Origin of the sequence: Xanthobacter dioxanivorans, assembly GCF_016807805.1 — a bacterium.
In the GTDB taxonomy this organism is placed as follows: Bacteria; Pseudomonadota; Alphaproteobacteria; order Rhizobiales; family Xanthobacteraceae; genus Xanthobacter; species Xanthobacter dioxanivorans.
This window is the reverse complement of the sequence record NZ_CP063362.1, coordinates 1,513,075-1,570,745: the sequence shown is the minus strand read 5'-3', so window position 1 is coordinate 1,570,745 and position 57,671 is coordinate 1,513,075. Positions and strand designations below refer to the sequence as shown.

At 70.0% G+C, this 57,671-nt stretch carries 43 protein-coding genes and 2 pseudogenes (2 of these 45 only partly in view); 29 read left to right on the top strand and 16 right to left on the bottom strand.

Translation table 11 applies throughout. The annotated features are described in order from the left end of the window. Positions 1–157, bottom strand: partial view of an ABC transporter substrate-binding protein gene (locus EZH22_RS07440; protein ID WP_203195061.1) — the beginning only. 1,079 nt of this gene lie to the left of the window's left edge; only the first 157 of its 1,236 coding nucleotides appear in the window; it begins with the start codon at positions 155–157; its stop codon lies beyond the left edge, outside the window. 154 nt (positions 158–311) lie between these two features. Here EZH22_RS07440 and EZH22_RS07435 point away from each other — a divergent pair, with 154 nt between their 5' ends. The 3 genes from EZH22_RS07435 to EZH22_RS07425 are packed head-to-tail and all read left to right on the top strand — an operon-like array spanning position 312 to position 2,422. Continuing rightward, positions 312–857, top strand: a complete 546-nt coding sequence (locus EZH22_RS07435; RefSeq protein ID WP_203195060.1) for a DUF3280 domain-containing protein — start codon at positions 312–314, stop codon at positions 855–857. Between the two features lie 45 nt (positions 858–902). Next, a complete protein-coding gene (locus EZH22_RS07430; RefSeq protein WP_203195059.1) occupies positions 903–1,439 on the top strand; it encodes an SRPBCC family protein in 537 nt (178 codons plus the stop codon). After that, positions 1,436–2,422 carry a YVTN family beta-propeller repeat protein gene (locus EZH22_RS07425; protein ID WP_203196436.1) on the top strand — a complete coding sequence of 329 codons (987 nt, stop codon included), beginning with the start codon at positions 1,436–1,438 and terminating at the stop codon, positions 2,420–2,422. Before EZH22_RS07430 ends, EZH22_RS07425 begins: the two co-directional genes overlap by 4 nt. A gap of 247 nt (positions 2,423–2,669) precedes the next feature. On the opposite strand, the gene fae is transcribed toward EZH22_RS07425, so the two are convergent. Beyond that, a complete protein-coding gene (fae, locus tag EZH22_RS07420; protein WP_203195058.1) occupies positions 2,670–3,179 on the bottom strand; it encodes a formaldehyde-activating enzyme in 510 nt (169 codons plus the stop codon). 717 nt (positions 3,180–3,896) lie between these two features. On the opposite strand from fae, the gene EZH22_RS07415 reads away from it, so the two are divergent. The 3 genes from EZH22_RS07415 to mutS all read left to right on the top strand — a co-directional run bounded on the left by EZH22_RS07415 (position 3,897) and on the right by mutS (position 8,179). Continuing rightward, positions 3,897–4,103 carry a hypothetical protein gene (locus tag EZH22_RS07415; RefSeq protein ID WP_203195057.1) on the top strand — a complete coding sequence of 69 codons (207 nt, stop codon included), beginning with the start codon at positions 3,897–3,899 and terminating at the stop codon, positions 4,101–4,103. 155 nt (positions 4,104–4,258) lie between these two features. Beyond that, complete coding sequence (htpX, locus tag EZH22_RS07410) at positions 4,259–5,206, top strand: zinc metalloprotease HtpX (RefSeq protein ID WP_203195056.1); 948 nt, start codon at positions 4,259–4,261, stop codon at positions 5,204–5,206. 234 nt (positions 5,207–5,440) lie between these two features. Continuing rightward, entirely contained in the window at positions 5,441–8,179 is a 2,739-nt protein-coding gene (gene mutS / locus EZH22_RS07405) for a DNA mismatch repair protein MutS (protein WP_203195055.1), read from the top strand. Between the two features lie 223 nt (positions 8,180–8,402). Here the strand turns inward: mutS and lysA are convergent, their stop codons facing one another. From lysA to argH, 3 genes are all read right to left on the bottom strand, one after another. Then, the gene (gene lysA / locus EZH22_RS07400) at positions 8,403–9,671 is read right to left on the bottom strand and encodes a diaminopimelate decarboxylase (protein ID WP_203195054.1); all 1,269 of its coding nucleotides are present in this window, start codon (positions 9,669–9,671) and stop codon (positions 8,403–8,405) included. A 190-nt stretch (positions 9,672–9,861) separates the two neighbouring features. Then, complete coding sequence (lptM, locus tag EZH22_RS31665) at positions 9,862–10,194, bottom strand: LPS translocon maturation chaperone LptM (protein ID WP_231711359.1); 333 nt, start codon at positions 10,192–10,194, stop codon at positions 9,862–9,864. 98 nt (positions 10,195–10,292) lie between these two features. After that, the gene (gene argH / locus EZH22_RS07395; protein ID WP_203195053.1) at positions 10,293–11,684 is read right to left on the bottom strand and encodes an argininosuccinate lyase; all 1,392 of its coding nucleotides are present in this window, start codon (positions 11,682–11,684) and stop codon (positions 10,293–10,295) included. Positions 11,685–11,790: 106 nt separating this feature from the next. Here argH and tlpA point away from each other — a divergent pair, with 106 nt between their 5' ends. The 5 genes from tlpA to EZH22_RS07370 all read left to right on the top strand — a co-directional run bounded on the left by tlpA (position 11,791) and on the right by EZH22_RS07370 (position 19,284). After that, complete coding sequence (gene tlpA, locus EZH22_RS07390; protein WP_408647723.1) at positions 11,791–12,501, top strand: thiol:disulfide interchange protein TlpA; 711 nt, start codon at positions 11,791–11,793, stop codon at positions 12,499–12,501. A 291-nt stretch (positions 12,502–12,792) separates the two neighbouring features. Beyond that, positions 12,793–13,956, top strand: a complete 1,164-nt coding sequence (gene wecB / locus EZH22_RS07385; RefSeq protein WP_333473705.1) for a non-hydrolyzing UDP-N-acetylglucosamine 2-epimerase — start codon at positions 12,793–12,795, stop codon at positions 13,954–13,956. A gap of 1 nt (position 13,957) precedes the next feature. Next, on the top strand, positions 13,958–16,246 hold the full coding sequence (locus EZH22_RS07380; RefSeq protein WP_203195051.1) for a cellulose biosynthesis cyclic di-GMP-binding regulatory protein BcsB: 2,289 nt from the start codon (positions 13,958–13,960) through the stop codon (positions 16,244–16,246). A 19-nt stretch (positions 16,247–16,265) separates the two neighbouring features. After that, positions 16,266–18,380 carry a glycosyl transferase family protein gene (locus EZH22_RS07375; RefSeq protein ID WP_203195050.1) on the top strand — a complete coding sequence of 705 codons (2,115 nt, stop codon included), beginning with the start codon at positions 16,266–16,268 and terminating at the stop codon, positions 18,378–18,380. A gap of 28 nt (positions 18,381–18,408) precedes the next feature. Continuing rightward, positions 18,409–19,284 (top strand): alpha-amylase family protein, encoded by an 876-nt coding sequence (locus EZH22_RS07370; RefSeq protein WP_203195049.1) that lies wholly within the window; start codon positions 18,409–18,411, stop codon positions 19,282–19,284. 108 nt (positions 19,285–19,392) lie between these two features. Here the strand turns inward: EZH22_RS07370 and purH are convergent, their stop codons facing one another. From purH to EZH22_RS07325, 9 genes are all read right to left on the bottom strand, one after another. Further along, on the bottom strand, positions 19,393–20,982 hold the full coding sequence (gene purH / locus EZH22_RS07365; RefSeq protein ID WP_203195048.1) for a bifunctional phosphoribosylaminoimidazolecarboxamide formyltransferase/IMP cyclohydrolase: 1,590 nt from the start codon (positions 20,980–20,982) through the stop codon (positions 19,393–19,395). A 119-nt stretch (positions 20,983–21,101) separates the two neighbouring features. Continuing rightward, positions 21,102–22,346: a phenylacetate--CoA ligase family protein gene (locus EZH22_RS07360; protein WP_203195047.1), complete on the bottom strand. Its 1,245-nt coding sequence runs from the start codon at positions 22,344–22,346 to the stop codon at positions 21,102–21,104. Positions 22,347–22,556: 210 nt separating this feature from the next. Continuing rightward, a complete protein-coding gene (locus EZH22_RS07355; protein WP_203195046.1) occupies positions 22,557–23,396 on the bottom strand; it encodes an ABC transporter ATP-binding protein in 840 nt (279 codons plus the stop codon). Positions 23,397–23,568: 172 nt separating this feature from the next. Continuing rightward, on the bottom strand, positions 23,569–24,849 hold the full coding sequence (locus EZH22_RS07350) for an ABC transporter substrate-binding protein (protein ID WP_203195045.1): 1,281 nt from the start codon (positions 24,847–24,849) through the stop codon (positions 23,569–23,571). Between the two features lie 70 nt (positions 24,850–24,919). Further along, positions 24,920–25,990, bottom strand: coding sequence for a branched-chain amino acid ABC transporter permease (locus EZH22_RS07345; protein ID WP_203195044.1), 1,071 nt, complete (start codon positions 25,988–25,990; stop codon positions 24,920–24,922). A gap of 4 nt (positions 25,991–25,994) precedes the next feature. Continuing rightward, positions 25,995–26,888: a branched-chain amino acid ABC transporter permease gene (locus tag EZH22_RS07340; protein ID WP_203195043.1), complete on the bottom strand. Its 894-nt coding sequence runs from the start codon at positions 26,886–26,888 to the stop codon at positions 25,995–25,997. Continuing rightward, entirely contained in the window at positions 26,888–27,025 is a 138-nt protein-coding gene (locus tag EZH22_RS07335; protein WP_203195042.1) for a hypothetical protein, read from the bottom strand. The genes EZH22_RS07340 and EZH22_RS07335 overlap by 1 nt, the downstream gene beginning before the upstream one ends. A gap of 98 nt (positions 27,026–27,123) precedes the next feature. After that, on the bottom strand, positions 27,124–29,076 hold the full coding sequence (locus tag EZH22_RS07330; RefSeq protein WP_203195041.1) for a long-chain fatty acid--CoA ligase: 1,953 nt from the start codon (positions 29,074–29,076) through the stop codon (positions 27,124–27,126). A gap of 8 nt (positions 29,077–29,084) precedes the next feature. Continuing rightward, positions 29,085–29,960: an ABC transporter ATP-binding protein gene (locus tag EZH22_RS07325; protein ID WP_231711357.1), complete on the bottom strand. Its 876-nt coding sequence runs from the start codon at positions 29,958–29,960 to the stop codon at positions 29,085–29,087. 166 nt (positions 29,961–30,126) lie between these two features. Between EZH22_RS07325 and EZH22_RS07320 the strand changes: the two genes are divergently transcribed. The 13 genes and pseudogenes from EZH22_RS07320 (at position 30,127) to hemN (ending at position 48,109) form a co-directional block, all read left to right on the top strand. Continuing rightward, on the top strand, positions 30,127–31,761 hold the full coding sequence (locus EZH22_RS07320; protein ID WP_203195040.1) for an AMP-binding protein: 1,635 nt from the start codon (positions 30,127–30,129) through the stop codon (positions 31,759–31,761). Between the two features lie 275 nt (positions 31,762–32,036). Further along, positions 32,037–32,618, top strand: coding sequence for a TetR/AcrR family transcriptional regulator (locus tag EZH22_RS07315; RefSeq protein WP_333473704.1), 582 nt, complete (start codon positions 32,037–32,039; stop codon positions 32,616–32,618). Then, positions 32,582–32,740 (top strand): hypothetical protein, encoded by a 159-nt coding sequence (locus EZH22_RS32570; protein ID WP_333473703.1) that lies wholly within the window; start codon positions 32,582–32,584, stop codon positions 32,738–32,740. Before EZH22_RS07315 ends, EZH22_RS32570 begins: the two co-directional genes overlap by 37 nt. 312 nt (positions 32,741–33,052) lie before the next feature. After that, a complete protein-coding gene (locus EZH22_RS07310; protein ID WP_203195039.1) occupies positions 33,053–34,660 on the top strand; it encodes a carboxyl transferase domain-containing protein in 1,608 nt (535 codons plus the stop codon). Positions 34,661–34,955: 295 nt separating this feature from the next. Then, positions 34,956–35,663, top strand: a pseudogene (locus tag EZH22_RS07305) (enoyl-CoA hydratase-related protein); the annotation flags it as partial. A 64-nt stretch (positions 35,664–35,727) separates the two neighbouring features. Then, positions 35,728–37,727 (top strand): annotated as a pseudogene (locus EZH22_RS07300) (acetyl/propionyl/methylcrotonyl-CoA carboxylase subunit alpha). After that, positions 37,727–38,632 (top strand): hydroxymethylglutaryl-CoA lyase, encoded by a 906-nt coding sequence (locus tag EZH22_RS07295; RefSeq protein ID WP_203195038.1) that lies wholly within the window; start codon positions 37,727–37,729, stop codon positions 38,630–38,632. The pseudogene EZH22_RS07300 and the gene EZH22_RS07295 overlap by 1 nt, the downstream one beginning before the upstream one ends. Before the next feature lie 165 nt (positions 38,633–38,797). Next, on the top strand, positions 38,798–39,481 hold the full coding sequence (locus EZH22_RS07290) for an alginate O-acetyltransferase AlgF (protein WP_203195037.1): 684 nt from the start codon (positions 38,798–38,800) through the stop codon (positions 39,479–39,481). A 7-nt stretch (positions 39,482–39,488) separates the two neighbouring features. Next, on the top strand, positions 39,489–40,874 hold the full coding sequence (locus EZH22_RS07285; RefSeq protein WP_203195036.1) for an MBOAT family O-acyltransferase: 1,386 nt from the start codon (positions 39,489–39,491) through the stop codon (positions 40,872–40,874). A 7-nt stretch (positions 40,875–40,881) separates the two neighbouring features. Next, the gene (locus tag EZH22_RS07280; protein ID WP_203195035.1) at positions 40,882–41,964 is read left to right on the top strand and encodes an alginate O-acetyltransferase AlgX-related protein; all 1,083 of its coding nucleotides are present in this window, start codon (positions 40,882–40,884) and stop codon (positions 41,962–41,964) included. Continuing rightward, positions 41,961–42,971, top strand: coding sequence for an alginate O-acetyltransferase AlgX-related protein (locus tag EZH22_RS07275; RefSeq protein ID WP_203195034.1), 1,011 nt, complete (start codon positions 41,961–41,963; stop codon positions 42,969–42,971). The genes EZH22_RS07280 and EZH22_RS07275 overlap by 4 nt, the downstream gene beginning before the upstream one ends. A gap of 274 nt (positions 42,972–43,245) precedes the next feature. After that, the gene (locus tag EZH22_RS07270) at positions 43,246–46,635 is read left to right on the top strand and encodes a bacteriophage N4 adsorption protein A (RefSeq protein WP_203195033.1); all 3,390 of its coding nucleotides are present in this window, start codon (positions 43,246–43,248) and stop codon (positions 46,633–46,635) included. Between the two features lie 94 nt (positions 46,636–46,729). Continuing rightward, complete coding sequence (hemN, locus tag EZH22_RS07265) at positions 46,730–48,109, top strand: oxygen-independent coproporphyrinogen III oxidase (RefSeq protein ID WP_203195032.1); 1,380 nt, start codon at positions 46,730–46,732, stop codon at positions 48,107–48,109. Positions 48,110–48,218: 109 nt separating this feature from the next. On the opposite strand, the gene EZH22_RS07260 is transcribed toward hemN, so the two are convergent. Then, positions 48,219–48,935 (bottom strand): helix-turn-helix domain-containing protein, encoded by a 717-nt coding sequence (locus tag EZH22_RS07260; protein WP_203195031.1) that lies wholly within the window; start codon positions 48,933–48,935, stop codon positions 48,219–48,221. Between the two features lie 134 nt (positions 48,936–49,069). Here EZH22_RS07260 and EZH22_RS07255 point away from each other — a divergent pair, with 134 nt between their 5' ends. The 5 genes from EZH22_RS07255 to EZH22_RS07235 all read left to right on the top strand — a co-directional run bounded on the left by EZH22_RS07255 (position 49,070) and on the right by EZH22_RS07235 (position 56,424). Next, positions 49,070–50,593 carry a sensor histidine kinase gene (locus EZH22_RS07255; RefSeq protein WP_231711356.1) on the top strand — a complete coding sequence of 508 codons (1,524 nt, stop codon included), beginning with the start codon at positions 49,070–49,072 and terminating at the stop codon, positions 50,591–50,593. Beyond that, positions 50,586–51,233: a response regulator FixJ gene (fixJ, locus tag EZH22_RS07250; protein ID WP_203195030.1), complete on the top strand. Its 648-nt coding sequence runs from the start codon at positions 50,586–50,588 to the stop codon at positions 51,231–51,233. Before EZH22_RS07255 ends, fixJ begins: the two co-directional genes overlap by 8 nt. A 373-nt stretch (positions 51,234–51,606) precedes the next feature. Next, positions 51,607–51,996 carry a response regulator transcription factor gene (locus EZH22_RS07245; protein WP_203195029.1) on the top strand — a complete coding sequence of 130 codons (390 nt, stop codon included), beginning with the start codon at positions 51,607–51,609 and terminating at the stop codon, positions 51,994–51,996. 175 nt (positions 51,997–52,171) lie between these two features. Continuing rightward, entirely contained in the window at positions 52,172–54,892 is a 2,721-nt protein-coding gene (locus EZH22_RS07240) for a bifunctional acetate--CoA ligase family protein/GNAT family N-acetyltransferase (RefSeq protein ID WP_203195028.1), read from the top strand. Positions 54,893–55,089: 197 nt separating this feature from the next. Then, positions 55,090–56,424 (top strand): putative bifunctional diguanylate cyclase/phosphodiesterase, encoded by a 1,335-nt coding sequence (locus EZH22_RS07235; protein WP_203195027.1) that lies wholly within the window; start codon positions 55,090–55,092, stop codon positions 56,422–56,424. 438 nt (positions 56,425–56,862) lie between these two features. Here EZH22_RS07235 and EZH22_RS07230 read toward each other — a convergent pair whose 3' ends face one another. Next, on the bottom strand, positions 56,863–57,671 hold the 3' portion of the coding sequence (locus EZH22_RS07230; protein ID WP_203195026.1) for a hypothetical protein. It continues 571 nt past the right edge of the window; the window shows 809 of its 1,380 coding nt (coding positions 572–1,380); the start codon falls outside the window, past its right edge; it ends in the stop codon at positions 56,863–56,865.

The window sequence follows — 57,671 nt, the reverse complement described above, 5'->3', positions numbered from 1 at the left end:
GGGTGAGGAGGCCAAGCTTCACCTCCACCGGCTTCACCTCCACCGGCGTAGCTTCGGCCGGCTTGGTCGCCAGCGGCTGCTGGGCGCGCGCCGGCCCCGACAGAACCGCGGCGATGGCGGCCATCGAAAGCAGGAGGTGAAAGGCGCGCAGCAGCATGATGCGGGACGATCCCGGTGCCAAAGTCGGGAAGATCTAGACACCATCATCGGCAGGAGGCAACCAAATAGATCTAAGAAAACAATAAGATGATCTTGTCTTGCCACGCCCCGCCCGGCTGTGAGACCTTTCCTCCCGGAAAAGGTTCCCGGTCATGCGGCGCGTGCACGTCATACTGTTTTCGGCCTGGCTCGCCAGCTCCTGGCTCGCGGGCTCCTGGCTGCCCGCCTTCGGGGCGCCGGCGGCTCCGGTGCCGACGGCGGTGTTCGGCTTCGAGTTCTTCGACGACACCCTCGACATCCGGCCGGAGATGCGCGCCGAGCAGGCCGGGCGGCTCAGGCTGGTGAACGCGGAACTCAACCGCCTCATCGCCGAATCCGGCGAGATGACGCCGGTGGACTTGGCGCCCGAGGCGGCGCGCATCGATGATCTCGGGCCGTTCTACAAATGCAACGGCTGCGAGGCGGAGATCGCCGGCGCGGCCGGCGCGCGGCTCGAAGTGCTGGGCATGGTGCGCAAGATCTCCAACCTCATCCTCACCTTCACCCTGAGCGTGCGGGAGGTGGGGGGCGAGGCGCGGATGCTGCGTGTCGGCCAGGTGGACATCCGCGGCAACACGGACGAGTCCTGGCTGCGCGGCGTGCGCTACCTGATGAAGAACCGCATCCTGGCGCCGGGCCTGCCGGCGCTGGCGCACTGAAGACAGGCCCGCGCGAAGGGCCGGCACACCGGAGGACATGTGTTCATGAAGCTTTTGCTTGCCGCCGTGGCGACGCTTTCGATCGCCCTTCTGCCCGTGGCCGCCGACGCTCACGGGCCGACGCGCAAGAAGGTGACCGAGAGCGTGGAGATCAATGCCCCCGCCGACAAGGTGTGGGCTGCCATCGGCAATTTCCAGGACATGACGTGGCATCCGGCGGTTACCGCCAATACCGGGCAGGGCGGCAACGCCATCGACGCCACGCGCCACCTCACGCTCCAGGGCGGAGGCACCATCGACGAGGTGCTCTACAAGTTCGAGCCCGAGCAGAAGAGCTATTCCTACCGCATCACCGAAGTGGACGTGAAAGTCCTGCCGGTGACCAATTACTCGTCCACCATCACGGTCACGCCCATCGACGCCACCCACACCAAGGTGGAGTGGCGCGGCGCCTTCTATCGCGGCTATCCCAACAACGATCCCCCGCCGGAGCTGAACGACGATGCCGCCATCGCCGCGGTCACCGGCGTCTACCGGGGCGGGCTGGACGGGCTGAAGGCGAAGCTGGAGAAGGGCAACTGAACAGCCTCCTGCCGGGGGCGGCCGCCCTCGCGCTGGGGGCGGCGTTCGCATTCGCCGTCGCGCCGTCCGTCGCGGCGCGGGCGGAAGAAGCCTTCGTCACCAACCAGCCGGCGAACGAGGTGGCGGTGGTGGATCTCGGCGGCGGCGACGGGGCGTTGCCCCGTCTCGTCGGCCGCATCCCCGTGCCGGGCCAGCCGGCGGGCGTCGCGGTGACGGCGGATGGCCGGCGCGCCTTCGTCACCAGCCCCGAGGGCAAGGCCCTCAGCGTCATCGACACGCAGGCGCGTCGTGTCGTCGCCCGCATTGCGCTGGAGGGCGGGCCGCTGGGCGTGGCGGTGGCGCCGGCCGGCGCGCCGGTGTTCGTCGCCGACTGGTACGCCGCCCGCCTGTTCGTGGTGGATCCCGATCACCCCGACGCGATCCGCACCGCGCCGGCCGGGGCCTCGCCGTCCGGACTGGCGGTGACGCCCGATGGCGCCTTCGTGCTCTGCGCCGACCGCGACGACGACACGGTCTCGGTCATCGATGCGGTGGGCCTGGCGCGGGTCGCGGTGATCCCGGTGGGCCGGCGGCCGTTCGGCCTCACCCTCTCGGCGGACGGAACGCGCGCCTACACCGCCAATGTGGGCTCGGACGACGTCAGCGTCATCGACGTGGCCGCGCGCGCGGTGGTGGGCACGGTGAAAGTGGGGGCGCGGCCCTATGCGGTGGCGCTGTCCGGCGCGCTCGCCTTCGTCACCAACCAGTATGCCGGCACGGTCAGTGTCTTCGACGTGGAGAGCCTGGCGCCGCGCGGCACCATCCCGGTGGGCGAATATCCCGAAGGCATCGCCGCCTCGGGTGACGGGCGGCGGGTCTATGTGGCCAACTGGTTCGACAACACCCTGTCCGTCATCGACACCGGGGCGTTGAAGGTGGTGGGAACGGCGGCGGTGGGCGACGGCCCGCGCGCCTTCGGCGCCTTCATCCGCCGCGACCGCTGACCTTGCGGTCCTTGCAGATGAAACGACTGGCGATGGAGGCCACCGCCGCAAGCCCATTCTCATATGAAACGACCGGCGGTGGAGGCCAGCGCCGCAAGCCCATTCTCATATGAAACGACCGGCGGTGGAGGCCACCGCCGGTCGAAGGTTTGGATCGTCACCGACCAAGAAAAATGGCGGCCAACCGCTGAAGCAGTCCCTTCGGCATGGCCGGAGGGGCGCCGCTCTGCCCAGGGTGGTTTCCGCTCTAGGCCGCGGCGAAGGGGTGCTTCACCAGGTCACGCTGCTCGGTCGCTTCCTTGGCAGAGGGGAAGCCCGCGACGGCGCGCTCGATGGAAAGCTTGGTCGCCTCGTAATTGTACTGCTGGATCTTGGCGTCGTCCGCCGCTTCCCAATGGATGAACACGCCGACGCTGATATAGAGGTCGTCGGCCTCTTCCAGGGGGATGGTGCCTTCGGCCACCGCGTCCTGCACCGCCTTGGCGACGCCGCGCTGGGCGGGACCGAACATCTGCACCGCCTGCCGCGCATCCTTGATGGTCACCTTGTTGAACAACAGGGTGTTGGGCTTGCAGGGCATGTTGGGGGCGAGCACCGCGAGCAGCGAGGTGAAGCCGTCCTTGTTGTTGGTCAGGCTGTTGCAGAACGCCGTCTCGGCGGCGCTGCCGCGCGGGCCGATGATGAGATCGATGTGGGCGACCTCGTTGCCGTCGCCGACAAGCGCTTCACCGATCAGAACCTTGTTAATCTTAGCCACCTTATGCCCTCCCTCGTAGATCGACTAGGGATGACCGCCCCGAAGGCATTCCGGGAAGCGGTCATATGCCGCCTACCCTTGTTGTCAGCGCCCGGCAGGAGTGCCGAACCGGTTCACCAGATAGCGCGCGGGAGACTAGCCGAGCGGGGCCTCGCCAGCAAGCCGCACGAACTGTGAACACGCGCGGCGCCGGGGGCGGGCCAGGGGATGGGAAATAACCGTGGCCTCTTCGCCGGTTAATAGGTTTCCGCCAGATAATCGATGATGCTTTGGTGTCTTTCTCGTCGATCGCGGCACGTTGGGCCGAAATCATCTTGTGGACGTCAGCCTCCCAGAACGGCCGCCCCATCTTCGGAGGAGACCTCGACGCGCGCGATCCCCGAGCCGCCGTCGAAGGCGATCCCGCGCAACGGCACCGGCTTGCCCAGTCCGTCGGCACTCTCAGGCTCATCTATTGGTTCCGGAGCCGGGCGCCTTGAGCGACTTCGCTTCGGCACGCTCGCGGGCGGGCGGGTTCAATTTCCCTCCCGATTTTCCGAAGGGGCTCCCGGACCCCGGCTTGATGTTGGCATCGGTTTTGCGTTTGCTGTTGCATAAGCCGCGTCGGGTGAACCGGAACAAGGGCCCGACCGTAATGTGATCTGCCTTCGCGAGAAGGCGGAAGGGACCGGAGACGAAGGGGAAGGCACGCTCGTCGAGACCGAGGAAGCATTCGTCATGTTCATCGTGCTTTACGCCTGCCTGATCAGCGCCCCCGCCACCTGCCGGGAGGAGCGCATCAACGTTTCCATGGAAGCGGCCGCGCCGACCGCCTGCCTGATGTCGTCGCAGTTCACCGTCGCCCAGTGGAGCGAGGAGCACCCCCAGTGGCAGGTGGGGCGCTGGAAGTGCGTGCCGGCCAGCCGCCTCTCCCGCGACACCTGATACCAGCAGCCTTCGGCCGACGCCGGGAGGCTGTCGCCCGGGCGCCGCGCGGGCCTGGCATCGCGCCTCCCCTTGCGTCGCTCCCCGGCCGTTCCCATCCTCTAGGGCGAGGCGCGGCCGGCCGTTCGAGCCGCAACCGGCGCCGGGAGGAGAGAATGAACCACCTGAAGACCGCGATCCTGCTCGCGGGCCTCACCGCCCTGTTCATGGTGGTGGGATTTGCCATCGGCGGGCGCGGCGGCATGATGATCGCGTTCGTGGTGGCGTCAGGCATGAACCTGTTCAGCTACTGGAATGCGGACAAGATGGTGCTCCGCATGTACGGCGCCCGCGAGGTCGACGAGACCACCGCGCCGGACTTCGTGCGGATGGTGCACGAGCTGGCGCGCCGGGCCGAGCTGCCTTTGCCGCGCGTGTTCATCATGGACAACCCGCAGCCCAACGCCTTCGCCACGGGCCGCAACCCGCAGAACGCGGCGGTGGCCGCCACCACCGGCCTGCTGCAGAGCCTGAGCCCCGAGGAAGTGGCCGGGGTAATGGCGCACGAGCTGGCGCACATCAAGCATTACGACACCCTCACCATGACCATCACCGCCACCATCGCCGGCGCCATCTCCATGCTGGCGAACTTCGGCCTGCTGTTCGGCGGCGGCAACCGCGACAACAACAACCCGTTCGGCTTCATCGGCACCATCCTCATGGTGTTCCTCGCGCCCATGGCCGCCATGCTGGTGCAGATGGCCATCTCCCGCTCGCGGGAATACGAGGCCGACCGCGGCGGTGCCGAGATCCTCGGCCGGCCCATGGTGCTGGCCTCGGCGCTGGCCAAGATTTCCGGCGCGGCGCATGAAGTGCCCAATTATGAGGCAGAAGCCAACCCGGCCACCGCCCACATGTTCATCATCAACCCCCTGTCGGGGATGCGGATGGACAATCTCTTCTCCACCCACCCGGCGGTGGAGAACCGCATCGCCGCATTGCGCGAGCTGTCGCAGCGGATGGGCGGCGGGGCGGGCGGCTACGGCGCGGCGCGCCCCGCGCCCACCGGCCCGGCGCCCGGCACGCCCTGGGGCGGCGGCCAGCGCCGCGGACCTTGGGGCTGAGCCCCCGGGCCTTTCCCCCATCGTCATGCCCCGGCGTGTCCGGGGCAGCCATTCCGCCTCGGTGACCAAGGGCGGGGTTCGGGGGCAACGCCGCCGTGGATCCCCCGGACACGCCGGGGCACGACGGGGGGCAAGCCGCTGAAGCCCGCAGGCCCGCCGGTCCATCCCCGCTTTTCTGTCGATCGCGGCCGCGCCCGCGCTGACTTTGCCGGTTCCGCCCGGTACCGTGCGGCCATGAGCGCCAGCACCGCCGCAGCCCCTGCTTCCGAAGATCCCGCCGCGCCCGTCCGGGCGGAGGAGGCGCGCGTCACGCCCATGATGGCGCAGTATCTGGAGATCAAGGCGGCCAATCCGGGCAGCCTGCTGTTCTACCGGATGGGCGACTTCTACGAGCTGTTCTTCGCCGACGCCGAGGCGGCCTCGCAGGCGCTGGGCATCGTGCTCACCAAGCGCGGCAAGCACCTGGGCGAGGATATCCCCATGTGCGGCGTGCCCATCGAGCGCGCCGAGGAATATCTGCACAAGCTCATCGCCCTCGGCTTCCGCGTGGCGGTGTGCGAGCAGCTGGAAGACCCCGCCGAGGCCAAGCGGCGCGGCCCCAAGTCGGTGGTGCGGCGCGACGTGACGCGCCTCGTCACCCCGGGCACCCTCACCGAGGACGCCCTGCTCGACGCGCGCAGGGAGAACGTGCTCGCCGCCCTCGCCCGGGTGCGGGCCGGCTCCGGGGCGGAGGACTTCGCCTACGCCCTGGCCTTCACCGACATGTCCACCGGCTCCTTCCGGGTGGCGGCGACCACCCGTGCCGACATGGCCGGCGACCTCGCCCGCGTCGAGCCGGCGGAGATCCTCGTCTCCGACGCGCTGCTGGAGGACGCCGAGCTGCGCGAGCTCCTGCGCGATTTCCCGGCGGTGACGCCGCTGCCGCGCCAGTCCTTCGACGGGTCGGGGGCGGAGAAGCGGCTGTCGGACTTCTTCGGCGTCGCGGCGCTGGACGCCTTCGGCACGTTCTCGCGGGCGGAGCTGATCGCGGCGGCGGCCGTCGTCGCCTATGTGGACCGCACCCAGCTCGGGGCGAAGCCCCTGCTCTCGCGCCCGGCCAAGGAGGCGGAGGGGGGCATCATGGCCATCGATGCCGGTACCCGCGCCAACCTGGAACTGGTGCGCACCACCTCCGGCGAGCGGCGTGGCTCGTTGCTGGCGGCGGTGGACCGCACCGTGACCGCCGCCGGTGCGCGCCTGCTCGCCCGCCGCATCGCCGAGCCGCTCACCGACCTTGCCGCCATCCGCGAGCGGCACGACGCGGTGGCCTTCCTTGCCGAGGACGGCCCGTTGCGCCGGACCTTGCGCGAGGGGCTCGCGCGGGCGCCGGACATGGCGCGGGCCGTCACCCGCCTCGCCTTGCAGCGGGGCGGGCCGCGCGATCTCGCCGCCGTGCGCGACGCGCTGGACGGCGCGCTCTCCATCGCCGCCTTGTTCGGCCCCGAGGCGCCCGCCGACATCGCCCGCTGCGTGGCCACGCTGGCGCGGGTGTCACACGCCCTCGTGCTCGACCTCTCGGCCGCCTTGGCGGATACCCTGCCGCCCCACCGGCGCGACGGCGGCTTCGTGCGCGAGGGCTGCGACGCCGAGCTCGACGCCACCCGCGCCCTCAGGGACGAGAGCCGGCGCGTGGTGGCGGCGCTGGAGCGGCGCTACGTGGAGGAGACCGGCGTCCGCGCGCTGAAGATCCGGCACAATGCGGTGCTCGGCTATTATGTGGAGGTCTCCGCCCAGAACGCCGACCGGCTGAAGGAGGCGCCGCACGATCAGGTTTTCGTCCACCGCCAGACCATGGCGGGGGCCATGCGCTTCTCCTCGGTGGAGCTGGGCGACCTGGAAAGCCGCATCGCCAGCGCCGGCGAGCGGGCGCTGGGGCTGGAGCAGGCCATCTTCGACCGCCTCGCCGCCGCCGTGGTGGCCGAGACCGAGACCATCCGCGCCGCCGCCGATGCCCTCGCCGCCCTCGACGTGGCCGCCGGCTTCGCCGAGCTCGCCGCCGGCCAGTCCCATGTGCGCCCGCACATGGAGGAGGGCGTCGCCTTCGCCGTCGCCGGCGGGCGCCACCCGGTGGTGGAGCAGGCGCTGGCCAAGGATGGCGGCCCGTTCGTGCCCAACGACTGCGACCTCTCCCCGCCCGAGGGCGCGGCGGACGGGCGTATCGTGCTGGTCACCGGCCCCAACATGGCGGGCAAGTCCACTTTTCTCCGGCAGAACGCGCTCATCGCCGTGCTGGCGCAGGCGGGGGCGTTCGTGCCGGCGCGCGCGGCCCGCATCGGCGTCGTCGACCGCCTGTTCTCCCGCGTGGGGGCGGCGGACGATCTGGCGCGCGGCCGCTCCACCTTCATGGTGGAGATGGTGGAGACCGCCGCCATCCTGAACCAGGCGAGCCCGCGCTCCCTCGTCATCCTCGACGAGATCGGTCGCGGCACCGCCACTTTCGACGGCATGTCCATCGCCTGGGCGAGCCTGGAGCACCTGCACGAGGTGAACCGCTGCCGGGCCCTGTTCGCCACCCATTTCCACGAATTGACCGCGCTGTCCCAGCGCTGCGCGCGCTTGTCCAACGCCACGGTGAAGGTCACCGAGTGGCAGGGCGACGTGATCTTCCTGCACGAGGTGGTGCCGGGGGCGGCGGATCGCTCCTACGGCATCCAGGTGGCCAAGCTCGCCGGCCTGCCGGAGGCGGTGATCGGCCGGGCGCGGGCGGTGCTGGCGGAGCTGGAGGCGGCGGAGCGGGCCTCCCCGGTGCAGCGCCTCGTGGACGATTTGCCCCTCTTCGCGGCCCGGCCCAAGGCGATGCCGGCCGAGGTCGCGCCGGCCGATCCCGTCGCCGGCGCGCTGCTGGCGGCCCTCGACGATCTCGATCCCGACGCCCTCAGCCCGCGCGACGCGCTCGATGCGCTCTACCGGCTGAAGGGGCTGCGGCGGGGGTGAGGGGCGCAGAAGGTCTCGCGTCCCGGCCGACGGGAGCGGAGCGTCAGCGCAGCGGAAGGAGAGCCGGCGCCCGGCGCGCAAGTGCGCCGAAGGCGGCCTTATGGGAAGCATCTCTGGAGATTGACTGCTGCGCAGCGGTCCTGCGCTGGGCCTTGGATCGGCGCTCCAGCTGCGCTGTCGCTTGTCCGGGGAACCGCGTGGCAAGCCTTTCGCGCCGTGCCCTTCACGCCAGCCAGGGGGCGGGGCGGTCGAGGGCGATGATGGCGTCGGCGTCGAGGCGCGGGCGCACCACGGCGGCCTGCGCGCCGCGCACCAGCACCTCGGGGATCAGCGGGCGGGTGTTGTAGGTGCCGGCCTGCACCGCGCCATAGGCGCCGGCGGTCATCACCGCGAGGAGGTCGCCCGCCTTCAATTCCGGCAGCGGCCGGTCGAGGGCGAGGAAGTCTCCGGTCTCGCACACCGGCCCCACCACGTCGGCGACGGCGAGGGCGGCGTCGGGCGCCGGCTCGGCGACGGGGATGATGTCGTGGTGTGCCTCGTAGAGGGTGGGGCGGATGAGGTCGTTCATGGCGGCGTCCACCACCACGAAGGTCTTGCCCTCGCCCTGCTTCACATAGATGACCCGCGTCACCAGGATGCCGGCATTGGCCACCAGCATGCGGCCCATCTCGAACACCAGCGGCAGCTTGAGGTCGCCCAGCGCCCGCGTCACCACCTCCGCATAGGCACGAGGGGCGGGCGGCACCGGGTCGGAGGCGGCATAGGGCACGCCGAGGCCGCCGCCGAGGTCCATGTGGTGCAGCCGGTGGCCGGCCGCCAGCAGGTCGCGCGCCAGCTCGGCCAGCAGCGTCACCGCATTGTCGAACGGCGCCATGTCGGTGATCTGGCTGCCGATATGCATGTCGACGCCGGTGATGGCGAGGCCGGGCAAAGCGGCGGCGCGGTCATACACCTCCCGGGCCCGCGAGATGGGGATGCCAAACTTGGTGGCCGACTTGCCGGTGGAGATCTTCTTGTGGGTCTTGGCGTCCACGTCCGGATTGACACGGACGGAGACCGGGGCGGTCATCCCCTTGCTGGTGGCCACCTCGGACAGGGCGGCCAGTTCCGGCTCGCTCTCCACGTTGAAGCACAGGATACCGGCATCGAGCGCCTGCACCATCTCCGCGCGGGTCTTGCCGACGCCGGAGAAGACGATGCGCCCGGCGGGCACGCCGGCCGCCAGCGCCCGCTTCAGCTCGCCGCCGGAGACGATGTCCGCCCCGGCGCCGAGGCGGGCGAGGGTGGCGATGACCGCCTGGTTGGAATTGGCCTTCAGGGCATAGCACAGGAGCGTGTCGCGCCCGGCGAACGCTTCCATGAACACCTGGTAGTGCCGCTCCAGCGTCGCGGTGGAATAGCAGTAGAGCGGGGTGCCGACCTCGGCGGCGAGACGGGTGAGGTCCACGTCCTCGGCGAACAGGCGGCCGGTGCGGTAGCTGAAATGGTGCATGGGATCGGGGCGGTCCGGGGGCCGGGCCGGGCCGTGGAAGATGCGGTCCGGGGCGGCGGAAGTCTGGGTCGTCCCCGCGCCGGGCCAGGGCCCGGCTGCGGGAGGAAAGGCTTTGAACCCGTGGGCCCCGCCTGCCGTCCCGGCCCGCCGCAAAGCCAGGGGACGGCGGCGGAGGGGCGGGTCGCGGGCGTCAGGTCACGGGTGGCGGATCAGAGCAGCCCGTCGAGGACGAAGGGCTGGTTCGGGCGTTCGACGCCGTGCAGGAGGTTCGCCGCGCCGCCCGAGGTCCCGCTGCCGGAGCCGGTGGATTTCTTCTTCTGCCAGTCCGCCTGCGGAGTGGCGCTGTTGAGGAAGTCGGCGGAGCTCTTGGGGCGACGTAGCCGTCGGACGCCTCGGTCTTCGCCTGCTTGGGGGGCGGGGCGGCCGCGTGGGCGCCCGGAGGCGGCTCCAACGGCCCCTTCACGCCGCAGGCCGCGACGGCCAGGGTGCCGCAAAGGGCGAGAAGAAGTCGAAGGGATCGCATCGCGTGCCGGGCTGTTCCTGAAAATGCGCCGCCACTATAGCCCGCGCCGCAGCAAAGGCGAGCCCCCCGCCGGCCCGGGGGGCCGTGACGGCGCCGGTTCACGCCGCACCGTTGCCCAGACGCTTCAGCCAGCGCTTCGCCTGCGCCCGCACGCGGGCCGGCGCGGTGCCGCCGTAGCTGGTGCGGCTGCGCACGGACCGCACCACCGAGAGCACCGAGAAGACGTCGTCGGTGATGCGCGTGTCGATGGCCTTCATGTCCTCCAGCGGCACCTTGTGCAGCGCAATGCCGCGGTCGGCCGCCAGCGCCACGATGTGCCCGGTAATATGGTGCGCCTCGCGGAACGGGATGTTCAGCGCCCGCACCAGCCAGTCGGCGAGGTCCGTGGCGGTGGAATAGCCCTGGCCGGCGGCGGCGGCCATGCGCTTCTCGTCGGGCACGAGGTCGCGCACCATGCCGGCGCTGGCCGCGACCACGAGGGACAAAGCGGAGAAGGCGTCGAAGGCGCCTTCCTTGTCCTCCTGCATGTCCTTGGCGTAGGCCAAAGGCAGGCCCTTCATCACCACCAGGATGCCGGTGAGGGCGCCGATGATGCGCCCGGCCTTGGCCCGCACCAGTTCCGCTGCGTCCGGATTGCGCTTCTGCGGCATGATGGACGAGCCGGTGGTGAACTTGTCGGACAGCTTCACCAAAGCGAAGGACGGCGAGGTCCAGATCACCACCTCCTCGGCGAAGCGCGACAGGTGCACGGCGCAGATGGAGGCGGCGGCGAGGGTCTCCATCACGAAGTCGCGGTCGGAGACGGCATCCAGCGAGTTGGCGGTGGGGCGGTCGAAGCCCAGCGCCTTCGCCGTCGCCTCGCGGTCGATGGGGAAGGAGGTGCCGGCCAGCGCCGCCGAGCCGAGCGGGCACTCGTTGAGCCGCTTGCGGGCGTCGGCGAGGCGGCCGCGGTCGCGGGACACCATCTCCACATAGGCCATCAGGTGGTGGCCGAAGGTGACGGGCTGGGCGGTCTGCAGGTGGGTGAAGCCGGGCATCACCGTGGCGGCGTGCGCCAGCGCCTTCTCCGCCAGCGCCAGCTGGAGGTCGGCCAGCTGCGCGTCGAGGGCGTCCAGCGTGTCGCGCACGTAGAGGCGGAAGTCGGTGGCCACCTGGTCGTTGCGCGAGCGGGCGGTGTGGAGACGGCCGGCGGGGGCGCCGATGAGCTCGGCGAGGCGCGATTCCACGTTCATGTGGATGTCCTCCAGCTCGCGCCGGAAGGTGAACTTTCCCGCCTCGATCTCTGACAGGATCGTGTCTAGACCCTTCTGGATCTTCTGCGCATCTTTCGCCGCCACGATGCCCTGGGCGGCCAGCATGGCCGCGTGGGCCTTGGAGCCGGCGATGTCCTGGGCGTAAAGACGCTGGTCGAAGCCGATGGAGGCGTTGATCTCCTCCATGATGGCGTCGGGCGCGGAAGAGAAGCGTCCGCCCCACATCTTGTTGCTCATGACGGACCCTCCACTGATGACCGAAGCCGACCCGTCCCGCCCGACCGATCAAGACGAGAACCGCCCCGGCGTCCAGGCCGGCGGACGCGGCGGACGGCTGGGGACGATGGGCCTGATCGTACTGGCGACGGTGGCTGGCGCCGCGGCCGGCGCGCTCGCCCTATACGGGATGAACCGGGTTCCCGGCAATGCACCGGCGACGCAAACCGCCGCATCGGCCTCCGACACCTCGGCCGCGGCCCCGTCCGCCGCCACCGCCGCGGATCCCGCCTGCAAGGCGAGCGTGGCGCGCGCCGAGGCGCTGAGGCCCCTGGCCAAGGGCGACATCGCCGCCCTCTCGCTGGCCACCGAGCCGCGCCGCCTGCCGCCTTTGTCCTTCGCCAATCGGGACGGACAGACGGTGAGCCTCGCCGATTTCAAGGGCCGGGTGGTGCTGGTGAACCTCTGGGCCACCTGGTGCGTGCCGTGCCGCAAGGAGATGCCGGCCCTCGACCATCTCCAGGCGACCCTCGGCGGCCCGGACTTCGAGGTGGTGGCGATCAATCTCGACACCCGCGACCCGGAAAAGCCGAAGGCGTTCCTCGCCGACATCGGCATCGGCCACCTCGCCTTCTACACCGACCCGGCGACCCGCACCTTCCAGGCCCTGCGCGCGGTCGGCCGCGGCTTCGGGCTGCCCACCACGCTGATCGTCGACCGGGACGGCTGCGAGCTCGCCTATCTCGCCGGCCCGGCCGAATGGGGCGGGAGCGATGCCCGGGCCCTGATCCGGGCCGTCGTCGACGGGGCGGCCGGGGCGACGCCCGCCGCGAACTGACGCAGCGTCATTTATAGGGCGCCGCACCGCGATCGACGGCACGGCTTAAGCCTCCTGCAACCTTCTGTTGGCAGAGTGCGAGCTGCATCGTGGGGGTGCCGATGCCGTCCGCTTTCACCATAAGGCGGCCCGGATCCCGCACGGCTGTGGTTGCGACTCCCATTCACGCGGCGTGAATGGTAAGACCTTCTCCTTGACATTGTGCCGTAGCGTTTCAAGCCCAAACGAATCAGTGGTGGCGGACCCTTGAGAATATTGTCGATTTTCGGCACACGGCCGGAGGCCATCAAGATGGCGCCGCTGGTCCAGGCCCTGGGCCGGGAGGCGGCGGTCAGCTCCTTCGTCTGTGTCACCGGCCAGCACCGCGAGATGCTGGACCAGGTGCTGCGCCTGTTCGACATCCGCCCCGACTTCGATCTCGGCCTCATGGCCCACAACCAGGGGCTTAACCGGCTGGCCGGCGGCGCCCTCGCGGCGCTGGACCCGGTGCTCGCGGAGGTTGCGCCCGATCTCGTGCTGGTGCACGGCGACACGACCACCGCCATGGCGGCCGCGCTCGCCGCCTTCCACCGCAGGATACCGGTGGGCCATGTGGAGGCGGGGCTGCGCACCTACCGCCTCGATCAGCCGTTTCCCGAGGAGATGAATCGCCGCGTGGTGGACGTGGTGAGCGGCCTGCTGTTCGCGCCCACGGTTCGCTCCCGCGCCAATCTGGAGGCCGAGCGCCTCGATGGGCGCATCGTCGTCACCGGCAATACCGTCATCGACGCCCTCCAGGCGACGCAGGTGCGGATCGAGGCCGACCCGGACCTGTGCGCGGCGCTCGATGCGCAGATGCCGGCGCTCGACCCGGCCAAGCGCATCGTCCTCGTCACCGGGCACCGCCGGGAGAATTTCGGCGACGGCTTCCGCAACATCTGCGACGCGCTGGCCGACCTCTCCCGCCGCGACGACGTGGAGATCGTCTACCCCGTCCATCTCAATCCCAACGTGAAGGGGCCGGTGCACGAGGCCCTGGTGGGCCGGGCGAACGTGCACCTCGTGCCGCCGCTCGACTACCTGCCGTTCCAGCGGCTGATGCAGCGGGCCTACATCGTGCTGACCGATTCCGGCGGGGTGCAGGAAGAGGCTCCCGCCCTCGGCAAGCCGGTGCTGGTGATGCGCGAGGTGACCGAGCGGCCGGAGGCGGTGGATGCCGGCACCGTGCAGCTCGTGGGCACGTCGCGCACCGCCATCGTCGGCGCGGTCAGCCGGCTCCTCGACGATCCCGCGGCCCGCGCCGCCTACGCGGACCGGATCAACCCCTACGGCGACGGGCAGGCCTGCCGCCGGATCGTGGACTGCATCTGCGGACGGCCGGTGCAGGAATTCTCGCCCCTTCCCATTTCCCATCCGCCCGCCGCGCCAGCGCCCCGGCGTTCCACCGGCCTCGACGCCCTGCTCGTGAGAGACTGACATGAGACACGACCCCGCCTTTCGCACGGCGCCCGGCAAGACTGCCCTCCGCGCCGCCCGCCTCCTGCCGGCCGGTCTCCTCGCCGCGGCGCTGCTGAGCTTTCCCGCCGCCGCCCAGGGGCCGAACCCGGCCCCGGCCCCGGCCGCCGTGCCCATGGCACCGGCGCCGGCGCTCGATCCGGTGCTCTCGGCGGTGCAGGAACGCGCCGCCGACACGCGGGTGACGCGCTCCTTCACCCTCTCCGACCTCGGCATTGAGGATGCGGTGGTGCTCCAGGGCATGGATGCGCGGCGGGACATCTACCTGCCGGTTCCGGCCGGCGTGCCGCTCGACGGCGCCAGCATCGCCGTCGAGGGCGACTATCTGCGCGGCGACGGCGGCCGCACCACCATGGTGGTCTCCGTCGACGGCGTGCCCGTCTACTCGCGGCGCCTCGAAGCCGACAACGGCAGCGCCGCCGCCACCATCGCGGTGGACGGGCGCCCGCGCGAGACCGGCTTCGTGCGCTTCGGCACCGCCTGGTCGTCGGTCATCGGCGAGTATCTGTGCGCCGACGAGCGGGGCATCGGCAACGTCCTGAAGGTCAGCCCGAAGACCCGCTTCACCTATTCCTACGACGCGGGCGCGGTGCGCAACCTCGCCACCGCCTGGAGCGCCATGCCGGGCTCCGGCTCCATCCTGGTGGCCGGCGGCACCCTCTCCAAGGACACCTACGACACCGCCTGGCGGCTGGGCGTGGCCCTCGAATCCTCCGGCAAGCGGCTGCGGGTGAAGACCCTGCCGGCCATCGGCGACGACGTGGACCTCACCGGCATCCAGGTGCCGGCCTCCCTGCGGCAGGTGGCGCCGTTCTCCGCCTTCGTCGGCGCCGGCACCTACCGCATCCGCGACGCCTCCGAGATCGGCGCGCTGCTGGTGCTGCCGGGCTCGCCGCTCGGCGCCGACATCGCGGTGGCCGACGCGCAGCTGCTGTCGGGGGTCCGCGGCGCCCTGGACGCGCTCGGCGCCCGCCTCGGCAATGCCGGCGCGGCGTTCGGCGAATGGCGGGCCAAGGCGGCCAGCCTCGGCTCGGTCACCGTCGCCCCCGACGAGGTCAGCCTCCAGTTCCTCGCCGGCCGGCCGGTCATCGCGGTCGGCGGCGCGGCGGGCGGCAAGGCGGCGCAGCTGTTCGACAGCCTGTGGCGCACCTCGCTCTCTTCCAGCACCATCACCATCCGCGCCGTGGACACCGCGCCGGAGAACCCCTCCTCGGTGGCCCTGTCGAGCCTCGGCCCGGCCGCCGGCAACATCGACGTGCTCGCCCGCGGTGACTGGGTGCTGAGCTTCGACCTCGCCGCCGCCACCGGCGGCAAGAGCCTGCCGAGCCGCCTCAACCTCGATGTCGCGGCCTCGCCCGGCGCCTCCACCTCCGAGCCGGTGGTGGCGGTGTTCCTCAACGACGTGCTCCTCGCCGCCAAGCGGCTGGAGGCGACCGGCCATCCCGAGCACATCTCCGCCGCCGTGCCGCCCTACGCCCTGGCCGCCCGCAACGTGCTGCGCGTGACCTTCCAGCGCCAGCCGGTGAGCGACAAGTGTCGCGAGACGCCCCAGGCGTTCCCCGTGGCGGTGCTGCCCACCAGCCATTTCGAGCTGGGCGGCTCGGCGCCGGGCGGCGACTTCCTCGGCGTGATCTCGGCGATGGCCGCCGGCGGCAAGCTGGTGGTGCCGGATTCCTACCTCGCCACCGGCAAGACGAGCCTGCCGCGGGTGGTGCGCGCCGCCGCGGCGGCGGGCCTGCCGGCCTCCACCAGCACCTTCGACGTGGCCGCCCTCGGGGCCGGCTACCGTGCCGCCGGCGGCTTCCTCGCCCTCGACGTGCCGGTGCAGGGGGTGACGCTGAAGGCCCGGGTCGAGGGCGAGCGCCTCGTGGTCGGGACCGACGACAAGGCCCGCCTGCTCGACATCAGCGGCCTCAAGAACGTGGCCCTGGTGCAGGCGGTGCGCGGCGACGACGCCCGCGGCATCGTCTGGCAGAGCATCGGCCCGGTTCCGATGACGCCGGCCAAGCCGGTGCGCCTGTCGCGCGGCGACGTGGCCCTGGTGGGCGTCGACGGCACGCTGACCGAGCTGACCGCGTCCGGCGCGCCCATCGGCACCGTCCGGGTGGCCGACACGGACGGTCCGTCCGGCACGCTGCAGCGCCTGTGGCAGAACTCCGCCGACTGGGGGCTGCCGCTGGGAATCGGCGCCGCCGCCCTGTTCTTCCTGCTGCTGATCCGCGCGTCGCAAGTGCGCCGCCGCGGCAACTGATAGGCTGGGAACCGCCGCCATGCAGCTTTATTGGCCTTATCTCCTCGCCGATTACATCCGCTTCGTGGAGTATGTGGCGGCGGGCGTGGCGGTGATCATCCTGATCTCGTCCATCGACGACCTGTTCGTGGACGCATGGTACTGGGGGCGGCGGATCTACCGCCGCTTCGTCATCGAGCCGTTCATCCGGCCGCTGACCCCGGCCGCCCTCTACCAGAGGGACGAGCAGCCGATGGCCATCATGATTCCCGCATGGCTGGAATCCCCCGTGATCGCGGCCATGATCGAGAACATGGTCTCGGTCATGGACTACCGGCGCTACATGATCTTCGTCGGGACCTATCCGAACGATCCCGACACCATCGCCGAAGTGGAGCGCATGCGCCGGCGCTACAAGCAGCTGGTGCGGGTGGAGGTGCGCAATCCCGGCCCCACCAACAAGGCCGACTGCCTCAACGCCGTGGTGCGCGCCATCTTCCAGCACGAGCAGATGACCGGCACCGAGTTCGCCGGCCTGGTGCTGCACGACGCCGAGGACGTGCTGCATCCCCTGGAGCTGCGCTTCTTCAACTATCTCCTGCCGCGCAAGGACCTGATCCAGATCCCGGTCTACTCGCTGGAGCGCCACTGGTCGGAGCTGGTGGCCGGCATCTACATGGACGAGTTCGCCGAGTGGCATGCCAAGGATCTCGTGGTGCGCGAGAGCATCGCCGGCTCGGTGCCCTCCGCGGGGGTGGGCACCTGCTTCTCGCGCAAGGCCATCCTCCACATGCTCAACGAAGGCGACGGCGACGTCTTCAACACCGCGAGCCTCACCGAGGACTACGACATCAGCGCGCGCCTCTACCACGCGAAGATGCAGTCCATCATCGCCCGCCTGCCGGTGGAATACCGGGTGACGCGTGAATCCTTCTTCGGCTTCGCCAAGCCGAAGGAAGTGCATCTCACCATGCCGCTGTGCGTGCGCGAGTTCTTCCCCGACACCTTCCGCACCTCCTACCGGCAGAAGGCGCGCTGGGCCCTCGGCATCGCCTTCCAGGGCTGGCGCCAGATGGGCTGGGAAGGCAACTGGGCCACCAAGTACTTCCTGTTCCGCGACCGCAAGGGCATCCTCACCTCCATCGTCGCGGTGATGGCCTACGTGGTGGCGGCGCACTTCCTGCTGATCTACGGCGCGGAAAGGCTCGGCGTCCTGCCGGCGCGCTATCCCTCCATCTTCGCCACCGAGACGTGGCTGCTGGCGGTGCTCACCGGCAACGCCGTGGCCTTCGCCCTGCGGCTGATCCAGCGCTTCTACTTCGTCAGCGTCGTCTATGGCTGGGAACAGGGGCTCATGTCCGTGCCCCGCGTGGTGATGGCCAATTTCGTCAACTTCGCCGCCACGGTGCGCGCCTGGCGGCTGTTCCTCGACCACGTCTTCCGCGGCAAGCGGATCGTCTGGGACAAGACCGCCCACGATTTCCCCGATGCCCTCGAGCTCGGCCAGTCACGCCAGCGCCTCGGCGAGCTGCTGCTCACCTGGCAGGCGGTGCTGCCGGAACATGTGGAGCAGGCCCTCGCGGTCCAGGACGAGCGCCAGCAGCCGCTGGGGCGCATCCTCGTCTCGCGCGGCTGGCTCGACGAGGAGACCCTCGCCGAGGCCATCGCCTTCCAGTCCAACCTGCCCCGCACCCATGTGACCGAGCAGATGGTGCGGCAGTTCCACGATCTGCTCCCCCTCGACCTCATGGTGCGCCGGCGCATCCTGCCCGTCGGCGAGGACGCGACGGGGCGCCTGGTGGTGGCGGTGCCCTCGCCCCTCAGCCAGAAGGCCCTCGACGAGGTCCGCGTCGCGGTGGGCGACCTGCCGCTCCAGCGCATCGCCCGCGAAAGCGAGATCAATGACGGCCTGCGCCTGCTGCGCGGCGTGTCGCCCGGGCTGGAGGGCCACCAGTCGCCGCCGCTCCTCGGCGACCTGCTGCTGGAAAAGGGCCTGATGCAGCGCGAGGCCTTCGATGCGGCCATGGAGAACTACCATCCCGACGTGGACGGGCGCATCGGCGAGTATCTCGTGCGTTGCGGCATCGTGAAGGAAGAGGCGATCCTCGCCACCGTCCGCGAGCAGGAGCGCCGCCTCGCCGTCGCACCGGCATGAGGCGCGGCCGGCGCCCGCAGGCCCGGCGATGAACCGCCGCCTTCTTCTCGCCGGGCTCGCAGGCGGCGCCGTGGGGACCGCCGCCGGTGCCGCCGGCTTCGCCGGGGCCGAGCGCATCGCGGCGCTGCACCGGCCGAGGACGCCGGGCCTGCTGGATGGCGTGGTCTGGCAGGTGCACGGCGGGGCGCTCGACCCGCGCGGCGACTGGGACTTTCTCGGTGCGCGCAGCCTCCTGGTGCAATGGCTGGTGGCGGACGACACCGCCTTTGTGCCCCTGCCCGGCCTCGGCCTGTCCCTGGTCGCGGACCCTCCCAACTGGACCCGCATCGCGCGGGAGCCCTGGGCGCGCAGCATCATCGCCGGCCTCGCCAGCCGCTTCAGCGAGCCCACCGCCCGCAAGCAGGTCCTCGACCTCGGCGCCCTGTCCGCCCGGATCGCGCGGCAGCCTTTGCCGTTCCGGCCGGCCGGCTTCTATTTTCCGGTGGAGGCCGACCCCACCTGGGCCGAGGTGGGCAAGATGGCGGCCGCGACCGCCGCCATTCCCCGCCCGCTCTGGGTGAGCTGCTACGACAATTCCAACGTCGGTCCCGAGGCGCTGGCGGACTGGATCGAAAACTGGCTGCCGAAGGATGTGGGGCTGTTCTTCCAGGACGGCGTCGGCGTCTACACCCGCGCGCCCCTGGCGGCGCGGCGCTATGCCGAGGTGATCTCCGCCCGGCTCGGCGCCAGGCGCTTCCGGCTGATCGCCGAGGCCTTCCGCCCGGCGGAGACCGGCACCTTCCGCGCCGCCACCGCCGAGGAGCTGCTGGCCCAGCTGAAGGCCTACGAGGGGTTCGACACCTTCGTCTTCGACGGTCCGCACTATGTGGACCGCATCCTCGTGCAGAAGCTGCTCAAGGGGTAGGATCGGTCGGCATTAGGCGGCCCGGGCTCCTCCCGAACCGCCGTCATGGCGGGCTCGTCCCGGCCCTGCGGATCTCCGCCTGTCCCGGGCCCGCCCGCCCAGCGCCTGTCAGTGCCGGAAATGCCGCACGCCGGTGAACACCATGGCGAGGCCCGCCGCGTCCGCCGCCGCGATCACCTCGGCGTCGCGCATGGAGCCGCCGGGCTGGATCACCGCCGTCGCCCCTGCCTCCACCGCCGCCATGAGGCCATCGGCGAAGGGGAAGAAGGCGTCGGAGGCCACCACCGAGCCCTTGGTGAGCGGCTCCCTGAGGCCCAGGGCCTCGGCCGCGTCCAGCGCCTTGCGGGCGGCGATGCGGGCCGAATCCACCCGGCTCATCTGCCCGGCGCCGATGCCCACCGTGGCGAGGTCGCGGGCATAGATGATGGTGTTGGACTTCACGTGCTTGGCCACGCGGAAGGCGAAGCGCAGGTCGGTCAGCTCCCGGTCGGTGGGGGCGCGCTTGGTCACCACCTTCAGCTCCAAATCGTCGGCGCTGGCATTGTCGCGGCCCTGCACCAGCAGGCCGCCGGCCACCGTCTTCACCGTCATCCCCGGAGCGCGCGGGTCGGGCAGGGCGCCGGTGAGCAGCAGGCGCAGGTTCTTCTTGGCCGCCACCACCGCGATGGCCTCGTCGGTGGCGTCGGGTGCGACGATCACCTCGGTGAAGATCTCCACCATGGCGCGGGCGGCGTCGGCATCCAGCGTGCGGTTGACGGCGATGATGCCGCCGAAGGCCGAGACCGGATCGCAGGCCAGCGCCTTGGCGTAGGCCTCGGCGAGGGAGGCGCCCTCGGCCACGCCGCAGGGATTGGCGTGCTTCACGATCACCACCGCCGCGGTGCGGGCAGGGTGGAACTCGGCCACCGCCTCGAAGGCGGCGTCGGTGTCGTTGATGTTGTTGTAGGACAGCTGCTTGCCCTGAACCTGCCGCGCCGTGGCGACGCCGGGGCGGATCTCGTCCGAGGCGTAGAAGGCGGCGGACTGGTGCGGGTTCTCGCCGTAGCGCAGGGCCTCGATGAGCCGGCCGCCCACGGCGCGGAAGTCCGGCGCGACCTCCTTCAGCTCGCGGGCGAACCAGTTGGAGATGGCCGCGTCATAGGCGGCGGTGCGGGCATAGGCCTTCTGCGCCAGCTTGCGGCGCAGGGGCAGGGTGGTGCCGCCGTGCTCGGCGATCTCATGCAGCACCGCGTCATAATCCGCCGCTTCCACCACCACGGCCACGTCGCCATGGTTCTTGGCGGCGCCGCGGATGAGGGCCGGGCCGCCGATGTCGATGTTCTCGATGGTCTCTTCGAAGCCGGCCTTGCGGGCGACGGTGGCCTCGAACGGATAGAGGTTCACCACCACGAGGTCGATGGGGGCGATGGCATGCTCGGCGAGCGAGGCCTGGTGGCCGGCGTCCGAGCGGATGGCGAGGATGCCGCCGTGCACCTTGGGGTGCAGGGTCTTCACCCGTCCGTCCATCATCTCCGGGAAGCCGGTGAGGTCGGACACGTCCTTCACCGGCAGGCCGGCCTCGGCGATGGCCTTGGCGGTGCCGCCGGTGGAGACCAGCTCCACTCCGTGGGAGACGAGGGCGGCGGCGAACGGCACGAGACCCGTCTTGTCGGACACCGAGAGGAGGGCGCGGGTCACGGGACGGATATCGGCGGTCATGGAGCGGCTCCGGGGATGAGAATGCCGCTCGCCTAGCACCATTGGGCCCGCATCGCCAGCGGCGGGACCCCGCCGCGCCGCATGGGAGGGGAGGCGCGACGGCATGGCCCGCGGCAAGGTCATACCGGCCGGCGGTCCTCGATGGTCTTGGCGTCGGCGGGCAGGGTGCCGGGCGCGAGCACGGCGAGGCGGCCGCGCAGCTTGGTGGCGGCGCGCAGGTCCTCCAGCAGCCCCTCCTGCGACAGGGCGGCGGCGTCCTGGACCTCGATTTCGAGCAGCATGTCGTCGGCGTCGCCGGCGCGGTCCACCACCAGGCGGGCCTTGGCCACCGCCGGATGCTTCTTCACCGCCGCCGTCACCTGCACCGGGTGCACGAACATGCCGCGGATCTTGGTCACCTGGTCGGCCCGGCCCATCCAGCCGCGCAGGCGGACATTGGTGCGCCCGCAGGGGCTCAGGCCCGGCAGCACGGCGGAGAGATCGCCGGTGGCGAAGCGCACGAGGGGATAGTCGGCTTCGAACAGGGTGACCACCACCTCGCCCACCTCGCCTTCGCTCTCCACCGGATCCCCGGTGCCGGGGCGCAGGATCTCCACGAGGCAGCCCTCGTCCACGATCAGGCCTTCCTCCGCCTCGCTCTCATAGGCGACGAGGCCGAGGTCGGCGGTGCCGTAGCACTGGCGGGCGGTGATGCCGGCGGCCCTCAGCTCCGCCCGGTGGGGCGGCAGGAAGGCCTCTCCCGTCACCAGCGCCTTCTTCAGGGACGAGATGTCGGTGCCGGTCTGGCGCGCCTTGTCCACCAGGATCTTGAGGAAGGACGGCGTACCGCCATAGCCCTGCGGGCGGATGTCGGCGATGGCGCGCAGCTGCAGGTCGGTCTGGCCGACGCCGCCCGGCACCACCGCGCAGCCGAGCGCATGGGCGCCGCCCTCGATCATCGAGCCGGCGGGGGTCAGGTGGTAGGAGAAGGAATTGTGCACGATGTCGCCGGCGCGGAAGCCGGCGGCGAACAGCGCCCGGCCGAAGCGCCAGAAGTCGGCGCCGTGGCCTTCCACGTCATAGATGGGGCCGGGCGACATGAAGATGCGCGCGAGCTTGCCGGGCGGCGTGGCGTTGAGCCCGCCGAAGGGATAGCTCCGCGGCTGGATCTCCAGCAGGTCCGACTTGCGGGTGACGGGCAGGGCGGCGAGCGCCTGCCGGCTGGTGATCGCCTCCGGCTCCACGTCCTTGAACAGGGCGCCGAAATAGGCGGACTTCGCCTTGGCATGGGCGATCTGGGCGGCGAGGCCGGTGAACAGGGCCTTTTCCCGGGCTTCGCGATCGCGGGTCTCGCTGGAATCGTAATGGCGGTTCGGATCGGTCATGGTCGGGCTCATGTCAGAGGCTGGCCAGAGAGGTACTCTTGCTCCCCGGCCGACTGGAGCGTGAGCGGACGGAGAGCCGGGGTCCAGCGCACAGGTTCGCCGAAGTCGGCTTGATTGGAACCGCCGGTTGGATCAGGCCGGCTTCGCCGGACGTTTCCCCTGGGCCCCGGATCGGCGCTCCGGCTGCGCCGTCGCTGGTCCGGGGCAAGCTCACAGCCACCTTTTCCGCCGCTTGAAGCTCTTCAGGTTCTTGAAGGACTTGCGCTCGTCGCCGCCGCCCTGGCCGAGGTAGAATTCCTTCACGTCCTCGTTGGACTGGAGCATCTGCGCGGTGCCGTCGAGCACGATCTTGCCCTGCTCCATGATGTAGCCGTAGTCGGCCACGGACAGGGCCACCCGCGCATTCTGCTCCACCAGGAGGATGGTGACGCCCAGATCCTGGTTGAGCTTCCGGATGATGGAGAACACCTCCTTCACCAGCAGCGGCGAGAGGCCCATGGAGGGCTCGTCCATGAGGATGAGCTTGGGGCGGGCCATCATGGCGCGGCCGATGGCCAGCATCTGCTGCTCGCCGCCGGAGAGATAGCCGGCAAGGCCGGTGCGCTCCTTGAGGCGCGGGAAGAAGGAATAGACGCGCTCGATGTCGCTCTTCACCTCGTTGTCGCGCCGGGTGAAGGCGCCGAGGCGCAGGTTCTCCAGCACGGTCATGTCGGAGATGATGCGCCGGCCCTCCATCACCTGGAAGATGCCGCGCCGGACGATGCGGTCCGGCTCGATGCCGTTGATCTTCTCGCCGAGAAAAGTGACGTCGCCGCGGGTGATCTCGCCGTCCTCGGTCTTCAGGAGGCCGGAGATCGCCTTCAGCGTGGTCGACTTGCCGGCGCCGTTGGAGCCGAGCAGGGCGACGATCTGGCCCTTGGGCACCTTCAGCGAAAGGCCGCGCAGCACGAGGATGACGTCGTTGTAGACCACCTCGATGTTGTCCACCGAGAGGATCGGCGCGGGGGCGGTCTCGGCGGCGGGTTCGATCTTCAGTGCGGCCTCGGCCATGGCGGTCTCCGATCTAGACCCTCTCCCCTTCGCGGGAGAGGGTGGATCGCGGCAAAGCCGCGAGACGGGTGAGGGGGCTGGCGCCATCTGAACGGGCGCTCGTTGGCTGAGACGCCTTTACCCCTCACCCCCGGCCCCTCTCCCGCGAGGGGGGAGGGGAGGAGTGTTCACATCACCAGCCCTGCAGCTCGGTCTTGCGCGGCAGGTCGATGGTGGCGACCTTGTCGAGCTTGATGGCGCCCGACTTCACGAGGTCGGCCACCGGCGCGTCCGTGGCGCCGGAGACCACCGCGCGATAGAGGTCGACGCGGGTGGTGGGGCGGTGGTCGGCGGCGGTCCAGGTGGAGGGGTTGCACACGCCCTCCATGCCCTTGGGCACCCAGTCCTTCTTCTGGTACATGCCGTCGCGGATCTTCACGCCGCTGACGCCGCCGTTCTTGTCCGCCCACTCCATGGCCTCCTTCATGTAGAGGGCGGTGCAGATGGCGGCGAGATAGTGCACCGGGCGATAGGCGGTGCCGGAGGGATCGGAGATCTTGGAAATCTCCTTCGCCGCGGCAAGGCCCGGGGCGGTGCCGTTCCAGGTCACGGCGGTGCGCACCGGGAAGACCACGCCGTTGGCGGCGTCGCCGGCGGCCTTCATGGCGTTCTCGTCCATGCCCCAGACGTTGCCGAGGAACTGCACGTCCACGCCGGCGGTCTTGCAGGCCTTCAGCACCGAGATGTTGGAGCCGGCGGTGTTGCCGAGATAGGCGTAGTTGGCCCCCGACTGCTTCAGGGTCAGGCACTGGGGCGTATAGTCACCCGGCGTGAGGGCGAAGGTGATGGGATCCAGCACCTCGAAGCCCAGCTCCTTGGCATATTCCGCCGCCGCCTCCTTGGGCGAGTTCGGGTAGGGGTGGTTGGCGCCCATGTGCACCCACTTGGGCTTGCCGGGCTTGCCCTTCTTCTTCCAGTCGTCGGCGGCCCACTGCACCATGGCGCGGGCGGCATCCGAATAGGACGGGCCGTAGAAGAAGTTGAACGGTGCGGCGCGCTCGCTCTTCGCGTTCACCTTGCCCTTGGGGTCGGTCAGCGAGGCGGAGTAGGAGGCGGAGAAATAGGGAATCTCCTCCTTCGTCACCATGCCGACGAGGGCCTCGGTGTCGGCGGTGCCCCAGCCCTGGATGGCGACCACCTTGTCGGTGCCCACCCACTTCTTGAAGGCGGCCAGCGCGCGCGGCACCTGGTAGCCGTATTCGTTGAAGTCGGAATTGATCTTCTTGCCGTTCACGCCGCCATTGGCGTTGATCCAGGCGATGGTGTCCGCCACGCCCTGGCCGTAGGGCTGGCCCACGTCCGAGGTGCCGCCCGAATAGTCGGCGAGATGGCCGATATTGATGGTCTGGGCGAGGGCCGGCGCGGCGGCGGTGAGGGCCAGCGCCGATACGAGGGAGAGGGTGATCCGCTTCATCTTGGGGTCTCCTTGGTTTCCTTGTTGGAACCGGGCGGTTCTGCGCCGCCTCGGCCGGTCGTCTCGTGCGTCAGTAGGAGAAGGGAAAGAGCTTCCAGTAGGCCTTGATCTGGCGCCAGCGGTGGGCGAGGCCGTCCGGCTCGAAGATCAGGAACAGGATGATTGTGGCGCCGATCAGCATCTCGCGCATGTAGGTGATGCCGTCCTTCAGGTGCAGCGCCTTGTCGATGGCGCTGCCCGACAGGGCCGAGGCCAGCCAGCCCGTGGCCTCGGGCAGAAGCACCATGAAGATGGTGCCCATCAGCGTGCCCATGATGGAGCCCAGCCCGCCGATGATGATCATGCCGAGGAACTGGATGGAGAAGAGAATGTCGAGCCCCTCCACCGACATGAACCCAACATAGTGCGCGTACAGCGCCCCGCCGATGCCGGCGTAGAAAGACGAGATGCCGAACGCCATGGTGCGGTACTTGGTGAGGTTCACGCCCATCATCTCGGCGGACAGATAATGGTCGCGCACCGCGATCAGCGCCCGCCCGTCGCGCGAGCGCATGAGATTGGCGGCGCCCAGATACATGACCACCACGAAGAACAGCACCACGTAGAAATATTTGTCGTCGCCGGACAGGTCGAGGCCGAACAGGGTGAACGGCGCGGCGATGGCGCCGTGGGTGCCGCCGGTGAACCATTCCGCGCGGACGAAGAAATCCTGCAGGATGAACTGGGCGGCGAGGGTGGCGATGGCGAGGTAGAGCCCCTTCACCCGCGCCGCCGGCAGGCCGAAGATGAGGCCGACCACCGTGGTCCACAGCCCGGCCAGCACGATGGCGATGGGCACCGGCACGCCCTTGTCGGCGAGATAGGCCGAGGCGAAGCCGCCGAAGCCGAAGAACACCGCATGGCCGATGGAGATCTGGCCGGAGAAGCCGACGAGGATGTTCAGCCCCAAAGCGGCGATGCCCAGGTAGCCGATCTGGATCATCAGGCTCAGCACGTAGCGCGAGAAGAAGAACGGCGCGAAGCACAGCAGCACGATCGCCCCCACGCAGAACAGCATGGTGAGCCGCGTGGCGAAGATGGTCTGGTCGGACCTGTAGCTCGAGCGGTAGTCCCCGCACGGGCGCATGGTATCGGTGGCCATGTCCTCAGACCCTCTCGATGTCGCGGGTGCCGAACAGCCCGTAGGGCTTGATCATCAGGATGATGATGAGGGCGTAGAAGGGGACGATCTCGTAGAGGTTGCCCCATTTCAGGAACTGGCTGTCGAAATACTGGGCGAGGTTTTCCAACAGCCCCATGATCAGCCCGCCCACCACCGCGCCGAAGACGCTGTCGAGGCCGCCGAGGATCACCGCCGGGAACACCTTGATGCCGAAGTAGGACAGGGCCGAGGACACGCCGTTGACGATGCCCACCACCACGCCGGCCACCGCCGACACCGCCGCCGAGATGCCCCAGGACAGGGCGAACACCTGCCGCACCGAGATGCCGAGCGACTGGGCCACCTGCTGGGAGAAGGCGGTGGCGCGCATGGCGAGCCCCAGGCGCGAATACTTAAAGAACCAGGCGAAGCCTGCCATGATGGCGAGGCTGACGCCGGTGGACATGAGGTAGGCCGTCTGCACCTGCAGCCCCAGGACATCCACCTTGGCCACCGGGAAGATGGGCGGGAACGGCTGGGCGAAGGTGCCGAACATCCACTTCATCAGCGCCTGGAAGAAGATGGAGAGGCCGATGGTGACCATGATCACCGAGATGATCGGCTCGCCGATGAGGGGGCGGAGCACGATCATCTGGACCGCGATGCCGAACACCATCATGAAGCAGATGGCGATGAGGAAGCCCCAGAAGAAGGGGATGTTCCAGGCGGTGAGCAGCCACCAGCAGACCCAGGCGCCGATGAGCAGGAACTCGCCCTGGGCGAAGTTCACCACCTGCGAGGCCTTGTAGATGAGCACGAAGCACATGCCGACCACGCCATAGAGCGTGCCGATGATGAGCCCGTTGATGATGAGCTGGAGCAGGAGCTGGGACTGCATCAGATGAGCTCCTTGGCGGTGATGTCGACACCTTTAGAGCCGCGTGCCCCGGCCGACTGAAGCGTGAGCGGAAGGAGAGCCAGGGCCCAGCGCAAGATGTCGCCGAAGGCGGCTTGACCGGAGAGTGCGGCGGGCATGGCCTGCTGCGCAGGACTGTCTCCTGGACCCCGGATCGGCGCTCCGGCTTCGCCGTCGCTTGTCCGGGGAACGGCTGTGCGGGAAATCGAAGCCCACATCACGCCGCCCTCCGCCGCGTGTCGCCGCCCTCGGCCGGCGGGTGGCCGCCGAGGTCGATGACGTCGAGGGTGGTCTTGATGCGCTGGCGGGTGCCGTCCTGGAAGGTGATGGTGGTGTCCACGTCGATCACCTTCTCGCCCGCATACATGGCGTCGATGATGGTGCCGTAGCGCTCGTTGATGACGCCGCGGCGCACCTTGCGGGTGCGCGTCAGCTCGCCGTCGTCGGCGTCCAGCTCCTTGTAGAGCAGGAGGAAGCGGCCGATGCGCTGCTTCTCCGCCAGGGTCCGGTTCACTCCCTCCACTTCCTTGCGCAGCAGGGCGATGACTTCGGGCCGGGCGGAAAGATCGGTGTAGGTGGTGAAGGAGATGCGGTTCTTCTCCGCCCACTTGGAGACGATGGAGAAGCGGATGCACAAGAGCGCGGCGAGGCCCTCGCGGCCGTCGCCCAGCACCACGGCTTCCGCCACGTAGGGCGAGAATTTCAGCTTGTTCTCGATGTATTGCGGCGAGAAGCGGTCGCCGCGGGCGGTCTGCGCCATGTCGCGGATGCGGTCGATGACCACGAGATGGCCGCGCGGATTGAAGAAGCCGGCATCGCCGGTGCGCATCCAGCCGCCCTCGGCGAACGACTTCTGCGTCTCCTCCGCGTTGCGGAAGTAGCCGGTGAACGCGTTGGCGTGGCGCGTCACCACCTCGCCGAGGCCGTTGGGGTCGGGATCGTCGATGCGGATCTCGACGCCGTCGAAGGGCACGCCCACGGTGTCGAAGTCCACGTCGTTCGCCTTGTGCAGGGTGTAGGCCCCGAGCAGCTCGGTCTGGCCGTAGAGCTGGCGCATGGGCACGCCCAAGGCGAGGAAGAAGCGGAACGTGTCCGGCCCCAGCGCCGCGCCGCCGGTGGCGGCGGACTTGAGGTTGGAGAAGCCGAGGCGGTCGCGCAGCGCCCGGAACAGGATGAAGTCGGCCAGCGGCGAGCGCCGGCCCTCGTCCAGGGCCTTGAGGCCCAGCTTCATGCCGAGGTCGAACATGCCCCGCTTGAGGCGGGAGGAATCCATCATGCGCGAGCGCACGTCGGCGGCGATCTGCTCCCAGACGCGGGGGGCGAACAGCACGAAGGAGGGGCCGATCTCGCGCATGTCGGCCATCATGGTCTCCTGCTCCTCCACGAAGTTCACCTTCATGCGGGAAATGAGCGCCTGACCGAAGGCGTAGATCTGCTCCATGATCCACGGCATCTGCAGCACGCTGACATATTCGTCGTCGGCGCTGCGCGGATCCATGTCGAGATAGGCGCGGCAGTGGCGCAGCAGCGCGCCGCCGGTCAGCATGGCGAGCTTCGGGTTGGAGGTGGTGCCCGAGGTAGTGCAGAGGATGGCGACGTCCTCGCCCTTGCCCGCCGCCACCAGGGCGTCGAAGGCGCCGGCCTCGCGCGCCGCCAGCGCCGCCCCGCGGGCCTCCAGGTCCTTCAGGGAGAGGAGGCGCGGGTCGTCATATTTGCGGATGCCGCGCGGATCGGCATAGACGATGTGGCGGACGGTGGGGATCTTCTCGTCCAGGGAGAGCAGCTTGTCCACCTGCTCCTCGTCCTCGGCCAACACCACCGCCACGCCCGCATAGGTGACGAGATAGGCCACCTCGTCGGCGAGCGCGTCGCGGTAGATGCCGAGGCTCATGCCGCCCGCGGCATGGGTGGCGATCTCGCCCATCAGCCATTCGGGGCGGTTGTCGCCGATGAGCCCGACCACGTCGCCCCGGGCGACGCCGAGGGTGGTGAGGCCGAGGGTCATGTTGCGCACCCGCTCCGCCACCTCGCCCCAGGTGTAGGAGATCCAGATGCCGAGGTCCTTCTCGCGCAGCCACACGTCGCCGGGATGATTGCGCGCGTTGAGGGCCAGGAGCTTGGGCAGGGTGTCGTGGACGGTGACGTCCGGATAGGTGGAGGGCTCGGCCATGGCGCGCCTCACGCGGTCATGCTGGAGAACGTGCCCGAGGCGCTGGCGGCGGGCGCCGCCTCCTCTTCGAGCAGCGGGTCCTCCTCGCCCAGATAGGCCTTGCGCACATGCGGATCGGCCAGCACCTCGGCCGGCTCGCCCTCCACCAGCTTGCGGCCGAAGTCGAGCACCATCACCCGGTGGGAGATGTCCATGACCACGCCCATGTCGTGCTCGATCATGACGATGGTCATGCCCCATTCCTCGTTCAGGTCGACGATGTAGCGGGCCATGTCCTCCTTCTCCTCCAGGTTCATGCCCGCCATGGGCTCGTCGAGGAGGATGAGCTTGGGCTCCAGCGCCACCGCGCGCGCCAGCTCCACCCGCTTGCGCAGGCCGTAGGAGAGGGTGCCGGCGGTGGCCTTGCGCACGTGCTGGATATCGAGGAAGTCGATCACCTCCTCCACCTTGCGGCGATGCTCCAGCTCTTCCTTCTGCGCCCCGCCGATCCAGTAGAACGCGCCGGTGAGGAAGTTGTTCTTCAACAGATGGTGGCGGCCGACCATGATGTTGTCGAGCACGCTCATGTGGCTGAACAAGGCGAGGTTCTGGAACGTGCGGCCGATGCCGATGGCGGCGCGGCGGTTGGGCTTGAGCTTGGTCACGTCCTGCCCGTCGAAGACGACGCGCCCGGCGCTCGGCGTATAGCGCCCGGAAATGCAGTTGAGCATGGAGGTCTTGCCGGCGCCGTTGGGGCCGATGATGGAGAACAGCTCGCCATGGCGCACGTGGAAGCTCACGTCGGTCAGCGCCTTGAGGCCGCCGAAGCGCAAGGAGATGTTCTCGATGCTCAGGAGAGCGGCCGTGACCGGATCAGCCCCAGCCGAAGCTGCGGGTGGCGACATATTTCCCCTCCCTCAATCCCGTAACGGGCGGCCTCTCTGGGCCATGTCTCATATTGTGAGACAATATTGAATGACATTATCCAGTATCATCTCACATCTTTCAAGAGCATCCCGTCAACTTAAAAAAATATTGCGGCTGCCCCGAAATCATCTCACATTGTGAGACATGACTGCATCCCTGGATCCCGACGCCGCCTCCCCCAAGGGGGCTCAAAGCTTGTCCCGCGCCGTGGCCGTGCTGCGGGCCGTCGCCGGTGCGCCACCGCTCGGCGCGCGGCTGGCAGATCTCGTGGAGGCCACCGGCCTCTCCAAGCCCACGGCGCACCGGCTGGCCGCGGCGCTCGTGCACGAGCGCCTGCTCGCCTATGATCCGGCCGCGCGCCTGTATTCGCTCGGCGCCTTCTTCCTGAGCCTCGGCGATCGCGCGGGCAAGGCGGCGGCGGAGATGGCGGCGGAAGCTGAACCCGCCTCTGTTCCAAGCCTGTACCAGCGGCCGGAGTACCGGGGAGAGGCGATCCCCCTCGCCCATCTGCTGTGCGACCGGCACCTGCCCGGCAAGCGCTCGCATCCGGCCATGATCCACGAATCCGTGTCGGGCCAGACGTCGGAACTGAGCTTTGGCAGGCTTGCCGACTATTCATCTCGCTTCGCTCGTGTATTGGCGACCATCGGCATCAGGAAAGGCGACTGCGTTGCCGTCATGCTGCCCAAGGGCGTCGAGCTGATCATCGCCGCGCTCGCGATCTGGAGGATTGGCGCCGTCTACATGCCGCTGTTCTCCACCTATTCCGCATCGGCGGTGAATGCCCGCCTGGAAGCGAGCGCCGTAAGGGCCATCGTCGCAAACCGGGTGCTGATCGAGCGGGCCCGGAAGTACATCAAGCCAACGACGCCGGTCTTTCTCGTGGAAGGAGACCACATCAACCGCATAGAAGGGCGGGTCACACAGTTCTGGTCCTCGATCTACGAGGCGGAACCCCTGACCGACGCCGCGACCTACGCGGAAAACGACCCCTTCATGATGACCTATTCAGCAAAGACGGTCGAACCCAGGTATGGCCTGCTGACGCCCGTCCGCGCCCTCGCCGAGATCGAGCAATACATGCGCCACGGGCTCGATGTCCGGGACGAGGACGTGTTCTGGAACATGACCGACCAGGGCTGGGAATACGGGATCTTCTACGGTCTCGTCGGCCCGCTCCTGATCGGCAGCTCCATCCTGTTCTGCGACGGGCCCTACGATGTCTCGCAGGGCTATCGCGTCCTGTCGAAATTCCGCGTCACCAATCTCACCGCCGCGCCCTCCCAGATCAGGGCGTGGCGGCGCGGCGATCCTTCCACCGCATCGCACCAGCTGGCGCTGCGGGTGGTGACGGTGGGCGGCGAGCCGCTGCCCCGGGACATCATCGCCTGGGTGACGCAGAAGCTCGGCGTACCGCTGGTGAACCAGTACGGCCACCGCGAGGCGGGGATGATCGTCGGCATGAAGCATGACCCGCATGATCCCCGCTCCCTGAACCGTGTCTCGGTCGGCCGGGTCGCGCCCGGCTTTTCCCTCGTTGTTCTCGATGACAACGGCGTCGAACTGGACGCGGGCGGGGAGGGACTGCTGGCGATCCACGTCCGCCGCTCGCCGCTTTTCTGGTTTCGCGCCTACAGCAAGGACGAGGCGGCGACGAAAGCCAGGTTCAGGTTCGGAAATGCCTATTACATCACCGGGGATACCGGGCACATCGATGCCGACGGATGGGTCCACTACAGCGGACAGGCATCCCACGCGATCTCGATGCACAAGGATTGATGTCTGGACCTCAGGGTCGCCATGCCGTCGTCTCCCGCCTTCGGCGCCCCCGCTTTGCGGTTTGGCTCGGCGCCTGTGCCCGGTCGTTTCGCCGGGTTCAGGAAACAATCAAGCGTTCTTTTTTATTCTGGTCAAGCGGCATTTCTTGTCGCAGGATGATCTTGCCACGCGGGAGCGGCGCAAGTCAGACCAAAGTCTGATTCCGGCCGGGCCCGCGCTGCACATCATCCTCCCGCGCCCGCCGTGCGACGGCCGGCGAAACGTTTCAGAAGGCCATGGCGCGCACCATCGGTTCCAACGGCGCCCGCACCGCCGAAGCCATCCGCCAGGCGGGCGTGAAGCTCATCTACAAGCACGGCTACGAGGCCATGAGCCTGCGCCAGCTTGCGGCCGAGGTCGGGCTTCAGTCCGGCTCGCTCTACAAATACTTCGAGAACAAGCAGAATCTCCTGTTCGACATCGTGCGCGAGCACATGGAGGACCTGCTCGGCAAGGCCGAGGCGGACCTTGCCGGCCTCGCCGACCCCATGGCACGGCTGAAGGCGTTCTCCGCCTTTCACCTGCGCTACCACATGACGCGCATGGCCCACGTCTTCATCGCCAACATGGAGATCCGCAGCCTGGAGGACGCGCACCGCGCCGTGGTGGTCGCCCTGCGCCGGCGCTATGAGGGGCTGCTGGAGGAGATCCTGCGTCAGGGGGCGGAGGAGGGGGTGTTCCGGGTGAGCGAGCCCAGGGTCGCCACCTACGCCATCATTTCCATGCTCACCGGCATCTGCATGTGGTACCGCCCGGCGGCCGCCTCAGCCAGGACGAGCTGGTGGCCATCTATACCGGCCTCGTGGTGGACGGGGTGAGCGGGCCGGATGCAGCCGCCGCGCTGACGCCGCCGCTTTCTCCCGAGGCGGTGGCGCGGGACCTGCGCGAGGCCGTGCCGCAGAAGCCGCGGTCCCGTTCGCCCAAGGCGGTCCGGGCGTGAGGCGCACCCCGCCGGCGGCCCGGGCAGGGACGGGCGCTTTCCTGCCCTTAAAGCCCTTGCGCACCCCGGAAAAAAACGTACGATCGTTTCCAAGCTGGCGCTGACCGGCACCGGAGGGTGACGCCCCACCCGCAGCCCGCGCCGCAAGCGCCGGGGGCGCGGGCGCCATTCCCCCGGCCATCGGCGACCACGCCCAACCCGCCGAGCTGGCGCGGCCGAGACCATCCGGCCGGGTTCTCTCCGGCCGGGTTCTCTCAGGCCAGTCCGCCCGGCCGGTGTCCGGGCCTGTCACTTTCGGGGGCGAGAGCGCTCATGGCGATCATCGAGGATGCGGTGGACCGCCGCTCCGACGCATTCCGCCGCAACAGGGAAGCCCTGGAGGCCTCCGTCGCCGACCTGCGCCATGTGGTGGAGCGGGTCGCGGAAGGCGGCGGCGAGGTGGCGCGCGAGCGGCACCTGAAGCGCGGCAAGCTCCTGCCGCGCGACCGCATCCGCACCCTGCTCGACACCGGCTCGCCCTTCCTGGAGCTCTCCCAGCTCGCCGCCTACGGCCTGTATGACGACGAGGTTCCCGCCGCCGGCATCATCACCGGCATCGGCCGGGTCTCCGGGCGCGAATGCGTCATCGTCGCCAACGACGCCACGGTGAAGGGCGGCACCTATTTTCCGGTGACGGTGAAGAAGCACCTGCGCGCCCAGCGCGTGGCGCAGGAAAACCACCTGCCCTGCATCTACCTGGTGGATTCCGGCGGCGCCAACCTGCCGAACCAGGACGAGGTCTTCCCGGACCGGGAGCATTTCGGCCGCATCTTCTTCAACCAGGCCAACATGTCGGCGCAGGGCATCCCGCAGATCGCGGTGGTCATGGGCTCGTGCACGGCGGGCGGGGCCTACGTGCCGGCCATGGCCGACCAGTCCATCATGGTGAAGAACCAGGCCACCATCTTCCTCGGCGGCCCGCCGCTGGTGAAGGCCGCCACCGGCGAGGTGGTGACCGCCGAGGAGCTGGGCGGGGCCGACGTGCACACCCGCATCTCCGGCGTCGCCGACCACATGGCGGAGAACGACGCCCACGCGCTCGGCATCGCCCGCTCCATCGTCGCCGACCTCAACACCGCCAAGAGCCATTCCCTGGACATCCACGAGCCGCGCCCACCGCTCTATGACGCGAAGGACATCTACGGCATCGTCTCGGCCGACCCCAAGCAGCCCTTCGATGTGCGCCAGATCATCGCCCGCATCGTCGACGGCTCCGAGTTCGACGAGTTCAAGCCGCTCTACGGCCCGACCCTGGTCACCGGCTTTTCCCGCATCTTCGGCTATCCGGTGGGCATCATCGCCAATAACGGCATCCTGTTTTCCGAGAGCGCGCAGAAGGGCGCGCACTTCGTGGAGCTGTGCTGCCAGCGCAACATTCCGCTCGTCTTCCTGCAGAACATCACCGGCTTCATGGTGGGGCGCAAGTATGAGGCCGGCGGCATCGCCAAGGACGGGGCCAAGTTCGTCACCGCCGTCTCCTGCGCGTCGGTGCCCAAATTCACCGTGGTGATCGGCAATTCGTTCGGCGCCGGCAATTACGGCATGTGCGGCCGCGCCTTCGATCCGCGCTTCCTGTGGATGTGGCCCAATGCCCGCATCTCGGTGATGGGCGGCGAGCAGGCGGCGGGCGTGCTCGCCCAGGTGAAGCGCGACGGCATCGAGGCACGCGGCGGCACATGGTCGGCGGACGAGGAGGACGCCTTCAAGGCGCCCATCCGCACCCAGTACGAGGTGCAGGGCCATCCCTATTATTCCTCGGCCCGGCTGTGGGACGACGGCGTCATCGACCCCGCCGACACCCGCATGGTGCTGGCGCTGGCGCTGTCCGCCGCGCTCAACGCCCCGGAGAGGGAGACGCGCTTCGGCGTGTTCAGGATGTGATGGTGTTATTGCGCATGGCTGTCGCGCCCCGCCTTTGTCCCCCTGCGAGGGGAGCGCACGAGACGCGCCCCCGTGCCCCGGCCGACCGGAACCGAGCGCAGCGCAGTGGAAGGAGAGCCGGGGCCCAGCGCGGGACCATCGCCGAAGGCGGCTTCCTCCGCTGCCTCCCCAAGGACTTGCCTGCTGTGCAGGAGGCCTGCGCTGGGGCCCGGATCGGCGCTCCAGCTGCGCTGTCGCTTGTCCGGGGAACCGGCGGGGCAGCACCTTGCCTGAACACCGCGCGCGGGGTTGCCCCATGAGCCTGCTTTCCACCATCGAGGACGGCGTCGCCATCCTCACCCTCGACCGGCCGGAGGTGCGCAACGCCTTCGACGATGCGCTCATCGCCGCGCTGACCCGCGCCTATGAGCAGGCGATCATCGATCCGGACGTCTACGCCATCCTGCTTCAGGCCACCGGGCCCACCTTCTGCGCCGGCGCCGACCTCAACTGGATGCGCCGCATGGCCGCCTATTCGCGGCAGGAGAACCTGGCGGACGCCATGGGCCTGGCGACGCTCATGCGCACCATCGACCTGTGCCCCAAGCCGACCCTGGTGCGGGTGCACGGCTCGGCGTTTGCCGGCGCCACCGGCCTCATCGCGGCCAGCGACATCGTCGTCTGCGTGCCGGAGGCGGAATTCGCCGTCACCGAGGTGCGCATCGGCCTCATCCCGGCGGTCATCAGCCCCTATTTGGTGCGGGCCATGGGCGCGCGGCAGGCGCGGCGCTATTTCCTCACCGCCGAGCGCTTTTCCGCCGCCACCGCCCTTGAGATCGGCCTCGTGCACGAGGTGGTGCCGGCGGACGAGCTGGATGGTGCCATCGCCCGCCATCTCAAGGCTCTGAAGGCGGCGAGCCCCATGGCCATCGCCGCCACCAAGGCGCTGGTCGCCGCCGTGGACCGGCCCCTCGACCAGACCGTGGTGCAGGACACAGCCCGCCGCATCGCCGACCAGCGCGTGAGCGCGGACGGGCGCGAGGGCGTCTCCGCCTTCCTCGAAAAAAGAAAACCCAATTGGGGGCCGCATGACCAGAGCCATCCGCACCCTGCTCGTGGCCAATCGCGGCGAGATCGCCGTGCGTGTGATGCGCACCGCGAAAGCCATGGGCATCCGCACCGTCGCCGTCTACTCGCAGGCGGACGCCAACGCGCTGCACGTGGCCAGCGCCGACGAGGCCTATCCCATCGGCCCGGCCCCGGCGCGCGACAGCTACCTGCGGATCGACGCCATCATCGAGGCGGCGAGGAAGAGCGGGGCGGACGCCATCCATCCCGGCTACGGCTTCCTGTCGGAGAATGCGGCGTTTGCCGAGGCCTGCGCGCAGGCCGGCATCATCTTCGTCGGCCCGCCCGCCTCGGCCATCCGCGCCATGGGCTCCAAGAGCGCAGCCAAGGCGCTGATGGAGACCGCCGGCGTGCCGCTGGTGCCCGGCTATCACGGCGAGGACCAGGACGCCGGCCTTTTGGCCCGCGAGGCCGGGCGCATCGGCTTCCCGGTGCTGATCAAGGCCTCCGCCGGCGGCGGCGGCAAGGGCATGAAGGTGGTGCGCGCGGCGGAGGACTTCCCCGAGGCCCTCGCTTCCGCCCAGCGCGAGGCCAGGAGCGCGTTCGGCGACGACAAGGTGCTGGTGGAGAAGTATCTCACCACGCCGCGCCACATCGAGGTGCAGGTCTTCGCCGACGCCCATGGCAATGCGGTCTACCTCTACGAGCGCGACTGCTCCATCCAGCGCCGCCACCAGAAGGTGGTGGAGGAGGCCCCGGCCCCGGGCATGACGCCCGAGCGGCGCGCCGCCATGGGCAAGGCCGCCGTGGATGCGGCGCGGGCGGTGGGCTATCGCGGCGCCGGCACGGTGGAGTTCATCGCCGAGGGCGAGAACTTCTACTTCATGGAGATGAACACCCGCCTGCAGGTGGAGCACCCGGTGACCGAGGCCATCACCGGCCAGGACCTGGTGGCGTGGCAGATCCGCGTCGCCGAGGGCGAGACCCTGCCCCTGAAGCAGGACGAGATCCCGCTCAAGGGACACGCCATCGAGGTGCGGCTCTACGCGGAAGACCCGGCGCGGGACTTCCTGCCGCAGGTGGGCCGGCTCGACCATCTGGTGCTGCCGGACCACCTCGTCGGCACCCGGGTGGATACGGGGGTGCGGGCGGGCGATGCCGTCTCCATCCATTATGACCCGATGATCGCCAAGATCATCGTCGCCGGCGCGGACCGCATGGAGGCGGTGCGGCGGCTGGAGGCGGCGCTGGCCGCCACCGAGGTGGTGGGGCTCGCCACCAACCGGGTGTTCCTGAAGGCCATCGCCGCGCATCCCGCCTTCGCCGCGGCAGAGCTCGACACCAACTTCATCGCCCGCCACCAGGAGGTGCTGCTGCCGGCGCCCGAGCCGGTGGACGACACGGTGCTGGCGCTTGCCGCCCTCTCCATCCTGAAGGAGGAGGCGCGCCAGTCGGCGGAGGCGGTGGACCCGTCCGACCCGTGGTCGCCCTGGGGCCGCGCCCCGGGCTGGCGGCTCAACCGCGACGCCCATGTGGACCTGACCTTCGCCGATCGCGAGCGCCGCATCGCCGTGCGGGCCCATTTCCGTCCGAACGGCTTCGTGCTGTCGCTTCCCGGCGGCGACGTGAGCGTGGAGGGCGAGGCGGAGGCCGACGGCGCCCTGCGCGCCCGCCTCGACGGGGTCGCCCTCTCCGCCCGGGTGATCCGCACCGGCGCGCACCTCACCGTGTTCGTGCGCGGCGGCGAATACGGCGTCGAGTTCATCGACCCGCGCCTCGCCTCGCAGGCCGCCACCGGCACCGCCGGGCGCCTCGTCGCGCCCATGCCCGGCACCATCATCCGCATCGCCGTGGAGGAGGGGCAGGAGGTGACGAAGGGCGCCGCCCTGGTGGTGGTGGAAGCCATGAAGATGGAGCATACGGTTGCCGCCCCCGGGACGGCCGGGTAAAGGCCCTGAAGTTCGCCGTGGGCGACCTCGTGGACGAGGGCGCCGAGCTGCTGGTTCTGGAGGACGCGTGATGGCCCGCCCCACTTCCGTGCGCATCGTCGAGGTCGGTCCGCGCGACGGCCTGCAGAACGAGCCCGGCTTCGTGCCCGTCGCCGCCAAGGTGGCGCTCATCGACGCCCTCGCCGGGGCCGGGCTGAAGGTGATCGAGAGCGGCTCCTTCGTCTCCCCCAAATGGGTGCCGCAGATGGCCGACACCGCCGAGGTGCTGGCGCAGATCGACCGGCGCGAGGGCGTGCGCTATCCGGTGCTGACCCCGAACCTGAAGGGGCTGGAGCTGGCGATCGCCTCCGGCGTCGAGGAGGTGGCGGTGTTCGCCGCCGCCTCGGAGGCCTTTTCCGCCAGGAACATCAACTGCACCATCGCCGAGAGCCTCACGCGCTTCGCGCCCGTGCTGGATCTCGCCCGGGCGCAGGGGATCGCGGTGCGCGGCTATGTGAGCTGCGTGCTCGGCTGCCCCTACCAGGGCGAGGTGCCGGTGGCGAAGGTGGTGGAGGTCTCGCAGGCCCTCGTCGCCATGGGCTGCTACGAGGTGTCGCTCGGCGACACCATCGGGGTGGGCACGCCGGACAAGGCGAAGGCCATGGCGCGGGCGGTGGCGGACCATATCGGCGTGCAGCGCACGGCGCTGCATTTCCACGACACCTACGGCCAGGCGATCGCCAACGTGCTGGCCTGCCTGGACCTGGGCATCGCCACGGTGGACGCGGCGGTGGCCGGCCTCGGCGGCTGTCCCTATGCCAAGGGCGCCTCCGGCAACCTCGCCACCGAGGACCTCGTCTACATGCTGGACGGTCTCGGGGTGGAGACCGGGGTGGACCTCGACCGCCTCGCCGCCGCCGGGCGCGCCATCACGGCGGCGCTCGGCCGCAGCCCCGCGTCCAAGGTCGCCCAGGCGCTGGCGGCGAAGGCGGGGTAGGGGGCGCGCCTGCGCCCCTGTGGCCATTCTCCGGATGGTGATTTGACACCGCTTCCCGTAACCTTAACCGGAGATGGAGGGGGCGGCCGCGTTGCCACGGCGTGGTGCAACCCCTAACTGTCGCACCAGTCCGGCCGCCTGCGGCCAGCTCCGGGGTCTGCCTTCATGTCCGCGTCCATCCCCACCGGAAGACGGATCGCAGCCTGCCTCGCGGTGACCGCCTGCGCGCTGTCGCCGGCGCTGGCGCAGGAGCTGACCCGCCTCTATGCCCCCAAGCCGCCCCTCGGCTCGGCCTATGTGCGGGTGGTCGACCTCGCCCGCGGCGGCGCGCCGGTCGCCATCGGCACTGCGGCGGCGGCGCCGATCCCGCAGGGGGACACGGCCACCATCTACCGCATCGTGAAGGGCGGCGCGCCCCTCGCCGTGACCATCGGCGGCAGGCCGCCGGCGGGCGACATCGTGCCGGCGGCGGATGCCTTCTCCACCATCGTCGTGCCGGCGAGCGGCCCGGCGGTGGTCATCGCCGACCCCACCGAGGGGCGCAACGACCTGAAGGCGCAGCTGCGCTTCTACAATCTCGTGCCCGGCTGCGCCGGCCTGCTGGCCGTGGCCGACGGCGGCCCCACCGTGTTCGAGGCCGTCGCCACCAACGACACCCGCCAGCGCGCCATCAACCCCATCGAGGCCAGGCTCTCGGCCAAGTGCGGCGAGGCCGCCGCCCCGCCCCTCACCTTGCCGCCGCTGAAGGCGGGCGACCATTACAGCCTGTTCCTGATGCCCGGCGCCTCCGGCCCGGTGCTCACCGGCCAGCGCGACGAGACCGAACCCTATCGCGGCCCGGCCAACTGACGCGGCCATGGTCTTCGCCTCCGACAGCTTCCTGTTCCTGTTCCTGCCGGTCTTCCTCATCGTCTACGCCCTGACGCCGGGGGCGGCGCGCAACCTCGCCATCCTCGCCTTCTCCTGGCTGTTCTATGCGTGGTGGCGGGCCGACTTCCTGCCCCTCATCGTCTCCATCGCCATCTGGTCCTGGGCCACCGGCCTGTGGATCGCCCGCGCCGAGGGGGGGGGACGGCGGCGGGCGCTCGTGGTGGGCATCATCTGGCCGCTCGCCTCCCTGGTCTGGTTCAAGTACGCCAACATGTTCGTGCATTCGGCAGGAGCGCTCGGCGCATCCGTCTGGGGATGGCAGGACGTGCTGCTGCCCATCGGCCTCAGCTTCTTCGTGTTCGGCGCCATCTCCTATTCCACCGATGTCTTCCGCGGCACGGTCCGGGCCGAGCCCTCCTTCGTGAACTACGCCACCTACCAGTCCATGTTCGGCCACCTCGTGGCCGGCCCCGTGGTGCGCTACGAGTGGGTGGCGCAGCGGTTGAAAGAGCGCACCTTCCACCGCGCCGAGTTCATGTTCGGCGTCGAGCGCTTCATGCTCGGCTTCGCCCAGAAGGTGCTCATCGCCGACACCCTCGCGCCCCTGGTGGATGCCGGCTACGCCCTCGCCGCGCCGACCACGGCGGACGTGCTGCTGGCAGTGGCCGGCTACACGCTCCAGCTCTATTTCGACTTCTCCGGCTACAGCGCCATGGCCATCGGGCTCGGGCTGATGGTGGGGCTGAAATTCCCGGAGAATTTCGACAATCCCTATCTTGCGACCTCGCTCTCCGACTTCTGGCGGCGCTGGCACATCTCCCTGTCCTCGTGGCTGCGGGACTATCTCTACATTCCCCTCGGCGGCAATCGCGGCTCCACCGGGCGGGTGTCCATGAACCTGCTCGTCACCATGGGCCTCGGCGGCCTGTGGCACGGGGCGAGCTGGACCTTCCTCATCTGGGGCCTGTGGCACGGCTTCGGCCTGATGGTGGGGCGGGTGTGGAAGACGTTCGGGCTTCCCGGCACCGGGGCGGTCCTGGGCCATGTGCTCACCTTGGCCTTCGTCATGGTGGGCTGGGCGCTGTTCCGGGCGCAGAGCTGGGCGCAGGCGGGGGTCATCTTCTCCGGCCTTGCCGGCGCCAACGGCATCGCCCTTTCCCCGGCCATGGGGGCGGCGGTGCGGCCGCTGGAGATCGCCACCCTGGTGCTCGGCATCGGCTTCATCTATCTGCCCAAGCTTCTGCGCATCGACCCCGCCGCGCCCAATCCCGGTCATGCCCTGAGGGCGTGGACGGCGCTGCCGCTGTTCCTGTTCGCGGTTCTCGTCCTGCAGGGGCGCATCGTCGTGCCCTTCCTCTACTTCCAGTTCTGAGGCGGCGATGGCGACCCTGGCCCGCATCCTCGCCACCCTCGCCTTCCTGGCGCTGATGCTGGCCGGGCTCGGCTTCGTGGCGGCGCATCTTGCCGGCCGCGACACCCGCGAGCAGCTGGCGTCCGCCTTCTCCGGCACCGATCTGCTGAAGGGGCGCTTCACCGCCGCGCTCGACAAGCAGGTGATCGCCGCGCTGCCGAAGATGAGCGGCCTCGAAGGCCTGTTGTCCGGCCTGTCCTATCGTGTGCTCGGCGATGCCGGCGCGCTGGTGCGGGCGGGATGCCCGGGCTGGCTGTTCTACGCCGAGGAACTGGTCGAGACCCCGGGGGGCGATGCCCATTTCGCCGCCCGCCTCAAGCTCGCCGCCAAGATCCGCGACGCGCTGGCGGCGAAGAATGTGGCCCTCGTGGTGCTGCCGGTGCCCGACAAGGCGATGCTCGCGGCGGAGCAATTGTGCGGCGTCCCGGTCGCCGCCCAGGCGCGCGGGCGGTTCGGCGCCTGGTGGGCGCAGAGCCGGGCCCTCGGCCTCGACCAGGTGGAGATCGCCCCCGGCTGGCCGGCGGCCAACGGCTTCCTGCGCACCGACACCCACTGGAACGTGCCGGGCGCGAAATTCGCCGCCGCGCGCGTTGCCGATGCGGTGAAGCGGCGCCTCGGCCCCGGGGCGCAGGCGATGAAGCTCGACGAGACCGCGCCGAAGCCGCGGGTGGGCGACCTCATGCGCCTTGCCGGCCTCGATCGCTCCTGGCCCTGGTCCGGGCCGCAGCCGGACGTGGAGCCGGAGGTGAGCCTGGCCATCGCCCGCACCGGCGGGCTGCTGGACGACGTACCGGCACCGCAAGTGGTGCTGGCCGGCTCGTCCTTCTCGCGCAATTCCGGCTTCCTCGAATTCCTTCAGGCCGGCACCGGCACCGAGGTGGCGCAGAGGAGCCGCGACGGCAGCGGCTTTGCCGGGCAGCTTCTCGAAATTCTGATGGACCAGCCTGAGATTCTCGCGCAAACGCGCCTCGTGGTGTGGGAGTTTCCCATGCGGGCCCTGACCCGCCCGCTGTCGGAGGCCGAGCGCCGCTTTCTGGGAGATGCGACATGACCGAGCCTGCCTTCACCCGACGCCGGCTGCTCGCCGGCAGCGCGCTGGCCATAGCGGGTTCCCTGGCCGGATCCCTCGTCCTGGCCGGGGCACCGGCGCCCGCGCTGGCGCAGAACGCCACCATCATCATCGGCAAGGACGGCTGGCTGTTCCCCGGCTGGGAGAGCCTCTCCGTCCTCGACCGGGCGGGCATCACCGCCAATGTGGGCCTGCTGCAGGAGACGAAGACGGCGCTCGCGGCGCGGGGCATCGCGCTGGTGACCGCGGTGGTGCCGCTGAAGGCCAATTTCTACAAGGAGCGGCTGCCGGACGGCACGGCCGTCTCGGCCGATGTCTCCGGGCAGTACGACTTCATCCTGGGCGAGCTGAAGAAAGCCGGCATCGACACGGTGGACCTGCGCCCGGCGCTGAAATCGGTGCAGACCGGCCGCCAGACCAGCTTCTATCGCGCCGACTACCACTGGACCGCCTGGGCCTCGGAGGCCGCAGCCGAAGCCGTGGCGCAGGCCATCAAGGCGAGGATCCCGAAGCTCGCCGGCGGCGCCGGCGGCGACAAGCTCGGCGAGTGGGTCACCCAGCGCCATCTCGGCGATCTCGCCGAGCGTTTTCTCACCCCCGACCAGCAGAAGCAGATCGGCCCGGACCTCTATACGGTGCGCACGCCGCCGGCGGCCAAGTCTTCGCTCCTGGATTCCGGGGCAGCGCCGGTGCACATCGTGGGCAACAGCTTCGTGCAGCCCTATCTCGGCTTCCCGCAGAAGCTGTCCAACGCCCTCGACCGGCCGGTCTCGCTCACCTGGAATCCGGGCAATGTGGGGCCCTGGGCCACCTTCCTCCAGTATGTCGGCTCGCCGGATTTCGCCAAGGCGCCGCCGCAGGTCATCGTGTGGCAGTTCAACGAGGGCCCGTTCCACAGCGGCCCGCAGAGCACGGACCAGTGGGACGCGCCCTCCATCATGAGCCCGCAGGCCTGGCGCGACCGGATGCTCGCCGCCGTTCGCCGATAGCCGAAGCCGCGCCTCCCTCTGCTTTCCATAGCGGGCCGCATCTCCAGCCGGAGGGCGGCCCGCCGGCATTTTCGGCCGCCCCCCGCGTCGACGTTAAAGTAAATAAATCCTTTACGACCATTTATTGTTTACCACGTGTGTTAAGGTTAACTGTGGTTTAAGTATTCCCTGCGACGGTGGCTCCATGACCACCGCGATTCACTTCAGCACCCCTGATACTCCCGCATCCCACCGGGACCGGACGAGGCTCCTGAGGCGTATCGCCTTGGGGTTCATGCTGGCTGCGTCGGCCACCGCGCTGACGCTGCCCGCGCTGGATGCCGCCCGCGCCGATCCGCCGGAGCTCACCGGCGCGGCCTGGACCGCGGCGGACCGCGCCTACGCGGCGCAGCGCGACAAGAAATACGCCGACACCGTGACCTATGCGCGCGAGGCGCTGAAGCTGCGGCCGGACGTGCCCCGCCTCTGGCTGCTGCTGATGGATGCCCTGGAGGCCCAGGGCAGGACCGGCGAGGCGGTCGCCGTCGCGAATGAGGCGGTGGCGGCCGGCATCAAGGACCAGACCCTGACCGCCCGCCTGCGGGCGCAGAGCAAGATCCTGGCGCAGGAGCCTTCCCTCGCCGCCAACAAGGCGCTGGAGGCGCAGAACCCCAAGGCGGCCATCGACGCCGCGCGGCGGGCCATCGCCCTCGTCCCCGACGATCTCAGCTACCGCATGCTGCTGGTCTACGCCCTCATCGCCGACGGCCAGATCGCGGCCGCCGAGCAGGCGGCCGGCCAGGCGGTGGACGCGGATCCGCGCTCCTTCCTTCCGCGCACGCTGCGGGGCTACCTGCGCGAGCGGCTTGGCCGCATTCCCGAGGCCGAGCAGGACTTCGACACCGCCCTCACCGACGAGGTGCTGGTCGGCCCCACCGCGCGGGACGTGCGGATCGTGATGGCGGATGCCGCCATCGCCGCCGGGCACCCGGCGCGGGCCATCAAGCTGCTCGAGCCCCTCGACCAGAGCGACACCGCCGTGGCCGCCCGCGTGCGCGTCACCCGCACCCAGGAGCGCAATCCCAAGAGCGTGCCGGACAAGGCCTTCCAGAGCCTGCCGGTGCCCTACCAGAAGTGCGTCGACACCCCCTACGGTCCGTCGTGCAGCCTGGTGCCCGCCACCACTCCGCCCGGCGGCGGGGCGACCGACACGCCCGGCTACGACGCCGCGCTGGAGGCCTTCAACGCCTATCGCGAGGGCAACGACGCCCTGGCCGAGACCCGCATCCGCGAGGCGCTCAAGGAAAATCCGGCCAATCCCGCCTGGCGCCGCCTGCTGGTGGACGTGCTGGAGCGGGCCAAGAAGTACAAGGAGCTCGATGCCGCCGTGCGCGACGCGGTGGCCCAGGGCGACGGAGATCCCACGCTCCTGGCCCTGCGGGCCGCCAACGAGAAGCGCCTCGCCGAGCCGCTGGCGGTGCAGGCCATCAAGGAGATCGGGCGCGGCAAGGCCCAGGCCGCCGTCGGCCCGGCCCGGCAGGCGGTGGAGCGGGCGCCCGACGCGCTCATCTACCGCATCGTCCTCATCAACGCGCTGTTGGCCGCCGGCCAGTTCCAGGATGCCGAGGCGGCCGCCACCGCCGCCGTCGCCGACAACGACAAGGAGCCGATCCCCCACGTCCTGCGCGGCTGGCTGCTGCAGAAGCTCGGCCAGCGCGAGGACGCGGTGAAGGAGTTCGACCGCGCCCTCGGCTCGAACGTGCTCACCGACCTCGAGGATCTCAACTACCGCCTGATCGCCGCCAATGCGGCGCTGGCCGCCGGGCAGGCCGAGGATGCTCTCAAGCTGCTGGAGCCCCTCGACGGCGAGCGCAACAAGGAAGTCGGCGCGGTGCGCAAGCTGGCGGAGGCGCTGGTGCGCGCGCCGGGCGGCAAGCGTCCGGCCCTGATGGCGCCGGTGGTGCTCTGCCAGCCCACCGGCTACGGCGTGATCTGCTCGGTCTTCTCCGGCCAGACCATGCAGGTCGCCGGCGCGGCGGGGCTCAATCCCGCGGCCCCCGGCTACGCCGCGGCGAGCGCCGCCTATGCCGCCTTCGCCCAGCGCGACTATGCCACCGCGATCCGCGAGGCGCGCCGGGCCATCGATGCCGAGCCCGGCAACACCAACTACCAGGTGCTGCTGCTGAACGCCCTGACCACCGCCGGGCGCTACGCGGAGGCCGAGGCCGTGGCCAACCGGCTGCTCGCCGGCAATCCGCGCGATGCCACCCTTCTGGTGCAGCGCGCCAACCTGCGCATGCGGGCCCGCGACTTCACCGGGGCGATCCACGACTTCCGCGCCGCGCTCGCCTCCGGGCGGCTGCCCGGCGACCAGGTGCGCATCGTGCGCCTCTCCCTCGCCGACGCGGCGCTCAACGCCAAGCAGCCCGAGCTCGCGCTCTCGGCGCTGGAGCCCTATGCCAACGAGGGCAGCTACGAGGTCCAGGCGCGCCTCGGCTACGCCTATCTCGCCCTCGACGACAAGGAGGCCGCGCTCGGCGCCTTCACCCGCGCGGCGGCGGGCGCCCGCAACGGGCAGGAGCGCCTCTCCATGCTCACGGCGCGCGTCGGCGTGCTGTCCCAGCTCGGCCGCAAGGAGGAGGCGCGCCAGCTCTTCCTCTCCGCCTACAACAGCGGCGCGCTGCGCGGGCTGAAGCTGGTCGACCTCGCCGTCCTCGCCAGCACCGCGGGCGAAGATGAAATGGCCTACGAATACTTCTCGGAGGCCAACAGCCGCTCGCAGCTGCGCGGCACCAACCTGGTCAACGCCGCCTACAACGCCCGCCGCACCTATCACAACGCCGAGGCGGTCGACTACTTCAAGGCCGCCATCGACGAAAACCGCGAAGGCAAGCTGGCGCTGGACCCGCAGTATCTCTTCGGGCTGCGGCGGGAAGTGGCGGAGCTGACCCGCACCTGGGGCGCCTATGCCTCGGTCAGCTACGGCGCGGTGGGCGTCGCCCCCGGCTCCTTCCTGGCGCCGCCCTCGCCCGGGGCCAACCACACCATCGGCGCCGGCGGCGAAATCTACTGGCGCCCGCCGGGCATCGGCTATCGCGACGGCGCCATCTTCGAGCTGTTCGTGCGCGGCTTCGGCACGCTCTACTCCGATGCGGGCGGGCCCACCGGCTTCGACACCATCCAGGGCAGCGTGGGCGCGCGGTGGAAGCCGCTGAAGACCGAGAACCTCGTGTTCGAGATCTCCTATCTCTTCCCGGTGGGTCAGTATTCCCGCGACGACATGCTGCTGCGCGCCGCCTATTCCAAGGCCGAGGGCACGGACCTGCGGGTCGACGTGGACAACTGGCGCGCCTGGCAGATCTACGCCGACTACAACTACTTCGTCATGGAGCCGCAGACGGTGGCGACCTTCGAGGCCCGCTACGGCCACGCCTTCCGCCTCGACGCCATCTCCGACCGGCTGGTGCTGTGGCCCTACCTCGCCATCGGCGGCGGCTACGACACGGGCTATGCCACCCCGTTCGCCCTCGGCGCCGGCCCCGGCCTCACCGCCCGCTACTGGTTCAACGAGGATGAGTACGCCGCGCCGCGGTCCTATGTGGACCTGACGCTCCAGTACCGCTTCAAGCTCGCCGGCGACGAGCGCGCCGAAGGCATCTTCGCCGGGGCGTTCATGTCCTACTGAGCGCGCACCTCGCCCCGCGGGACGGCAACGCCCCGCGGGGTATCTTGCGCCACATCAAGGCGCGGGCGGGGGGCGGATCGCATGGTCCGGTGCCATGATCAGCCCCGAAACCCAGACCCTCCTCTCCCGCTACGGGCAGCCGGTGCCGCGCTACACCAGCTACCCCACCGCCCCGCACTTTTCCGCCGAGACCGGACCTGCGGCCTATGCCGCCTGGCTTGCGGCGGTTCCGCAGTCGGCGCGGGTGTCGGCCTACGTGCACGTGCCCTTCTGCGCCGAGCTGTGCCTTTATTGCGGCTGCCAGACCGCCGTGGCGCGCAGCCGCACGCCGGTGCAGGCCTATGCCGACCGGCTGGTGGAGGAGATCGGCCGCGTCGCGGGCCACCTGCCGGGCCGGCTGGCCCTCGACCACCTGCATTTCGGCGGCGGCACGCCCACCATGCTGGCGGACGAGGATTTCGCCGCCGTCATGGGCGCCCTGCGCGCCGCCTTCGACTTCGCCCCCGGCGCGGAGATCGCCATCGAGATCGACCCGCGCGTCATGGACGCGGGCAAGGTGGCGGTGCTGGCGCGCGAGGGCTTCAACCGGGCCAGCCTCGGGGTGCAGGATTTCGACACCGCGGTGCAGGAGGCCATCGGCCGCCGCCAGTCCTGCGCGCAGACGCGGGAGGTGGCGGATGCCCTGCGCGCCGCCGGCATCGCCGCGCTCAACCTCGACCTCATGTACGGCCTGCCGCACCAGCGGACGGCGGGGGTGATTCGCACGGTGGAGGAGGCGCTGGGGCTCGACCCGGACCGCATCGCGGTGTTCGGCTACGCTCACGTGCCGTGGATGAAGAAGCATCAGGCGCTGATCCCGGAAGCCGCCCTTCCCGGGCCGGCCGAGCGCCTGGCGCAGGCCGAGGCGGTGAGCGCCCTGCTCGCCGCGCGCGGCTACGTGCCGGTGGGGCTCGACCATTTCGCCAAGGCGTCCGATCCCATGGCGCGCCGCGCGCTGGACGGCACGCTGAAGCGCAACTTCCAGGGCTACACCACCGACGACGCGCCGGTGCTCCTCGGCTTCGGCGCCTCGGCCATCGGTGCCCTGCCGCAGGGCTACGTGCAGAACGCCGCCGCCACGCCGGCCTGGCACAAGGCGGTGGCAGCCGGCACGCTGCCGGTCGCCCGCGGCATCGCCCTGACGGCGGAGGACCGGCTGCGCCGGCATGTCATCGAGCGCCTCATGTGCGACCTCAGGGTGGATCTCGACGCGGCGTGCGCGCAGTTCGGCTTTCCCCGCGGCACGTTCGCCCCCGAGATCTCCCGCCTCGACGGCCTGATCGCCGACGGCCTCGCGGTGCGGCGGGGCGCGGTGGTGGAGGTGCCGGACGGAGCGCGCGCCTTCACCCGCGTGGTGTGCGCGGTGTTCGACGCGCACCTGGCCGCCAGCCGGGCGGCGGAGCCGGAAAAGAAAAGGCACGCCGCGGCGGTCTGAGCCGGGCGACGGCGCCAAAAGAAAAGGCACGCCGTGGCGGTTGGAGCCGGGCGTGCCTGAGGTCGACGCTGCGGGAAGACCGCTGCGCGCCGGGGGAAAATTCAGGATCTCAGGAATTCATGCGCCGCAGCGCGCCACTGTCCCGCAGCACCACGCGGCGCGAGGAGGGCAGGGCGATGGCCAGCGTCTCCTCGAGATGGGTGAGGGTGCGCGATACCGTCTCGATGGTGAGGCCGAGGAAATCGGCGATATCCTGCCGGGACATGGGCAGGGTCACCTCCACCCCGTTGACCGCCGCACCCTTGCTGGCGTTGGCGCGCTGTGCCATGTCGAGGAGGAAGGTGGCGACGCGCTCCTGAGCCGTCTTGCGGCCGAGCACGAGGAGGTGATTCTGGGTCCGGCTCAGCTCGGCGGCGGTGAGCGCCCAGAGGGCATGGGCAAGCTCGGCATCGTCGGAGGCGCGGGCGAACAGGATGGAGCGCTTGACGCGGACCACCTTGCACTCGCTCACTGCCTCGGCCGAGAAGCGGTGCCGGGGCGCCGTCTCCCATCCGAACACGTCGCCGGCGAGGCAGAAGGTCTCGATCTGCCGCCGTCCGTCGCCGAGAAGCTTGCAGATGCGCACCGCACCGGACAGAACCACATAGATATGTTCCGCCGCCTGATCCTCGCCGAAGATCTCGGCGTTGCGGGCATAGGAGGTCACGACGCCGTGGCGGGCGACCACGTCCACGGGGGACCTTGTGTCTGCCTCGTCGTTCCACCGTCCGTGGGACATGGGCTGGGCAAAGGCTTTCTGGGCGGTCGCTGCGGCGGGGCTCGGCATCGGTTGACCCTTCCATCTGTGTGAGGAAAGGGATAACCGGCGGAAGGCGCGAGCAAAATTCGGATCGAATCCTTAAGTCGGTCCCCTTAGGTAGAATCACGGAGGCCGGCGGGGCGCCGTCGGGCAGCAGCGTGGTGAGCGAAACGAACACGACAGGTGCCAAGCTTGCGGCCCAGCACGCGGCGCACGCGCGGCGGCCATCGCGGGCCGTCCTCCTCGACGTGGGACGGGGCGTCGCGGCGGCGGTCGTCGCCCTCGGCCTGTGCCGGCTGGCGGGGATCTCGCCCCTGCGGGCGGAAGGGCTGCTGCTGTTTCTGTGCGCCGTCGTCGCGGTCAGCGGGCGCGGCCTCGCGGCCGGCGCCGGCGCGGTGGCGGCGGCCCTGGTGCTGGCCGCGGGCTCCGCTTTGCTCGCCGGCGCGCTTGTGGTGCCGGACCTCGGGGCGCTGGCCCTGTTCGTGGCGGTGGGGCTGGGCGTCGCCGTGCTCGGCGAGCGGCTACGCCGCACCCGGCTCGACGCCGCCGCCCGCAACCGCGACCTCCTCGCCCGCGAGGCGCACCTTTCGTCGATTCTCGATACGGTGCCGGACGCCATGGTGGTGATCGACGAGCGCGGGATCATGCGCTCCTTCTCCAGCGCGGCGGAGCGCCTGTTCGGCTACACGGCGGCCGAGGCGATGGGCCAGAACGTCGCCATCCTGATGCCCGCGCCCCATCACCAGAATCATGACGGCTATATTTCACGGTATCTTGCCACCGGAGAGCGGCGCATCATCGGCATCGGCCGGGTGGTGGTGGGCGAGCGCAAGGATGGCTCCACCTTTCCCATGGAGCTCGCCGTGGGCGAGATGCGCTCCACCTCCCAGCGCTTCTTCACCGGCTTCATCCGTGACCTGACCGAGCGGCAGGAGACCGAGGCGCGCCTGCAGGAGCTGCAGGCGGAGCTGGTCCACATCTCGCGCCTCACCGCCATGGGCGAGATGGCCTCGACCCTGGCCCACGAGCTGAACCAGCCGCTGTCGGCCATCGCCAACTACATCAAGGGCTCGCGGCGATTGCTGGACGCCGGTGGCCCGCTGAAGATGGAGATGCTCCAGGGCGCCCTGGAGAAGGCCGGCGAGCAGGCGCTCCGCGCCGGGCAGATCATTCGCCGCCTGCGCGACTTCGTCTCCCGCGGGGAGAGCGAGCGCCGGGTGGAGAGCCTCTCCAAGCTGGTGGAGGAAGCCAGTGCCCTGGCCCTGGTGGGGGCCAAGGAGTATGGTATCCAGGTACGTTTTCACTACGATGCCAGGTGCGACCTCGTGCTTGCCGACAAGGTGCAGGTGCAGCAGGTATTGCTGAACTTGATGCGCAACGCCCTGGAGGCAATGATGGAGGCGCCGCGGCGCCAGCTTCTGGTGCAGACGGAGGCTGCGGAGGACGACATGGTGATGATCAGCGTTTCGGACACGGGACACGGCATTTCCGCCGAGGTCGCCCCGCAGCTGTTCACGCCCTTCGTCACCACCAAGAGCCAGGGCATGGGGGTGGGATTGTCCATCTCCCGCACCATCATCGAGGCCCATGGCGGGCGCATCTGGGCGGAGCCGGGCCCCGAGGGCGGGGCGGTGTTCCGCTTCACCCTGCGCGCGGTCGGCGAGGAGGCCGCGCTCCATGACTGAGGCCGACGGTTTCGAAGGGGCGGTGATCCACGTCATCGACGACGACGAGGCGGTGCGGCAGTCGCTGGCCTTCCTTCTGTCCACCGCCGGCCACACGGTGCTGGAGCACCCCTCCGCCCGGCATTTCGTCGAGGCGGGCCTGCCGGGCGCCGACCCGAGCATCTGTTGCATCATCACCGACGTGCGCATGCCGGAGATGACCGGCATCGACCTGCTGCAGCACCTGAAGGAGAAGGGCTCGACGGTGCCGGTGATCGTGGTGACCGGCCACGGCGACGTGCCGCTCGCGGTGGAAGCGATGAAGCTCGGGGCCGCCGATTTCCTCGAGAAGCCGTTCGACGACGTGGCCATCCTCGACACCGTGAAATCCGCCCTCGCCCGGCGGGAGAAGACGAGCCAGCATGACGCCATCCGCGAGCAGGTGGCGGACCGCATCGCCGCGCTTTCCCATCGCGAACGGCAGGTGCTGGAGTGCCTCGTGGCCGGCCAGGCCAACAAGACCATCGCCTACGAGCTCGGCATCAGCCCGCGCACGGTGGAGGTCTACCGCGCCAACGTGATGACCAAGATGAAGGCGCAGAGCCTGTCCGAGCTGGTGCGCATGGCGCTCCTTTGCGGCATCTCGCCCAAGGCGGCGTGAGGGGGGGCACTGGGGGCGGTCCGGCGCGTCCGGAGCCGCGGATTTGGCCGATCCCGTTTTTCTGGCCCGCCGTCATCCCCCGGCTGGTCCGGGGGGCACTCCGCGGCCAGGCTGATGATGTCTCACCCCTTGAGCATGGCGCCGGCGGCCGGGTGGATGGCCCGATGAAATGCGAAGACTTCAGCCGGCAAGACTTCAGCCGGCAAGACTTCAGCTGGTGGGTCGTCGGCCGGCAGAACCTCAGCCGCGAGGATGGGCCCCGATCCGCCTCCCCGTGCCGCTTGATCTAACGCAAGGCATCGCACCCCCTCCTAAAGTAGCTTGCTGCCGCCGGCCGCGTGAGCCCACGAGTGGGTCGTGGGAGAAATCGGGAATGATCGCATCCAATGAGGCGCCGGGGTGGGTCGTCTACGTTGTCGACGACGACCCGGCCGTCTGCAGCTCGCTCAAGTTCGCGCTGGAGATCGACGGCTTCAGCGTGTGCACCTATGCGCGCTCGGAGGACGTCCTCGCGGCCGATCTGTCGTGCGGGGGATGCATGATCGTGGATTACAATCTGCCGGGCCTGAACGGCCTCGATCTCCTGCGCGAGCTCGACCGGCGCGACGTTCACCTGCCGGCCTTCCTCATCACCAGCAATCCGGCCCAGCACGTGCGCCGCCGGGCCAGCGCCCAGGGCGTCTCCATCATCGAGAAACCGCTGCTCGGCAACCAGCTGAGCGAGGCGGTGCGCGAGAGCTTCACCCGCTCCCACCTGTGCTGACGCCCCGCGTCCGCCCCTGACCGCTCCGCCCCGCCGGCGCGCCGACGGGATGCCCGGCACGGCGGGACGGCGCGCGGGAATCCCCGGCCTGCCCCTTTCCTCGCGTCACCCGCGTGCGTAACCTGCTCCGGCCCCGATCGTCGAGGGCCCGGACGCTGCAGCTTCGAGGCCGCTCATGACCACGCGCAATCTCGACGCCTTGTTCCACCCCCGCGCCATCGCCCTCGTCGGCGCGAGCAACCGGACCGGAACGGTGGGCGCCCTGGTGGCGCGCAACCTGTTCGAAGCCGGGTACGAGGGGCCGATCCTCACCGTCAATCCCCGGGAGCGGGCCATCCGCTCCTCGCTCAATTATGCCTCGGTGGCCGACCTGCCCATCGCCGTCGACCTCGCCGTGGTGGCGGCCGCGCCGGACGCGGTGCCCGGCATCATCGCCCATCTCGGCGAGAAGGGGTGCCGCGCCGCGGTCGTCCTGCCCGCCGGCTACGGCGCGGGCGAGCGGGTCGAGGGCGCCGCGGCGCGCCAGGCGATGCTGGACGCGGCGCGCCCCTTCCTGCTGCGCATCATCGGGCCGAACGGGCTGGGCTTCATCTCGACGCGCACGCACATCAATGCGAGCCTCGCCCACCTGATGCCCGCCAAGGGCGACGTGGCCTTCGTCAGCCAGTCGGACGCCATGAGCGCGGCGGTGCTGGACTGGGCCCATGCGCGCGGCTTCGGCTTCTCCCACGTGGTCTCGCTGGGCGACAAGGCGGACGTGGATTTCGGCGACCTCCTGGACTATCTCGCCCTCGACAACACCACCCGCGCCATCCTGCTCTACGTGGAGAGCGTGACGGATGCGCGCAAGTTCATGTCGGCGGGGCGCATCGCGGCGCGCTCCAAGCCGGTCATCGTGATCAAGGCCGGCCGCAGCGCCGCCGGGGCCAAGGCGGCCCTGTCCCATACGGGCGCCCTCGCCGGCAGCGACATGGTCTACGACGCCGCCTTCCGCCGCGCCGGCATGCTGCGCGTGCACGAGCTGCGCGAGCTGTTCGAGGCGGTCACCACGCTCTCGGCCGGCATCCGCCTCACCGGGGACCGGCTCTGCGTCATCTCCAACGGCGGCGGGGCGGGCGTGGTGGCGGCGGACGCCATGGAAGGGGTCGCCGGCCGGCTGGGCGCCGTGCTGCCGGAGACGGTCGCCGCCCTGGACAAGGTGCTTCCGGCCTCCTGGTCCCGGGCCAACCCGGTGGACATCCTCGGCGACGCCAACGGGGCCCGCTACACCGAGGTGCTCTCGGCCCTGCTGGCCGACAAGGGCTCCGACGCCGTGCTGGTGCTCAACTGCCCCACGGCGGTCACCGACGGCGCGCAGGCGGCCGAGGCGGTGATTTCCCTGCTCGCCACGCGCCCCCGCGCGCCGGTCCTCACCTGCTGGCTGGGCGAGGCGGCGGCGGCGCCGGTGCGCCGGCGCTTCGCCGCCCGGCGCATCCCCACCTACGAGACGCCCGAGGAGGCGGTGCGGGCCTTCGGCCACCTCGTCTCCTACCAGCGCAACCAGACCCTGCTGATGCAGACGCCGCCGGCCCGCATCTTCGACGAGCGGGACCGGGACAAGGCCCGCACGGTGGTGGAGCGGGTCCTGGCGGCGGGGCGCAGCGCGCTCAGCGAGGTCGAGGCCAAGGCGGTGCTCGCGGCCTATGACATCCCGGTGGTGGACACCCGCGTCGCGGCCACACCGGAAGAGGCCGGCCGCCTCGCCGTCGAGATCGGCGGGCCGGTGGTGGTGAAGGTGCTGTCCCACGACCTCACCCACAAATCGGACGTGGGCGGGGTGCGGCTCGACCTGCATGACCGCGAGGCGGTGGAGGAGGCGTGCCGCGCCATCATCGCCTCGGTGGCCTCGAGGCGCCCCGAGGTGCGCATCGAGGGCTTCACCGTCCAGGCCATGGTCCGCCGGCCCAATGCCCAGGAGCTCATCGCCGGCATCGCCTACGACGCGACCTTCGGCCCGGTGGTGCTGTTCGGCCAGGGCGGCACCGCGGTGGAGGTGATCGGCGACCGGGCGGTCGCCCTGCCGCCGCTCAACGGCGTGCTGGCGCGCGAGATGATCGAGCGCACCCGCGTCTCGCGCCTGCTCGCCGGCTATCGCGACCATCCGCCGGCGGACATGGACGCCATCGCCGGGACCCTGGTGAAGATCGCAGAATTGCTCGCCGACCTGCCGCAGATCGCCGAGCTGGACATCAACCCCCTGCTCGCCGACGAGAACGGCGTCATCGCCCTCGATGCCCGCATCGTGGTGCACGAGGCGCGGGTGGAGGGGACCCGGCGCTTCGCCATCAAGCCCTACCCGTCGGGGCAGGAGGCCGAGCTGCTGCTCACCGACGGCTCCACGGTGCTGCTGCGCCCCATCCGCCCCGAGGACGAGCCGGGCCTCGTGGACGTGGTCCACCGCTCCGACCCGCAGGACGTGCGCATGCGCTTCCTCGGCTCGGTGAAGGACTTTCCCCACCTCATGGCCGCCCGCCTCTCCCAGATCGATTACGACCGGGAGATGGCCTTTGTGGCGGTGGAGCCGAACGGGGACATCTGCGGCGTCGTGCGCATCATCGCCGATCCGGACAACGAGGCCGCCGAATACGCCATCATGGTGCGCTCCGACATGAAGGGCAAAGGGCTGGGGTTCCGCCTGATGACGGAAATCCTCAACCATGCCCGCAAGAGGGGCCTGTCGCAGGTGTTCGGCGACGTGCTCCGCGAGAACGGCCCGATGCTGCGCCTCGACGAGGAGCTGGGCTTCAAGGTCTCCACCTCGGCCGACGATCCGGCGGTCATGCGGGTGGTGCTGGATCTCAAGGCGGAGGCCCAAGGGCACGACGGGCACGCCGCGGCGGCGACGGCGGGACCTTGACCATGCCGGGAGCTTGCGGCGATATCCCTATTGCGACCGGCGCGGGCAGGACGCACAGTGTTCAGGGATTTCGGCCTCTCCGGGGTCTGATCCGAGGGCCGCGCCTGGGGGCAGGGAGGCAATAAGCGTCTGCGGCGCGCGGGACCGGTCCATCGGGTCGGCCGGGAGGTCGACAGGCGGAATGATTGGTATGTGTGATGGTGACCGACGCCGATGACGCTGCGGGAGGTCCCTGGAAATCGGAATATCTTGCCCTGCACGACCCGGTGACCAGCCTGCCGAACCGCCTGTTGATGATGGAGTTCCTGGCGGGAGCGCTCAGCTCGCCGCAGGAGGGCCAGCGTTCGCTCGCCGTCTTCTCCCTCGACATCGACAATTTCCGGCATATCAACGAGACCTTCGGCCTCACCGCCGGCGATCTGGTCCTGGCCGAGACGGCGCGGCGCATCCGGCGATGCGTGCGCGACAATGACCTCGTCGCCCGGGTGGGGGCAGACGAGTTCATGCTGGTCGCCACCGGCCTTGCCGGGGTGAAGGCGGTGGAGGGGCTCTGCCGGCGCATTCAGGCGGCGCTGAGCGTGCCCGTCACCCTGCCGTCGGGCGCCGTCGCCTATCCGCAGGCGGACATCGGCATCGCCCTGTCGCCCCTCGACGCCGATGACGCCGAGGCGCTGGCCCGCTGCGCCGACCTCGCCCTGGCGCGGGCGAAGGACGAGGGGCCGGGCGGCTGCTGCTTCTTCGCCGTCGACATGAACGAGGCGCTCGCCGGCCGGCGCACGCTGGAAGGCGACCTGCGGCGCGCCATCACCGCCAACGAGTTCGTGCTGCTGTTCCAGCCGCGCTGCGATGCCCGGACGCTGGAGCTGCTCGGCGTCGAGGCGCTGATCCGCTGGGACCATCCGCAGCTGGGCCGGCTGGTGCCGGATGATTTCGTGCCGCTGGCGGAGAAGAGCGGGCTCGTCATTCCCCTCGGCGAATGGGTGCTGCGCAAGGCGTGCGACACCATTTCCCGGCTGCCGGCGCTCAACGTCTCGGTGAATGTCTCCGTGGTCCAGTTCCGCGGCGGGGAGCTGGTGGCGACGGTGGCATCCGCCCTCAAGGCCACCGACCTGCCGGCGCATCGCCTCGAGCTGGAGATCACCGAGAGCGTGCTCATCGAGAACACCGAGAAGGCCCTCGACATCCTCGCCCGGCTCAAGGATCTCGGCGTGCGCCTGTCCATGGACGACTTCGGGACCGGCTATTCCTCCCTCGGCTATCTGCGCACCTTCCCGTTCGACGCGCTCAAGATCGACCGCCGCTTCGTGGGCGACCTGGACCACAGCAAGGGGGCGCTGGCCATCGTCCAGGCCATTCTCGGCCTCGGCCGGGCGCTCGGCCTCCAGGTGGTGGCGGAGGGGGTGGAGACGCAAAGCCAGCTCGAGCATCTCAAGGCGGATTGCTGCGACGAGGTGCAGGGCTTCTATCTCGGCCGGCCCATGACGGAAGAGGCGCTGCACGCCTTCATCGCCGAGCGGCAGCTGGCGAACTGAGCCGGCCCGCGGCCCTGCGCCGGGTTGCAGATCGCCGGGTTGCCGGTCTTCGGGTTGACTGGGCCCGTCCCCGTCACATGCAGCACTGGTCGCCGCAGTCTTTTCGCCACAGCCGTTGTCGCCACAGCCGGTGTCGCCACAAGGCGACACCACGCGAAACGCCGGCGCGCGGGCGTTCGGCATCGTCGGGCTCGGGTGGCGAAACGGAAGCGGCGAAACGGATTTCCGGGCCCGCGGCCGGCCTTAGTGCGGATCGACCTTCAGTGTCCGCATTCTTCTTCCGCGCTTTTCGTCGGCCGCCGTCATGCCCGGGCTTGTCCCGGGCATCCACACCGCCCCGTTGGCGCCGGTCGATCTGAATCTCGATCCGCGCTCTAATTTAAAGATAGAGACCGCGTTATCCGATCAGCTGGCGATGCAAGCCGATCGGCGCATGCTCTAGCCGCCGTTCTGCTGGGCGGGTGCGGCTGCCGGGCGCTGGACCAGCTCGCCCCATGCGGAAAAGGCGTCGTTGAACGCCTGCTCGCCCACCGGCCCCTTCTCGAAGGTCAGCGCCGCTTTCTTGCCGTTGGCATAGACGAACAGCACGTCGAGCCACTGGAAGCCCTGCAGCAGCGTCACGTTGCGCTGCCGGTCCGCGGCCGCCTGGGACAGGCCGAGCACGTAGGTGGTCGGGTTCAGCCGCACCGGCACGCCGGAGAGCGGCGCGCCCTGGGCCTGCGGGTTCGGCCGCATGCGCACGGCGGCGAGGCTGGCGACGCCGCCGAACGGGAAATTCTCCGGTAGCGAGAACTTCAATTCGATGGTGTGGGACACCGGCAGCGTCTGCTCCGCATTGCGCTGGAGCACGAAGCTCATGGACATCTGCCGCTCGGGGATGGTGACGTCGCCGCGCAGGGCGATATCGGGCGGCAGGCCCGGGCCGGCGTTCACCGTCTCGGTCTTCCAGGTGACGGTGCCTTCGAAGGTCTGGGGCGTGGTGCTGCCCGAGCTTTCCTCGATCAGCATGGCGCGCCCGGTACCCCCGGCGCTCTGGCGCGGCGCGGACGGGGCCCGGCGGGCGCTGTCACCCGCCGCCGGGGCGACACGATCAGCGATCTTGGGCTGGTCGGAGCTGGCGCCCCCCGCGGCCGGCGGGCTCGGGCGGGTATCGCCGCCGCCGAGAAGGGCATCGCGATTGAGCACCGCCACGGCGATGCCGACCACCACCACCAGCGCGACCAGCGTCCACAGGGTGAATTTCTGCC

Excerpts from the sequence above, each read along its gene's own strand:
- EZH22_RS07245 (WP_203195029.1), top strand. The coding sequence starts at position 51,607 with ATGATCGCATCCAATGAGGCGCCGGGGTGGGTCGTCTACGTTGTCGAC.
- lysA (WP_203195054.1), bottom strand. The coding sequence starts at position 9,671 with ATGCACCATTTCAGCTACCGCACCGGCCGCCTGTTCGCCGAGGACGTG.
- lptM (WP_231711359.1), bottom strand. The coding sequence starts at position 10,194 with ATGCGATCCCTTCGACTTCTTCTCGCCCTTTGCGGCACCCTGGCCGTC.
- EZH22_RS07275 (WP_203195034.1), top strand. The coding sequence starts at position 41,961 with ATGACCGAGCCTGCCTTCACCCGACGCCGGCTGCTCGCCGGCAGCGCG.
- EZH22_RS07375 (WP_203195050.1), top strand. The coding sequence starts at position 16,266 with ATGCAGCTTTATTGGCCTTATCTCCTCGCCGATTACATCCGCTTCGTG.
- EZH22_RS07325 (WP_231711357.1), bottom strand. The coding sequence starts at position 29,960 with ATGTCGCCACCCGCAGCTTCGGCTGGGGCTGATCCGGTCACGGCCGCT.
- EZH22_RS07435 (WP_203195060.1), top strand. The coding sequence starts at position 312 with ATGCGGCGCGTGCACGTCATACTGTTTTCGGCCTGGCTCGCCAGCTCC.
- wecB (WP_333473705.1), top strand. The coding sequence starts at position 12,793 with ATGGCGCCGCTGGTCCAGGCCCTGGGCCGGGAGGCGGCGGTCAGCTCC.
- argH (WP_203195053.1), bottom strand. The coding sequence starts at position 11,684 with ATGAGCAACAAGATGTGGGGCGGACGCTTCTCTTCCGCGCCCGACGCC.
- EZH22_RS07355 (WP_203195046.1), bottom strand. The coding sequence starts at position 23,396 with ATGGCCGAGGCCGCACTGAAGATCGAACCCGCCGCCGAGACCGCCCCC.
- mutS (WP_203195055.1), top strand. The coding sequence starts at position 5,441 with ATGAGCGCCAGCACCGCCGCAGCCCCTGCTTCCGAAGATCCCGCCGCG.
- EZH22_RS07295 (WP_203195038.1), top strand. The coding sequence starts at position 37,727 with ATGGCCCGCCCCACTTCCGTGCGCATCGTCGAGGTCGGTCCGCGCGAC.
- EZH22_RS07415 (WP_203195057.1), top strand. The coding sequence starts at position 3,897 with ATGTTCATCGTGCTTTACGCCTGCCTGATCAGCGCCCCCGCCACCTGC.
- EZH22_RS07430 (WP_203195059.1), top strand. The coding sequence starts at position 903 with ATGAAGCTTTTGCTTGCCGCCGTGGCGACGCTTTCGATCGCCCTTCTG.
- htpX (WP_203195056.1), top strand. The coding sequence starts at position 4,259 with ATGAACCACCTGAAGACCGCGATCCTGCTCGCGGGCCTCACCGCCCTG.
- EZH22_RS07345 (WP_203195044.1), bottom strand. The coding sequence starts at position 25,990 with ATGGCCACCGATACCATGCGCCCGTGCGGGGACTACCGCTCGAGCTAC.
- EZH22_RS07240 (WP_203195028.1), top strand. The coding sequence starts at position 52,172 with ATGACCACGCGCAATCTCGACGCCTTGTTCCACCCCCGCGCCATCGCC.
- purH (WP_203195048.1), bottom strand. The coding sequence starts at position 20,982 with ATGACCGCCGATATCCGTCCCGTGACCCGCGCCCTCCTCTCGGTGTCC.
- tlpA (WP_408647723.1), top strand. The coding sequence starts at position 11,791 with ATGGGCCTGATCGTACTGGCGACGGTGGCTGGCGCCGCGGCCGGCGCG.
- EZH22_RS07280 (WP_203195035.1), top strand. The coding sequence starts at position 40,882 with ATGGCGACCCTGGCCCGCATCCTCGCCACCCTCGCCTTCCTGGCGCTG.
- EZH22_RS07310 (WP_203195039.1), top strand. The coding sequence starts at position 33,053 with ATGGCGATCATCGAGGATGCGGTGGACCGCCGCTCCGACGCATTCCGC.
- EZH22_RS07335 (WP_203195042.1), bottom strand. The coding sequence starts at position 27,025 with ATGCCCGCCGCACTCTCCGGTCAAGCCGCCTTCGGCGACATCTTGCGC.
- EZH22_RS07360 (WP_203195047.1), bottom strand. The coding sequence starts at position 22,346 with ATGACCGATCCGAACCGCCATTACGATTCCAGCGAGACCCGCGATCGC.
- EZH22_RS07235 (WP_203195027.1), top strand. The coding sequence starts at position 55,090 with ATGGTGACCGACGCCGATGACGCTGCGGGAGGTCCCTGGAAATCGGAA.
- EZH22_RS07380 (WP_203195051.1), top strand. The coding sequence starts at position 13,958 with ATGAGACACGACCCCGCCTTTCGCACGGCGCCCGGCAAGACTGCCCTC.
- EZH22_RS07350 (WP_203195045.1), bottom strand. The coding sequence starts at position 24,849 with ATGAAGCGGATCACCCTCTCCCTCGTATCGGCGCTGGCCCTCACCGCC.
- EZH22_RS07285 (WP_203195036.1), top strand. The coding sequence starts at position 39,489 with ATGGTCTTCGCCTCCGACAGCTTCCTGTTCCTGTTCCTGCCGGTCTTC.
- EZH22_RS07330 (WP_203195041.1), bottom strand. The coding sequence starts at position 29,076 with ATGGCCGAGCCCTCCACCTATCCGGACGTCACCGTCCACGACACCCTG.
- EZH22_RS07270 (WP_203195033.1), top strand. The coding sequence starts at position 43,246 with ATGCTGGCTGCGTCGGCCACCGCGCTGACGCTGCCCGCGCTGGATGCC.
- hemN (WP_203195032.1), top strand. The coding sequence starts at position 46,730 with ATGATCAGCCCCGAAACCCAGACCCTCCTCTCCCGCTACGGGCAGCCG.
- EZH22_RS07340 (WP_203195043.1), bottom strand. The coding sequence starts at position 26,888 with ATGCAGTCCCAGCTCCTGCTCCAGCTCATCATCAACGGGCTCATCATC.
- EZH22_RS07290 (WP_203195037.1), top strand. The coding sequence starts at position 38,798 with ATGTCCGCGTCCATCCCCACCGGAAGACGGATCGCAGCCTGCCTCGCG.
- EZH22_RS07260 (WP_203195031.1), bottom strand. The coding sequence starts at position 48,935 with ATGCCGAGCCCCGCCGCAGCGACCGCCCAGAAAGCCTTTGCCCAGCCC.
- fixJ (WP_203195030.1), top strand. The coding sequence starts at position 50,586 with ATGACTGAGGCCGACGGTTTCGAAGGGGCGGTGATCCACGTCATCGAC.
- EZH22_RS07370 (WP_203195049.1), top strand. The coding sequence starts at position 18,409 with ATGAACCGCCGCCTTCTTCTCGCCGGGCTCGCAGGCGGCGCCGTGGGG.
- EZH22_RS07320 (WP_203195040.1), top strand. The coding sequence starts at position 30,127 with ATGACTGCATCCCTGGATCCCGACGCCGCCTCCCCCAAGGGGGCTCAA.
- EZH22_RS07315 (WP_333473704.1), top strand. The coding sequence starts at position 32,037 with ATGGCGCGCACCATCGGTTCCAACGGCGCCCGCACCGCCGAAGCCATC.